General features: G+C 42.3%; 52 protein-coding genes, 3 tRNA genes and 3 pseudogenes (2 of these 58 only partly in view). 26 read left to right on the top strand and 32 right to left on the bottom strand.

From position 1 onward, the window contains the following. From VY86_RS20575 to VY86_RS20610, 8 genes are all read right to left on the bottom strand, one after another. On the bottom strand, positions 1-963 hold the start of the coding sequence (locus tag VY86_RS20575; RefSeq protein ID WP_082111275.1) for a non-ribosomal peptide synthetase. 3747 nt of this gene lie to the left of the window's left edge; 963 of the gene's 4710 nt are visible here — the first part of the coding sequence; it begins with the start codon at positions 961-963; its stop codon lies off the left edge, out of view. Further along, a complete protein-coding gene (locus VY86_RS20580; protein WP_046976363.1) occupies positions 960-4466 on the bottom strand; it encodes a non-ribosomal peptide synthetase in 3507 nt (1168 codons plus the stop codon). The genes VY86_RS20575 and VY86_RS20580 overlap by 4 nt, the downstream gene beginning before the upstream one ends. 122 nt (positions 4467-4588) lie before the next feature. Continuing rightward, positions 4589-5701 (bottom strand): long-chain-fatty-acid--protein ligase LuxE, encoded by a 1113-nt coding sequence (gene luxE / locus VY86_RS20585; protein WP_046976364.1) that lies wholly within the window; start codon positions 5699-5701, stop codon positions 4589-4591. A 64-nt stretch (positions 5702-5765) separates the two neighbouring features. After that, positions 5766-6740: a luciferase subunit beta gene (gene luxB / locus VY86_RS20590; protein ID WP_046976365.1), complete on the bottom strand. Its 975-nt coding sequence runs from the start codon at positions 6738-6740 to the stop codon at positions 5766-5768. A 14-nt stretch (positions 6741-6754) separates the two neighbouring features. Continuing rightward, entirely contained in the window at positions 6755-7837 is a 1083-nt protein-coding gene (luxA, locus tag VY86_RS20595) for a luciferase subunit alpha (RefSeq protein ID WP_046976366.1), read from the bottom strand. Positions 7838-7871: 34 nt separating this feature from the next. Next, positions 7872-8795 carry an acyl transferase gene (locus tag VY86_RS20600; RefSeq protein WP_046976367.1) on the bottom strand — a complete coding sequence of 308 codons (924 nt, stop codon included), beginning with the start codon at positions 8793-8795 and terminating at the stop codon, positions 7872-7874. A 13-nt stretch (positions 8796-8808) separates the two neighbouring features. Continuing rightward, positions 8809-10251 (bottom strand): long-chain-fatty-acyl-CoA reductase LuxC, encoded by a 1443-nt coding sequence (gene luxC / locus VY86_RS20605; protein ID WP_046976368.1) that lies wholly within the window; start codon positions 10249-10251, stop codon positions 8809-8811. Between the two features lie 725 nt (positions 10252-10976). Further along, on the bottom strand, positions 10977-12728 hold the full coding sequence (locus tag VY86_RS20610; RefSeq protein WP_046976369.1) for a carbamoyltransferase family protein: 1752 nt from the start codon (positions 12726-12728) through the stop codon (positions 10977-10979). Between the two features lie 591 nt (positions 12729-13319). Here VY86_RS20610 and dauA point away from each other — a divergent pair. After that, positions 13320-15020 carry a C4-dicarboxylic acid transporter DauA gene (dauA, locus tag VY86_RS20615; RefSeq protein ID WP_046977008.1) on the top strand — a complete coding sequence of 567 codons (1701 nt, stop codon included), beginning with the start codon at positions 13320-13322 and terminating at the stop codon, positions 15018-15020. Positions 15021-15122: 102 nt separating this feature from the next. Here dauA and kdsA read toward each other — a convergent pair whose 3' ends face one another. The 5 genes from kdsA to hemA are packed head-to-tail and all read right to left on the bottom strand — an operon-like array spanning position 15123 to position 20053. Next, a complete protein-coding gene (gene kdsA / locus VY86_RS20620) occupies positions 15123-15977 on the bottom strand; it encodes a 3-deoxy-8-phosphooctulonate synthase (RefSeq protein ID WP_046976370.1) in 855 nt (284 codons plus the stop codon). 58 nt (positions 15978-16035) lie between these two features. Next, positions 16036-16845, bottom strand: a complete 810-nt coding sequence (sirB1, locus tag VY86_RS20625; protein ID WP_046976371.1) for an invasion regulator SirB1 — start codon at positions 16843-16845, stop codon at positions 16036-16038. Next, the gene (gene prmC, locus VY86_RS20630; RefSeq protein ID WP_046976372.1) at positions 16829-17677 is read right to left on the bottom strand and encodes a peptide chain release factor N(5)-glutamine methyltransferase; all 849 of its coding nucleotides are present in this window, start codon (positions 17675-17677) and stop codon (positions 16829-16831) included. The genes sirB1 and prmC overlap by 17 nt, the downstream gene beginning before the upstream one ends. Beyond that, on the bottom strand, positions 17677-18759 hold the full coding sequence (prfA, locus tag VY86_RS20635) for a peptide chain release factor 1 (protein ID WP_046976373.1): 1083 nt from the start codon (positions 18757-18759) through the stop codon (positions 17677-17679). Before prfA ends, prmC begins: the two co-directional genes overlap by 1 nt. 31 nt (positions 18760-18790) lie before the next feature. Then, complete coding sequence (gene hemA / locus VY86_RS20640) at positions 18791-20053, bottom strand: glutamyl-tRNA reductase (protein WP_046976374.1); 1263 nt, start codon at positions 20051-20053, stop codon at positions 18791-18793. A gap of 242 nt (positions 20054-20295) precedes the next feature. Here hemA and lolB point away from each other — a divergent pair, with 242 nt between their 5' ends. The 3 genes from lolB (at position 20296) to prs (ending at position 22807) form a co-directional block, all read left to right on the top strand. Further along, complete coding sequence (gene lolB / locus VY86_RS20645; RefSeq protein ID WP_082111318.1) at positions 20296-20919, top strand: lipoprotein insertase outer membrane protein LolB; 624 nt, start codon at positions 20296-20298, stop codon at positions 20917-20919. Next, complete coding sequence (gene ispE, locus VY86_RS20650; protein ID WP_046976376.1) at positions 20919-21785, top strand: 4-(cytidine 5'-diphospho)-2-C-methyl-D-erythritol kinase; 867 nt, start codon at positions 20919-20921, stop codon at positions 21783-21785. Before lolB ends, ispE begins: the two co-directional genes overlap by 1 nt. A gap of 74 nt (positions 21786-21859) precedes the next feature. Further along, complete coding sequence (gene prs, locus VY86_RS20655; RefSeq protein WP_021325123.1) at positions 21860-22807, top strand: ribose-phosphate diphosphokinase; 948 nt, start codon at positions 21860-21862, stop codon at positions 22805-22807. A gap of 123 nt (positions 22808-22930) precedes the next feature. On the opposite strand, the gene ychH is transcribed toward prs, so the two are convergent. After that, positions 22931-23206 (bottom strand): stress-induced protein YchH, encoded by a 276-nt coding sequence (gene ychH / locus VY86_RS20660; RefSeq protein ID WP_021325124.1) that lies wholly within the window; start codon positions 23204-23206, stop codon positions 22931-22933. 334 nt (positions 23207-23540) lie between these two features. Between ychH and pth the strand changes: the two genes are divergently transcribed. From pth to VY86_RS20680, 4 genes are all read left to right on the top strand, one after another. Continuing rightward, complete coding sequence (gene pth / locus VY86_RS20665; RefSeq protein ID WP_046976377.1) at positions 23541-24131, top strand: aminoacyl-tRNA hydrolase; 591 nt, start codon at positions 23541-23543, stop codon at positions 24129-24131. Positions 24132-24267: 136 nt separating this feature from the next. Beyond that, on the top strand, positions 24268-25359 hold the full coding sequence (ychF, locus tag VY86_RS20670; protein WP_046976378.1) for a redox-regulated ATPase YchF: 1092 nt from the start codon (positions 24268-24270) through the stop codon (positions 25357-25359). A gap of 701 nt (positions 25360-26060) precedes the next feature. Continuing rightward, entirely contained in the window at positions 26061-26867 is an 807-nt protein-coding gene (locus VY86_RS20675; protein WP_046976379.1) for a hypothetical protein, read from the top strand. A 124-nt stretch (positions 26868-26991) separates the two neighbouring features. Beyond that, positions 26992-27807: a hypothetical protein gene (locus VY86_RS20680; protein WP_158020000.1), complete on the top strand. Its 816-nt coding sequence runs from the start codon at positions 26992-26994 to the stop codon at positions 27805-27807. A 144-nt stretch (positions 27808-27951) separates the two neighbouring features. Here VY86_RS20680 and vapC read toward each other — a convergent pair whose 3' ends face one another. The 3 genes from vapC to VY86_RS20695 all read right to left on the bottom strand — a co-directional run bounded on the left by vapC (position 27952) and on the right by VY86_RS20695 (position 30152). Continuing rightward, on the bottom strand, positions 27952-28353 hold the full coding sequence (gene vapC / locus VY86_RS20685) for a type II toxin-antitoxin system tRNA(fMet)-specific endonuclease VapC (protein WP_046976380.1): 402 nt from the start codon (positions 28351-28353) through the stop codon (positions 27952-27954). Then, positions 28353-28583: a type II toxin-antitoxin system VapB family antitoxin gene (gene vapB / locus VY86_RS20690; protein ID WP_046976381.1), complete on the bottom strand. Its 231-nt coding sequence runs from the start codon at positions 28581-28583 to the stop codon at positions 28353-28355. Before vapB ends, vapC begins: the two co-directional genes overlap by 1 nt. A 147-nt stretch (positions 28584-28730) precedes the next feature. After that, on the bottom strand, positions 28731-30152 hold the full coding sequence (locus VY86_RS20695; protein ID WP_046976382.1) for an aminotransferase-like domain-containing protein: 1422 nt from the start codon (positions 30150-30152) through the stop codon (positions 28731-28733). A 131-nt stretch (positions 30153-30283) separates the two neighbouring features. On the opposite strand from VY86_RS20695, the gene VY86_RS20700 reads away from it, so the two are divergent. The 7 genes from VY86_RS20700 to VY86_RS20725 all read left to right on the top strand — a co-directional run bounded on the left by VY86_RS20700 (position 30284) and on the right by VY86_RS20725 (position 35841). Beyond that, positions 30284-31621, top strand: a complete 1338-nt coding sequence (locus VY86_RS20700; protein ID WP_046976383.1) for a cytochrome ubiquinol oxidase subunit I — start codon at positions 30284-30286, stop codon at positions 31619-31621. Continuing rightward, the gene (gene cydB / locus VY86_RS20705) at positions 31611-32618 is read left to right on the top strand and encodes a cytochrome d ubiquinol oxidase subunit II (protein WP_046976384.1); all 1008 of its coding nucleotides are present in this window, start codon (positions 31611-31613) and stop codon (positions 32616-32618) included. The genes VY86_RS20700 and cydB overlap by 11 nt, the downstream gene beginning before the upstream one ends. After that, entirely contained in the window at positions 32599-32757 is a 159-nt protein-coding gene (locus VY86_RS23770; RefSeq protein WP_071881058.1) for a DUF2474 domain-containing protein, read from the top strand. Before cydB ends, VY86_RS23770 begins: the two co-directional genes overlap by 20 nt. Positions 32758-32965: 208 nt before the next feature. Further along, positions 32966-34054 carry a histidine kinase gene (locus VY86_RS20710; RefSeq protein ID WP_238591516.1) on the top strand — a complete coding sequence of 363 codons (1089 nt, stop codon included), beginning with the start codon at positions 32966-32968 and terminating at the stop codon, positions 34052-34054. Between the two features lie 138 nt (positions 34055-34192). Next, positions 34193-35029 (top strand): siderophore-interacting protein, encoded by an 837-nt coding sequence (locus VY86_RS20715; protein ID WP_046976386.1) that lies wholly within the window; start codon positions 34193-34195, stop codon positions 35027-35029. A 276-nt stretch (positions 35030-35305) separates the two neighbouring features. Further along, on the top strand, positions 35306-35557 hold the full coding sequence (locus VY86_RS20720) for a type II toxin-antitoxin system Phd/YefM family antitoxin (RefSeq protein ID WP_046976387.1): 252 nt from the start codon (positions 35306-35308) through the stop codon (positions 35555-35557). After that, entirely contained in the window at positions 35554-35841 is a 288-nt protein-coding gene (locus VY86_RS20725) for a type II toxin-antitoxin system RelE family toxin (RefSeq protein WP_046976388.1), read from the top strand. The genes VY86_RS20720 and VY86_RS20725 overlap by 4 nt, the downstream gene beginning before the upstream one ends. Here the strand turns inward: VY86_RS20725 and VY86_RS20730 are convergent. The 4 genes from VY86_RS20730 to VY86_RS20745 form a co-directional block, all read right to left on the bottom strand. Continuing rightward, positions 35838-37439: an APC family permease gene (locus VY86_RS20730; protein WP_046976389.1), complete on the bottom strand. Its 1602-nt coding sequence runs from the start codon at positions 37437-37439 to the stop codon at positions 35838-35840. The two genes, VY86_RS20725 and VY86_RS20730, sit on opposite strands and share 4 nt — an antisense overlap. Before the next feature lie 107 nt (positions 37440-37546). Then, positions 37547-39130, bottom strand: a complete 1584-nt coding sequence (locus VY86_RS20735) for an aldehyde dehydrogenase (NADP(+)) (RefSeq protein WP_046976390.1) — start codon at positions 39128-39130, stop codon at positions 37547-37549. 26 nt (positions 39131-39156) lie between these two features. Then, complete coding sequence (locus VY86_RS20740) at positions 39157-40077, bottom strand: dihydrodipicolinate synthase family protein (RefSeq protein ID WP_046976391.1); 921 nt, start codon at positions 40075-40077, stop codon at positions 39157-39159. A gap of 285 nt (positions 40078-40362) precedes the next feature. Beyond that, positions 40363-41226, bottom strand: coding sequence for an AraC family transcriptional regulator (locus VY86_RS20745; protein ID WP_046977009.1), 864 nt, complete (start codon positions 41224-41226; stop codon positions 40363-40365). A 340-nt stretch (positions 41227-41566) separates the two neighbouring features. Here VY86_RS20745 and VY86_RS20750 point away from each other — a divergent pair, with 340 nt between their 5' ends. From VY86_RS20750 to VY86_RS20765, 4 genes are read left to right on the top strand one after another with little or no spacing between them, the layout of a single operon-like run. Beyond that, positions 41567-42517 carry a 4-hydroxyproline epimerase gene (locus VY86_RS20750; protein ID WP_046976392.1) on the top strand — a complete coding sequence of 317 codons (951 nt, stop codon included), beginning with the start codon at positions 41567-41569 and terminating at the stop codon, positions 42515-42517. Further along, a complete protein-coding gene (locus VY86_RS20755; protein ID WP_046976393.1) occupies positions 42514-43650 on the top strand; it encodes an NAD(P)/FAD-dependent oxidoreductase in 1137 nt (378 codons plus the stop codon). Before VY86_RS20750 ends, VY86_RS20755 begins: the two co-directional genes overlap by 4 nt. 11 nt (positions 43651-43661) lie before the next feature. Further along, a complete protein-coding gene (locus tag VY86_RS20760) occupies positions 43662-43916 on the top strand; it encodes a (2Fe-2S)-binding protein (protein ID WP_046976394.1) in 255 nt (84 codons plus the stop codon). Between the two features lie 2 nt (positions 43917-43918). Next, positions 43919-45202, top strand: coding sequence for an FAD-dependent oxidoreductase (locus VY86_RS20765; protein WP_046976395.1), 1284 nt, complete (start codon positions 43919-43921; stop codon positions 45200-45202). A gap of 287 nt (positions 45203-45489) precedes the next feature. Here VY86_RS20765 and VY86_RS23775 read toward each other — a convergent pair. From VY86_RS23775 to VY86_RS20800, 7 genes and pseudogenes are all read right to left on the bottom strand, one after another. Next, positions 45490-45633, bottom strand: a pseudogene (locus VY86_RS23775) (phosphate starvation-inducible protein PhoH); the annotation flags it as partial. 477 nt (positions 45634-46110) lie between these two features. Then, positions 46111-47118, bottom strand: coding sequence for an endonuclease (locus VY86_RS20775; RefSeq protein ID WP_046977010.1), 1008 nt, complete (start codon positions 47116-47118; stop codon positions 46111-46113). 366 nt (positions 47119-47484) lie between these two features. Next, positions 47485-48180, bottom strand: coding sequence for an aquaporin Z (aqpZ, locus tag VY86_RS20780; protein ID WP_046976397.1), 696 nt, complete (start codon positions 48178-48180; stop codon positions 47485-47487). A 364-nt stretch (positions 48181-48544) separates the two neighbouring features. Then, entirely contained in the window at positions 48545-48982 is a 438-nt protein-coding gene (locus VY86_RS20785) for a universal stress protein (protein WP_023044257.1), read from the bottom strand. Between the two features lie 118 nt (positions 48983-49100). After that, positions 49101-49439 (bottom strand): hypothetical protein, encoded by a 339-nt coding sequence (locus VY86_RS20790; RefSeq protein ID WP_046976398.1) that lies wholly within the window; start codon positions 49437-49439, stop codon positions 49101-49103. Positions 49440-49745: 306 nt separating this feature from the next. Continuing rightward, complete coding sequence (locus VY86_RS20795) at positions 49746-50174, bottom strand: universal stress protein (RefSeq protein ID WP_021325149.1); 429 nt, start codon at positions 50172-50174, stop codon at positions 49746-49748. 383 nt (positions 50175-50557) lie between these two features. Next, the gene (locus VY86_RS20800; RefSeq protein WP_046976399.1) at positions 50558-50782 is read right to left on the bottom strand and encodes a DUF2594 family protein; all 225 of its coding nucleotides are present in this window, start codon (positions 50780-50782) and stop codon (positions 50558-50560) included. Positions 50783-51217: 435 nt separating this feature from the next. Between VY86_RS20800 and uvrY the strand changes: the two genes are divergently transcribed. From uvrY to VY86_RS20830, 6 genes are all read left to right on the top strand, one after another. Next, on the top strand, positions 51218-51883 hold the full coding sequence (gene uvrY, locus VY86_RS20805) for a UvrY/SirA/GacA family response regulator transcription factor (protein ID WP_046977011.1): 666 nt from the start codon (positions 51218-51220) through the stop codon (positions 51881-51883). Continuing rightward, complete coding sequence (gene uvrC, locus VY86_RS20810; protein WP_046976400.1) at positions 51867-53699, top strand: excinuclease ABC subunit UvrC; 1833 nt, start codon at positions 51867-51869, stop codon at positions 53697-53699. The genes uvrY and uvrC overlap by 17 nt, the downstream gene beginning before the upstream one ends. A 57-nt stretch (positions 53700-53756) precedes the next feature. Then, positions 53757-54305, top strand: coding sequence for a CDP-diacylglycerol--glycerol-3-phosphate 3-phosphatidyltransferase (pgsA, locus tag VY86_RS20815; protein ID WP_046976401.1), 549 nt, complete (start codon positions 53757-53759; stop codon positions 54303-54305). Positions 54306-54449: 144 nt separating this feature from the next. Then, a tRNA-Gly gene (locus tag VY86_RS20820) sits at positions 54450-54525 on the top strand. A gap of 48 nt (positions 54526-54573) precedes the next feature. After that, positions 54574-54647 (top strand) — tRNA-Cys (locus VY86_RS20825). Between the two features lie 6 nt (positions 54648-54653). Further along, a tRNA-Leu gene (locus VY86_RS20830) sits at positions 54654-54740 on the top strand. 217 nt (positions 54741-54957) lie between these two features. On the opposite strand, the gene VY86_RS26620 is transcribed toward VY86_RS20830, so the two are convergent. From VY86_RS26620 to VY86_RS24300, 4 genes and pseudogenes are all read right to left on the bottom strand, one after another. Next, complete coding sequence (locus tag VY86_RS26620; RefSeq protein ID WP_158020001.1) at positions 54958-55104, bottom strand: hypothetical protein; 147 nt, start codon at positions 55102-55104, stop codon at positions 54958-54960. Positions 55105-55216: 112 nt separating this feature from the next. Next, a pseudogene (locus VY86_RS20835) lies at positions 55217-55852 on the bottom strand (hypothetical protein). A 505-nt stretch (positions 55853-56357) separates the two neighbouring features. Continuing rightward, positions 56358-56435 (bottom strand): tail fiber assembly protein, encoded by a 78-nt coding sequence (locus tag VY86_RS26625; protein WP_158020044.1) that lies wholly within the window; start codon positions 56433-56435, stop codon positions 56358-56360. 33 nt (positions 56436-56468) lie between these two features. After that, positions 56469-56930: pseudogene (locus VY86_RS24300) on the bottom strand (phage tail protein); the annotation flags it as partial. Positions 56931-57021: 91 nt separating this feature from the next. On the opposite strand from VY86_RS24300, the gene VY86_RS20840 reads away from it, so the two are divergent. Continuing rightward, positions 57022-57671, top strand: the 5' portion of a protein-coding gene (locus VY86_RS20840) for an ISAs1-like element ISPlu17 family transposase (protein WP_046973755.1). 481 nt of this gene lie beyond the right edge of the window; the window shows 650 of its 1131 coding nt (coding positions 1-650); the start codon lies at positions 57022-57024; the stop codon falls past the right edge of the window.

The raw sequence follows: 57671 nt of genomic DNA on the forward strand, positions 1-57671 counted from the left end.
ATGTTTGGCGCACAGTGCTCGTATTTCTTGAGTCAAAGCTTTTGAAATACGTTGTGGATGAACATTCCCTTCAAAATTTTGTTTTTCTGGCCGTGGATTATCCAGTGGAAAACGGTGAAGTGGTGAAATACCTGATAATTGGTTTTGCCAGTAATCCAGCTGTTTTTCCAGAATATCCCCTTGCAGCCAGTCCCGTTGCCATTGGGAATAGTCAGTATATTGAACTTGTAATGGCGGCAGAGGATTACCCTCGCCCTGGCAATAAGCACGATATAATGTCAGCAGCTCACTGATAAAGATTGCCAGCGACCAGCCATCACAGGCGATATGATGAATCGTATAGAGAATGAAATAATCATCATCTGTTAATTTCAGCAACCGAATACGCAGCATCAGGTCAGTGCTGAGATTAACAGCTTGTTTCCACTCCTGCTCACCGAGTTGTTTAAGCTGTTGTTCCTGCTCAAATTCTGAAAGTGTGGACAGATCATGTACTGTAATAGGCAAATCATAAGAAGTCGCAATAACCTGCCGTGGCTCATTATCAATAATTTTGAAATAAGTACGCAGCGATTCATGGCGTTCAAGCAATGTTGCTATAGCCGCCTCAAAAGCGTTGAGATTAAGCGACTCTCTCAACCTGAAATCACCTGTGCAGTTATACTGCGGACTACCTTCGGTAAGTTGATCGATTAACCACAAGCGCTGTTGAGCAAATGAAAGTGGGTAATGTTCCGCACGATCATAACGCGGAATACCTTGCAGTCGGTGAGTGTCCGAATCCTCTTCTGAATCGATTTGCTTCAGGAAATCAATCAATTCTTGTTTATGTTGTTTCCATTCACTGAGCAGTTCCGGAGGAATGCTATCTCGGCTGGTTTTATATTTCAGTTTGTTATCAATAACAAACAGAGTAATCCCTTGATTTAAAGCTTCATTGATAATTTGTGCCGCATTTTTCATATATCACCTTCCAATAGTTCTTGTGTTGTCTCTTGCCCAGCCTGGAAATGCTTTCTTTTTTCCTTAACCTGATGAATCGTGGCGATTCGTGCTAATCGCTCAAGTGTTGGATACTCAAAGACACTGCTCAACGGTATTTCAATGTTTAGATCATTGCGTATTAAGCTGATAAGGCGGGTTGCCTGAAGAGAGTGACCACCCAACATGAAAAAGTTGTCATAAATGCTGACTTGGCTAACGCCCAACACTTCTTGCCATAACTGGCTAATTTTTCTCTCCACTTCATTTCTTGGCGCAACATAACTTTGTTGTCGGAAATCATTTTCATTTGGAACAGGCAACGCTTTTTTGTCCACTTTGTTATTTAACGTGAGTGGCATTCGCTCTAGCGGAATATAAAGGCTTGGAACCATGTATTCTGGTAATTGTTTTTTCAGTGCTGATTCAAGTAGCTCCGAAAGTTCAATTTTAATATCGGAAGACTGAGATGCGTTGTCGGCATTAAATTTCAGCCCTTTTTTATCCAGCCAATCTTTGGTTGGACAAACATAGGCAATCAATCTTTTATCGTTCCCATAAGTAATAACCGCAGCACTGCTTAAGGCGTCATGTCCGGCCAATGCAGTTTCGATTTCTCCCAACTCAATCCTAAATCCTCTAATCTTGACTTGAGAGTCAATCCGACCAATAAATTCCACACTACCATCAGGCAACCAACGGGCTAAATCTCCCGTTCGGTATAAACGTAAGGATTGGGAATTGTCCGTTAAATCAGTAATAAATTTCGTTACGTTTGTTTCAGGGGCATTCAAGTACCCACGCGCCAGTTGGATGCCACCAATATATAATTCCCCGGCAACACCAATAGGTACTAGATTGCCTGATGGATCAAGAATACGAATAACGATATTGGGCAATGGTTTCCCAATCGTAATTTTGTCATCAGTTAATAAGCCCGAAGTCACAATGGCAGTACACTCTGTCGGGCCATATACATTGAACAGTTTTCTGCCCTGTGACCAACGAACAGCGCTCTGTGGTGGTACCGCTTCCCCCGCTAAAAGCAAGGTTGAAACGGAACGCCATTTGTTAAAGTCCAAATAAGGCAGCAAAGCAGGAGGTAATACAGCATGGGTAATCTGATGTTTATCAACTAACTCATCCAAATATTCAGGGGTATGCTGTTGGGTTTCTGAAATTAAATAAAGTGCTGCTCCATACGCCAGTGTCATAGATATTTCTAAGATCATGGCATCAAAACTCCAGGAAGCGAACTGCAATCCCCGGCTATATGAATCAACACCAAATAAACCCGCCTGTGAAAGTGCCAGATTTACCCACCCCTTATGTTCCAACATAACCCCTTTCGGTTTACCCGTAGAACCAGAGGTATAAATGACGTAAGCCAGATTATTTTCCGTTATTGGGAATGGGCGTTCAGCGATATTGTCCGTAGGCATGTGCTGCAATTGTGATTGCATTGTTTCCGTATCCAAACAGACGACTTTCTGCCGGCTGATTGGGAGTTTTTCTATCAAATCCGTTTCGGTCAGAATGAACTCAGCTTCGCTGTGTTCCAACATATATTGAAGACGAGGTTTCGGATAGCTGGGATCTAACGGCAAATAAGCTCCCCCTGCTTTAATAATCCCCAGTAGCGCTACTACAGCGCGTATTGAACGAGGAATACAGAGCGCGACCAATGCTTCTGGTTTGATCTTTTGCTCTGTCAAGTAATGAGCGAGTTGATTAGCTTGTTTATTTAATTCCTGATAGCTTAATGAATTGCCGTCAAAAATAACGGCTGTTTTTTCAGGATATCGAGCAGCTTGTTCCTCAAACAGTTCATGAAAACAGCCGCCATGCTGGCTATAATCCGGCAGGCCATTCCATTCATGTAACAAAGTGTGTATTTCAGCCTCTGCTAATAATGGAATGTCATGGACAGAAGGTTCCCTGTATATCAGATCGGAGCCAATACATGGCTTCATGACACTAACAATATTAACCAACAAGGTTTCATAATTGGCAAGCAATCTTTCAATGGTCATATTATTGAATAAGTTGCTGTCATAAACCCATAAAAGGGATAATCCGCCCTCTTCTTCTTCATAAATATGAATTTCCAAATCAAATCGGGCTTTCAAAAGCAGACGTTCTTCAGACTCAATATTATTATCCCGCGCCAGTATCGTATCACGCTGAGTATTCTCCAGAGTAAAAGCGATTTGAAATATAGGGTTATAATTTAAGTTTCGTCCCGGACTGATTTTTTCCACCAGCATTTGAAATGGCAGATCTTGATGTGCATACGCATCCAGGATAGTGCGACTGTTCTGCTTTAATAACTCACTGAAAGTGGGCTGACCGGATAAATCCGTTCTGATCACCAGAGAGTTAACAAAAAAACCAATCAAAGGCTCAATATCATGGTGTCTTCTCCCTGCAAGTGGTGTTCCGACCAGAATGTCTTTTTCATTACTGTAACGACTCAACAATACGGCAAAGGCTGTCTCCAGAAACATGAATAATGTGACTTCATGTTGGTGACATAATGCTCTTATTTCTTGTGTTAAATCCTTTGAAATACGTTGATCATTAAGATGCCCCTCAAAACTCTGTTTCTCTGGTCGTGGGTTATCCAGTGGAAGACGGTGAAGTGGAGAAATACCTGATAACTGGGTTTGCCAATAATCCAATTGTTTTTTGAGAATATCACCTTGCAGCCAATTTCGTTGCCATTGAGCATAATCGGTATATTGGATTTTAAGTGGCGGTAATGGAGCTATTTCTCCTTTATTATACGCGCGATATAGGGTAATAAGTTCATTGATAAAGATTTCTATTGACCAACTATCACAGGCAATATGGTGAATGGTATAGATAATCACATAATCATTTTCGGCCAGCTTTATCAGGCGAATACGCAACATCAAATCAGTACTAAGGTTAAAAACCAAGTTATCTTCTTCTTTACTGAATCTTTTGATTTGAGATTCTTGCTCAGTTTCAGAGAATGCAGTCAGATCATGTCGTGTAATGGGTAAATCATAGGAATGTGTTATGACTTGCCGTGGCTCATTATCAATAATTTTAATATGGGTACGTAACGCTTCATGACGTTCAAGCAACGTTTTTACCGCGGCCTTAAAAGCGTTGAAATTCAGTTGTTCCCGTAATCTCAAATATCCGGGACAATTATATTGAGGGCTACCTTCGGTAAGTTGGTCGATAAACCACAGGCGTTGTTGAGCAAATGAGAGTGGATAATGTTCTGCATTGCCATCACGTTGGATATTCTGTAATTGATATGTTTGAATTTCTTCTTCTGCATCGATCTGGCTCAGGAAGTCGATCAACGCTTGTTTATAATTTTTCCATTCACTGAATAATTCTGCTGGAATACTATCACGACTGGTTTCGTATTGTAATCGGTTATCAGCAACAAACAGAGTAATTCCTTGATTTAAAGCCTCATTTACAATTTGCGCTGCATTTTTCATATCTCTCCTTGAAAATATAATATGAAATTTTTTATATAAGTGATTATTTATAATGTCCGTAATTGGAAAATAACAAATTTCTCATCATGTAAGCATATGGACATCGAAAATCATTAGCGACGTTAATTGTCAAATGCTTGAGTTAAGCTTAAAGCACACCCTTTCTGTGTCCTCGTATTAACACGACGTAAAATTTCAACGAGCACACCAGGATACTTACCATATTCTCTTCTGATTATCCCGATATCATCGGTGACAAGAAATGCCGGGTAACTCGTTGATGACGCATCCATATAACTCATCAAACCCGGCATTCCATCAGGCACAGGTTTCAACGTTTCAGGATCAAGTGCTCGCGCATATACCCACGGCGGAACATGTTTACGTTGCATCTCATCCTCAAAGAAACAAGTGTTGAGTTCAACTTGATTAAATATATCGCGGATCTGACTCATATTACTGAGGTTGAAGGTATCGAATAGAAGCTGATTGAAATCGTCGCGTTTCAGGGATTCTTTTTGGTAACTTTTCCAGCCTCCCCCCGTTATGATATAAAGGCTTTGATCTCCAGAAAATGAGATATTTTTATCTTTCATATAATTGCAGAGCAAATAGATAAAGTATGGCGAACCGATAAGACAAATATCTTTTCCTTGACTTTTTATTCGTTCAAGACTATTTAATGTTTTAACAAAATCTATCCGTTCTTCTGTTACGGTGAATGTTGTAGGATATAGCAACTCCACCAGGCTCATAACATATTTAAACCAAATGTTATGAGCATTAAATCTGTCGGGCCCCAAGTTGACCAATTCCATTTGATGATCAAACCAACTACCAATATATTTCATGCCATAACCCACAGAACCTAAAAGTCTCTCAATACTTAGTCTGTCACGCGCTACCAGACTTTTTAAACCATTCGTGCCGCTACTAGTGAACCAACTTTCAATCTCGTTTTCCTGACAAGTTAATAAGCGAGTAAACTTAAAAACTGATGTTGGGAATACAGGTATGTCATCAATTTCCGTAACATTGTCATCTGCTTTATGTGCCTGACAATAACGACGGTATTCTTGACAATGTTTATAGTGATTACGAAATGCATCAAGCACAAGTTTTTTTCTGATTTGTTCCTGTTCATCATAAGACCAAACTAATGGATCGCTCGAAAAAATCAAATCATCAATCTCTGAGCTTGCTGTGATTTCTTGTTTATTAACGTATGAAGTCATACCTGTTTTTACCCTCTACAGATAATATTAGGAATGATGGCAGCGCTGCTGCCATACTCTTTTATTACATGTGATACTTCCTAATATTATCATTAACAATATCGATTGTGTTTTTCTGGCTCATCAAGTCATTCATTGGTTCAAAGGACAGTAATACGCTTTTTGCACCACACTTTTCAATCGCCAATTTAGCCGCAGTTATACATTCCATATAATCTCCGACGGCATTTTCTGTGATTATTTCTTCAAGTTTCTTTTCGAGATTTTCATCAGGGTGCATTTCAGAAACATAATTACTTATAAATGCACGTGTTTCTTCTTTAGCTTTCTGACTATCTTCGTTAAAGTTAACCAATATCATTAACTGATGATCTATAGCTGATAGGTCAATACCCTGTTTATCAGCAATGATTTTATACCTTTCCTCATACTCATGTCTGACATCATTGGAATCATCCCACTTAAAGATAAGAGGAATGCCTTTTTGGGCTGCCCACTCAACGACATAATGACTCGTTGCCGTTACATATCTCCGAGGCCCGCCTTGTGTATAAGCATGAGGGTTTACGGATATTTTGGGAAAACTATAAAAATCGTTATCTGGATTACAATAGCCTGTTGTTAAAGCATCGTTAATAATTTCATAACACTGTTCAAAGAGTTGCTGTTGGTATTTATCAGGGCGGTTAAAAAAATGCATTTCATCTTTTTTTTCGCAATCACTCAATCCTAAAATAAATCTCCCTTCGCTCAACTGATCCAATAAGCAAGCTTCCTCCGCTATTCGGACAGGGTGATGAGTTGTAATGACGTGATTCAATGAACCAATTTTAATTTTTTCAGTTAGACCGAGCAAAAAACCAGAAACAGTCAGAGGAGCACCGACAATGCCATTACCTGAAAAATGATTTTCATACACCAAAATCTGTTCAAAATTCAGTTTATCAACATACTCCGTTATTTCCTGCATACGGGCTATACTTTGTTCTTGAACAATTGTTGAATTGATGAAGTTAAGGAAGAACAATCCAAATTTCATTTCATTTTCCTTAGCTAGTATAATAGCGAACGTTGTTTTTCTTTGAGAAATGGCATGACATCAGACTGGAAAAGCCTCATGGAAGCAATAATTTCATCTACTGTTCCATTAGCTTCAAACCCACAACAAATATTTGATATTCCTGTGGCGTCAATGTCTTTTTGGATTATGTCAATGCACTCCTTCGGCGTTCCTACGGGATTGATTTCGTAACTGTAATCAATGCGGCGATTAGTATTTTTATGTCCTTTTAATACAAAGTCACGCCACTGCCCTTTATTGAAATCATAACCTTTTGTTTGGTCTGAATCATCAAAAATGGTCGTGGCATTGACATAAGAATCATACCAGTGGCCCAGAAAATTCCGGCAGATCTCTTTCGCTTTTATTGAATCATGGTCTACAGATGTTATATATGATAAGCAATGGTCGATATTATGAATATCGTGCCCATGTTCTTGAGCCACTTCGTTATAGAGCTCAAGTTGTGCTTTCTTTTCGTTAGTATTGATAATCCAGCTTAAGATCATCGGCAAGCCAAATTGAGCAGCCCACTCAGTGGTTGAGGCTGATTCAGCCACCACATAAACAGGTGCGCCGCCTTTACTATATGCCGTCGGGCTGACTTTTACCTTATTGAAGCTGATATGCTCATTGGCAGCTTCGACATATCCCTCTGCCATGCCATTTTTTATCAACCCGTACCAGCACTCCATTAAGGCGCGGCTGTTATCCATATCTGTGCCAAATACACGAAAGTCTTTGTTGTAAAGCCCCCGGCAAATACCAAACCTAAATCGCCCTTTTGACATTTGATCCAGCAAATTCACATCTTCAAGTTGGCGTACTGGATGAGCAGTGGGGAGAACAATAGCAGCAGTCCCTACATTGAGTTTTTTGGTTGCACCAAGTAGATATGCAGCAGCGACATAAGGGTTACCAAGCAAACCAAACTCCGTGAAATGATGCTCCAGTAACCATACAGTATCAAAACCACACTCCTCAGAGACGCGGCCTAATTTAACCAAACGTTTCATTACCTCGGTTTGAGAAAGTTGAGGTGGTTGGTATGTAAGCAAAAAGTTTCCGAATTTCATAGATAGTCCTTCTGTTTCTATCTGAGTGATAGAGTTAAGACAGCGAAATTGTTTGATTTTCAATCTCAATTTTCATTCGGCGTTCATTGACTGTCGCAATAGTCAGATGTTCAAATGACGGCTCAATCATATCAATATCGATATCCAAACTGCCATTATCCATCGCGATAGCCGCTTTCGTCACTGATTGATAAAAATTGCGCAGGACCACTAAGTTCTCACCCAAATCATGTGAACCTCCTAGCAAAGAATATATCTTGCATCGATTACTACGAATATTTGATAACAATTTGATGACTTCATCTTGTTTTACCCAATCGTCGTTATTTGCAGTAAAAGCAATAAACGGTATATCAAGATGCATCATGCTATTAATTGTGGAAGTTAAATCTTCCCAACCAAAATCAACGCAATCTCTCGCGAAGACTTCAGCACCCAATTTATGGCCTTCAAAATCCAAATTATTAGGCAATTCATCAATGGGCAAACTGAGATAATCAAATCCTAAAGCTCTTTCGAGAGTATATCTTAAGTTAACAACACCAACCGCAGTGATTAAAAACGAAGCATTGATTTCAGACAGGCTTGCATAAACTATCCGTGCAGATAAGCTTGAAGCCAAAATACCACGGTTATGTATTTTTCGTGTATTTAACCAATCAACTACGGCTAACAGACTCTGTTTTCCTATAGACATGGTAAATTCATCAATTGTCCCCGAACTCAATCCAACATGGTGAAGTGAATCATAGCGAATCACATGAAATCCATTCCGTGACAAATATTCCGCCAGACCAGCAAAATGATCCATTCTCCGGGCAAAGCCAGATGCAATGATAATTGCATTCTTTCTTTTTAGACTGTTTTCTTCCGGCAGCGTTTCCCAGACATGAATTTTTTTATTTCCTTCAACACAAATAACATGGTCGATGGTTTTATATCTGGATGCATTTTCCATACTTTTTACCTAGTTAAGGGACAAATACAAGGAACTTATCTTCTTCCAGGAATCGGGTCTGTTCTATTTCGACCGCAACATCCTTAGCCGTATAATGAGATGGCCTTTCATGAGAAATATATGTCACTAATCGTTGTAACGGTCTCATTCCATCATGGGATCCACCCACTCGAAATATGTTATTCATTCCTGCTTCTACAATCCGTTCAGCACCTTTTAATGCTAATTCGTTCCGATACTTAAATGCGGCCTCCCAAGGAAAAACAGATACGGTTTGTGTCCTGTTTTTCTGAACATAAGGCAATATTTGCTCAATATTATCGACGTGATGAAGGTACACACATCTGCCAAGTGGTTGATTAAGTTCCACACCCGCATTTGACTCAATAATCATCCAGCGCTGATGAGCATCAACCTCTATTTTTAATCCAGCAAACAAGCTCTCTTTTTGAACTAAGGAATAGGCTGCCTTTTCATCAAAGTCTTTTTTGGCGTTTGGTAATATATGCGCATATAAGTTCAGTTTTTCTATCAACGCTAGCTTAAATTCTTCATAATGACTTCCCATGTAGTATATGTTTTGGGTGGAAAAACAAGCTTGTTGATCGTAAAAACAAACATCATGGGCCGCACCTGTCGCTGCGGACGTCAAGTCAACAGGGTCATCAATAATGCAGAAACTCTTCTTAGAGACAAATTTAATTACGTCAATATAGGGTGGCGCATGTTTTACAGCCCAATTAATCGCCTCTTCCCCACCCCAAGCGACAATCACATCCGCATGTTGCATCATCTCTTTTGCGAGTGATGTATCACCTTGATGTTGCCAATATATAACAGACAAAGAGCGCGTTATCGGATGATTAGGGTCTACATCAATAAAGCTTAACGCTAATGCATTAGCGGTAAAAGGATCGGAGGAGGAGGTTTTTATAATGCATTGATTCTTTGTCAAAATTGCGCGTAATATTGACATGATACCCGATAATGGAACATTACCGGCCAACAGGTGTACAGATTTACCTTTCGGAAAAGCTCTAATATAACTTTCATCCTGAGGTAACCATTCATCCATGATATGGCGAGAACCAAGCTCATTGTTTACAACATCATAAAGACCACCTTTAGAACACAAAATCATAGATATCCAGTTGGCCTCCAGCTTGGCCATTGCTTCTGAATATCCCATGTATTTTTTCAGGTCACGAATGTATGTCCTGCGTCTTGAATATTCTTCATTTTTCCATCTTTGCCCTACTGTATAGAGAAAGTTGATAATGTTATGCAACTGTAATTCATTGTTTTTATTATAATCAATAATGCCTTTTACTTGAGACTCATTCAATATTGGCAGATGAATACTATTATCACCAAAGCTAATAGATTGCACTAAATCATCACTTTCAGGAAATGCTTCAACTTGGCCGTTAATAATGAATGAAATTTTTTTAGTCATATTTACCATCCATTTAATAGGGTAATTTCAGCTTAAGTTGCTGTTTGACCCTCTTGCAAACTCGTTATATCAATAACTTACTTCTCGTATTTTTGTGTTATGGCAATGTAAATAATAAAATATCCAGAAAATGAGATTCTGACTATGTGGCATTTGACCTGTGACCTTCATCAGCATACTGCCTGACCTAATTTGTCAATACCTGTTAAAATAGCAAACCAAAACTTTCATATCAACAAGATTTGTTAATGAAAAGTTTAAACAAAAAGAGTCGCTATTTTTATGCGTGATAATATCCATGCAAATTATTACCCTATTTATGAATTAAATTATATATAAATTAGGCAGTGAGGCAACGTTCCGTAATGATCAATAGCATGAAAAGGAAGACCATCATATTTAATAAATTAAAAAATTAATCGTAGGTATTTATCGTTTCTGAATCCATTTTTTACATTGATGTATTAACATATTTTTCTTATATTGTCAGTTAATATTATCATTATGCTGCCCTTACAATATAGTTAAATGCTCGATAATTACCTTATGTTGTCCAGCAAGCAACCCTTACTCTCCAAATTGAAAGGATGTGTTCCCATATCATCAAATATCATATCCAGATATTCTTCTAAGGCGACAAGGAAACACATTTACTCCAAGGAATCGACAATAATCAATTGACCGAAGCTTTATTCAATTCAACCATTTTCCTCAGGATTTCAACGTTATTCTTTCCACACGACAAATCCCTCAATATAAAGCTTATCCAGTGAGGTTTTCAAAAACGCATCTATCGCAACATCAGGTGACATGATAAGTGGCTGTCCCTTAACGTTAAATGAAGTATTCACCAGACAACCGTAACCGGTTATCTCCTGTACCGCCTTCAATAACCGCCAAAAAGTCTCGTTAAAAGTACGTTCCACAAGCTGAATACATGCCGTTCCATCAGCATGGACAATACCGGAGACCGGCCCTACCATTTCTGGTTTTACGTCAGCAGTGCAAAGCATATATCGGGTCGGCGGCAGATTTCGGGTCTCAAACATAATATCGCAGTCCTCATCCAAAATGGCAGGCGCAAATGGACGGAAAGCCTCACGAAACTTCACCGTGCTGTTAATTCTGTCTTTTATTCCTTCACCTGCCGGAAGCGCGAGAATCGAACGATTGCCAAGTGCTCTCGGGCCAAATTCCATCCGATCATGAAACCAGGCAATGATTTTGTCTTCCGCGATATCGTTAGCCGCGGAAGCAAAATAATCATCGTTCAATCCCAAATAACGCCATTTCATTCCCGCATTACAACCATGCCGGAATAATGCATTACGAACTTCATCTGTTGAGAAGCGCGGGCCGAGATAGGGATTAAAGTAATGATCTGAATTATTGTGGTATTTACCGGCAACAAAAAGCGCCGCCCCCAAAGAAGTACCATCATCACCCGATGCAGGTTGGATAAAGGCATTTTTCACCTCATCAAGCTGACAAAGGACCTGATTGGCTTTGCAATTTAAAAATGATCCGCCGGCAAGACAAAGTGACGTTTCACCCGTTTTTTGCAGCCAATACGTAACTAACTGTTTCAGCAAAAGTGCGAATTTTTCCTGCAATCCCGCAGCAAAATCCTGATGAACATCCAATAAAGTGTCATCTTCATTTCTCGGTGTAAGACCAAACATATCGCTGAGTTGCGCCATCGCAACAGGAAAACCATATTCCGCATTATCAAACAGTTGCGGTGACCAATTTACACGTATTGATCCACTATCTGCATCGAATTGGGCTAATTCATTGAAAATATGACGGTATCGCTCAGGGTTACCATAGGCGGCAAGTACCATGACTTTATATTCATCACGATTAAATACAAAGCCAAGGAACCGGGTACAGATAGAGTAAAGCTCACCTAATGAAGAACTAATTGGCTGACTGTACAATTTTTGAAATTGCTGGTCTTTAGCAAGATAAATACTCAAAGATTCTATTTCACCCATACCATCTGAAACAACACAAAGTGCAGAGGGGAAACCACTGGGATAAAAGGCTGACGCCGCATGAGCCAAATGATGATCTACCGCTTGAAAACGCGGTTCAATATTCTGCCATCCAGCTGAAGCGAATGCGTCAATCACTGTTTTGCTACTGAAGGCACCCTCGAACATTTTTTGGTTCCACATGAAAAAACGGCGATAGTGATCATAATTAAAACCGTGGGCAATAACCTGTATATCATCTTGCATAAGGCCCGCTTCCGCCAAACAATAGTTAATGGCATGAACAGGAAACTGTCCCGTGCCTTTCTCTCCGGTAAAGCGTTCTTCCGCAGCAGCGGCAACAACTTTTCCATCAATCATCAAACAGGCTGCACTATCTACCCCCTGACAAATGCGCTCGTCTAATTTACTCACACCCGGGTAATTCTCCCGCATAAAACGTTGAGAATTAGGAAGGCCACTAATACCTAATATAATCATATTATTAACCTCAAAATTATTATTTTTCTTTCATGAAAATCAAACCATGCGCTCTATATTCATAGTCTGTTTTGTATCATATAGGGTGGGTTCTTATATCTGTCAAATTATTAATCTAATATTTAAGAAACATTAAAGAAAGATAAATTATGAAATCATTTGATATGACTAATTTAATTCTTGCATAATAAATACAAGTATAAAATACACAATCAATTATTTAACTCTACAACAATAACAATTATAAATTATTATCAACCAGGTTGATTCATTATAAAAATAAAACATTATAACTCTACAATTAACAAAAAAATATATGGCATTAAATCTAAGAATATTGATTATATTACTTATGAAATTAGCTTAATAAAATTCACCAATAAGAATAAATACCTAATAGAATCGATTCCAAGATATGACCCAATGATAAAAGCATTATTCTCCCTTTTACTTTTCACTTCCCTGCCGCTAAGCTATTCACATTGAGTTTGATGTATGGCGCTATCGTTTTGAACTAAAAGCATTATTCCTGCAATTTGGATTATAATGACCTTATTGCTTTTTCCTTTTATTTTTTTGGTTTATGCACAGATGAAAACTCGTAGAATGAACGGCATACGGCCGTTTAGTGCTGTAATTGATGCTTGCTGGAAAGAACCCTACTCTTTTACCCGTTTAATTAAAGATATTATTGCCGGTATTACTGTCGGTATTATCGCTATCCCACTCGCTATGGCACTGGCTATTGGCAGTGGTGTTGCGCCACAATACGGGCTTTACACCGCCGCTATCGCCGGTATTGTTATCGCGGTAACCGGCGGCTCACGCTATAGTGTTTCCGGCCCTACAGCCGCTTTCGTTGTCATTCTCTATCCGGTATCCCAGCAATTTGGTCTGAGTGGCTTGCTCATTGCGACATTAATGTCAGGGATTATCCTGCTGGTAATGGGGTTAGCCCGCTTTGGCAAATTGATAGAGTATATTCCTCTACCGGTGACACTGGGTTTTACTTCGGGGATCGCCATCACTATCGCCACCATGCAGGTAAAAGATTTTTTTGGTCTGCAATTGGAACATGTACCAGAGAGTTATATTGATAAGGTTGCCGCGCTGTTTCAGGCACTGCCAACGCTGCATTTAAGTGATACGCTGATTGGGCTGGCGACACTTTCCGTTCTGATTTACTGGCCTAAGCTTGGGCTGAAATTACCCGGGCATCTTCCAGCCTTGATCGCGGGAACCGCTGTAATGGGGATAATGAATTTATTTGGTCAGGATGTTGTTACTATCGGTTCTGAATTCAGTTACATCTTGAATGACGGTACACAGGGCCAAGGGATCCCCCCCACCCTTCCTCAATTCGTTTTACCGTGGCGTTTACCTGACATGGACTCTCATCACATTGATATAAGTTGGACAACAGTTTCAGCTTTATTGCCCGCGGCCTTTTCAATGGCAATGTTAGGTGCTATTGAATCACTGCTTTGCGCCGTTGTTTTGGATGGTATGACAGGTAAAAAGCACCACTCAAACAGCGAATTAATTGGTCAGGGGTTGGGAAATATCGCTGTACCGTTCTTCGGGGGTATTACCGCTACCGCGGCTATTGCCCGATCAGCAGCAAACATCAGAGCCGGCGCAACATCACCGGTTTCGGCAATTGTTCACTCTCTGCTGGTGTTATTAACTTTACTGGCATTGGCGCCAATGCTCTCCTATCTTCCGCTGGCCGCCATGTCCGCCCTGTTGCTCATGGTCGCCTGGAATATGAGCGAGATACATAAAGTTATCGATCTGATCCGTCGCGCACCAAGGGATGACATTATTGTGCTGATTCTTTGTATGTCGTTCACGGTACTGTTTGATATGGTCATCGCGATTACAATTGGTATCGTGTTAGCCTCACTGCTGTTTATGCGTCGGATAGCCAATATGACCCGTATCAGCCAATTGCCACAAACAAATGGGGATAAAAGTCTGCTGGTTGTTCGTATCAATGGCCCGTTATTCTTCGCTGCGGCTGAACGTATCTTTACAGAATTAAAGGAAGAAAGCGCAGGTTATCAGACGATCCTCATGCAGTGGGATGCCGTTCCTGTGCTGGATGCCGGTGGGCTGCACGCTTTCCAGCGCTTTATTGATGAAGTGGGTAAGGATAAATATATTGCTGTTTGCGATATTCCATTTCAGCCGTTAAAAACACTGGCCAGAGCCAGAGTTCAATTGGTTGAAAACCATCTCAGTTTCCATGCAACATTGCCACGGGCAATGGAAGAATTGAATTTCAATTGAAAAATGGATAACTGAAACCATTGAAAAAAGAGCTTAGTCAGCCTTTTCCCAATAATGGCGCTGTAAACCAGCGCCAAACACATTCATCATTTGATAACCAAATTATTTGCTGGTATCCAGTTGAGGGAAGCTTTTTACTGCGTCATCAATCGCTTTCATCTGGAGCAGGAATGGCTCAAGTTTTGCCAACGGCAACGCTGATGGGCCATCGCACATCGCATTTACCGGATCGGGATGAGCTTCAAGGAACAGGCCGGCAATACCAACTGCCATTCCCGCACGCGCCAGTTCAGCCACCTGAGCACGACGACCACCCGACGCGGCACCAAACGGATCACGGCATTGCAGTGAATGAGTTACATCAAAAATCACAGGATGCCCCCCCGTGGCCTGAACCATGACATTGAAACCCAGCATATCCACAACCAAATTGTCATAACCAAAGTTGCTGCCACGATCACACAAGATCACCTGATCGTTGCCGCCTTCTTTGAATTTTTCAACAATATTCCCCATCTGGGCTGGGCTGATAAACTGTGGCTTTTTAACGTTAATCACCGCGCCGGTGCGGGCCATTGCCTCAACCAAATCAGTCTGGCGTGCCAGAAATGCCGGAAGTTGGATCACATCAACCACTTCCGCCACCGCCTGCGCCTGTACTGGCGCATGCACGTCAGTAATAATTTTCACACCAAAAGTTTGTTTCAGCTCCTGAAAAATCTTCATTCCCTCTTCCAGCCCAGGGCCACGGTAAGAGTGAATTGATGATCGGTTTGCTTTATCAAAGGAAGCTTTGAAAACATAAGGAATGCCCAGTTTTTGTGTCACTGTCACATAGTGCTCACAAATACTCATGGCCAAATCCCGTGACTCAAGGACATTCATACCACCAAAGAGAACAAACGGCAGATCGTTAGCGACCTTGATATCACTAATATTAACCACTTTCTGTTGCATACTTATACCTTCTGTTAAGGGCAAATAAATTAACCAGATAAATCAGTACAGAGCAATATCAGTGCAACACGATATATTGCTGCTCAATGGAGTATATCTGCATTCTGATCATTTCTGCGACCGGATCTTCTGGGCAATGCTCGACAAAATAATTCAAATCAGAAACCGCAATATGATTACAATCAAGCTCGGCATAAATAAGCCCTCTATCACGTATTTCATATGGGTCATCGGGATCAAACATCAGAACGGCTTCACTGGCTTTCAGCGCCAGTTCCAACTGCCCTTCTTCCATTAACGCGACTTTTATGGTCTCCAGCACTTTACATACGATGCTGATATTATCGGCTTCCTGCAAATCATCCGCCGTCAATTTAGCTGTCTGGCTAATATTACCTTTTAACCACACATCAAGCATATGTTCACTCAGCGCTTCGCCATTGGTTGGATTAATAAATCTCACCGGTTTATCCGGGTAATCAACACGCAAAATCAACTGTGTCGGAAAAACAACCGGCATAAAGGGCAGTTCTAAAGCCTGAGCAATATGAATAAGAATGATCCCTAAAACCACAGGAGAACCTTGACGAGTTTGCAGTACTTTATCCAACCACAATGTATCTGACAGACAATAAACACCACTGGCGCCGCCAAATTTCCAGTTCTGATAAAACAGCCTGAGTAATTTTTCCAGCTGTTCCTCTCTGTTCATCTGTGGAGATATTTCACGTCTGGCTTCATCAATCAATACCTGAAGCTGCTTCTCCACTGAATTCTGAGGAAAATCGGAGCGAATGGCTCCGGATATTAACAGAATACCGCTACTTAAAGATGCGTTATTAAATTCATAATCAGCTATGGCTTTCATCACTTTTCCACTGACCCAGTGTTATTCGCTCATTACCGCCATAATCCTGAAAAGTAGCCACCCGCTGATAACCACTCTCAGAAAACAGGCTTCTTACAGCGTCTCCCTGTTTCCAACCATGCTCCAGCAACAACCATCCATCAGGTAACAGAAAATGACGTGACAAATTAATAATTGTCTTTAGATCGGCCGTTCCCTGTTCCGCCGCAATTAATGCACTCTCTGGCTCAAACCGCACATCACCTTGAAACAGATGTGGATCGGCTTCATCAATGTAAGGCGGATTACTCACAATCATAGCAAGTTGTTGATTATTCAACGAAGAGAACCAACTGCTTTGCAGAAAATCCACATTTTGTATTTTCAGTTTTTCAGCGTTACCCTGCGCCAGAATGACCGCATCAGGATTGATATCAACCCCGGTAACCCGGCAATCAGGGCGCTCACTGGCAATCGCCAACGCAATCGCACCGGTGCCGGTTCCCAAATCCAGAATGTGGCAAGGCGCCGGTGAAAGCCGTTCAAGCGCTTTTTCAACCAGATACTCCGTGTCAGGCCGCGGGATCAATGTGGCAGGCGAAACATTTAATGGCAACGACCAGAATTCGCGTTCGCCGGTAATGTAAGCAATGGGTTCACCTTTTACCCGGCGAGCCAATAATGTTTCAAGCTGGCTAAACTGCTCTGAACAGAGTTGCGTTTCCCCGAATGCCAATAGGTAAGTTCGGGAATGGTGAGTGACGAGCCCCAACAAAATCTCCGCATCCCGTTTAGGGCTATCACTGGCTGATAACTGTATTGTGGCTTGTTTAAGCCAGGATTGATAATCCATCAATCCTGCTCTGACAACGCTGATAATTGATCGGCCTGATATTCATTAACGATCGGCTGAACAAGCATATCCAGTTTGCCTTCCATCACTTCATCAAGGCGGTACAAGGTCAGGTTAATACGGTGATCCGTCACCCGCCCTTGCGGGAAGTTGTAAGTACGATTGCGATCTGAACGATCACCTGAACCCAGCAAGTTACGGCGCTCCGAGGCTTCTGCTTCCTGGCGCTTACGCACTTCAGCGGCACGAATACGCGCTGCCAATACCGACATCGCTTTCGCTTTGTTTTTATGTTGAGAACGCTCATCCTGACACTCAACCACAATGCCGGTTGGAATATGCGTGATACGGATAGCGGAATCCGTGGTGTTGACGTGCTGACCACCGGCGCCAGACGAGCGGAACGTATCAATACGCAAATCACTTGGGCTGATTTCCGGCAATTCTGCTTCTGGAATCTCCGGCAAAACCGCAACGGTACAGGCAGAAGTGTGAATCCGCCCTTGCGATTCAGTTTCCGGTACACGCTGAACACGGTGACCACCAGATTCAAATTTCAGATGACCATAAACCTGTTCGCCGGAAACTTTAGCGATAATTTCTTTATAACCACCATGCTCACCGTCATTGGCGCTCATCACCTCGACTTTCCAACGACGGGATTCAGCATAACGGCTGTACATACGAAACAAATCCCCGGCGAAAATAGCCGCTTCATCCCCCCCGGTTCCGGCGCGAACTTCAAGAAAGCAGTTGCGTTCATCATCAGGATCTTTCGGTAGCAGCAACAATTGCAACTGCTGCTCTAACTCCTCATTACGAACCTTGGCGTCCTTGATCTCTTCCTGTGCCATTTCCCGCATTTCAGGGTCATCAAGCATTATTTCAGCGGCCTTAAGGTCATCCTGCACCATGCGCCAGACCTTAAAGCAATTCGTCACATCCGTCAGTTGGGCATATTCCCGTGACAAAGCGCGGAAACGTTCCTGATCAGCAATCACATCAGCATCGCTGAGGTGAGCCAAAACTTCTTCGTGACGTTCTTGTAATGCTTCCAATTTAGCAACAATAGAAGGCTTCATTCGTGATTTCAGACCCTATTCCGAGATATGGTTAATTATGTTTCAGCCCTAGGCTGTCACGTAATAAATTAAGACGCTCCAGGTCACCATTGCTGGCAGCCTGCTGGAGTGATTTGGTAGGAGCATGCATCAGACGATTCGTCAATTGATGAGTCAATTGGTTGATTGTCTGTTCCAAGTCAGCCCCCTGGTTGATAGCAGCCAGCGCTTTGGCTGTCATTTCAGCCCGCATCTGTTCTGCCTGAGCACGATATTCACGGATTGAGTTGACTGCACCTTGCGAACGCAACCAGTCCATAAAATAACCGCTTTCCTGCTGAACAATATATTCAGCCTGAACAGCCGCCGCTTTGCGCTGTGCAAGATTGCGCTGAATAATTGCCTGCAAATCATCAACACTATAGAGATAGACGTTATTTAATTTTTCCACATCAGGCTCTACATCGCGGGGAACCGCGATATCAACGAGCAACATGGGTTGGTTACGGCGTAACTTTAATGCACGTTCAACCATACCTTTGCCAATAATAGGCAAAGGGCTGGCGGTTGAACTGATGACAATATCAGCTTCGGCTAAACGTGTATCAATTTCAGGTAAAGTGATCACTTCCGCCTGAACTTCGTCAGCCAATACCTGCGCCTTCTCTCTCGTTCTGTTAGCAATCATCATATGATGCACCCGATGCTCTTTCAGATGGCGGGCAACCAGCTCAATGGTTTCCCCAGCACCAACCAGCAAAATATTCAGTTCAGAAAGTGTTTCAAAAATCTGCCGCGCCAGGGTACAAGCCGCAAAAGCGACGGAAACCGCATTTGAACCAATCTCTGTTTCAGTCCTGACACGCTTGGCGACAGAAAATGATTTTTGAAACAATCGCTCCAACTCACGCGATAAAGAATGGCTGTCCTGCGACTCGGCAAATGCTTTCTTCACTTGCCCAAGGATCTGAGGTTCTCCAAGTACCAACGAATCCAGCCCACTAGCCACTCTCATCAAGTGGCTGACGGCTTCATTATCATGATGCCAGTAAATACTGGATTTTAGATCCTTGGGATTAAGCTGGTGATATTCACACAACCAATTAATTAATTGCTCATACAGATTATCCTGCTGTTCTACACTGAGATAAAGCTCTGTACGGTTACACGTTGACAATACAACTCCCCCCCTCACCAGGGGTTGCTGGAGAAGGTTGCCGAGTGCTTCACTGATAGTGTCCGGTGAAAAAGTCACTCGTTCACGCAGGGATACAGGAGCGGTTTTATGGTTGATACCAAGTGCTAACAAAGTCATATTGAATTATCAGCAGGAAGGCAGTTCATCGTAAAAAACATCTTGTTTTGATGAAATCATCACCCTTAATAAGGACTCTTAATTAGCTGTGCATTCTACTTGATACCTCCGTTCAATAAAAGACGATCAACCACGTCTAATCTCATTATTCAGGATATTTTTTGAGATTTAACTGGATTAATGCACCATTCTTCATTATTAAGTGGTGTAAGAATTTTCACGTTATTAATCAGAGATTGCTGATGAAGCCAATGCAAAAATTATCACTATTCCGTCTGCTGCCACTCTCTTGCGTGCTGTTGACCGCCTGTACATTAACGCAACCTGGTGGATCCGGTTCGGCAAACTCCCCTCAGTGGCGGGCACACATACAACAACTACAGCAACTGAACCAATACCAGACCCGTGGATCTTTTGCCTATCTGGCTAATGAAAAGAAAGTTTATGCCCGCTTTTTCTGGCAACAATATAACCCTGAGCGCTACCGTTTATTATTAACGAATCCTCTGGGCAGCACTGAATTAGAACTGGTCGTTCAACCCGGCATGACACAATTAACCGATAGCCAGGGTAAAAAATATTTCAGTGATAATCCTGAAGAGATCATTTATCAACTCACCGATATGGATATTCCACTGGATAATCTGCGACATTGGATAACCGGTCTGCCCGGTGACGCAAAAGACTTCAAGCTGGATGCTAACTATCTGTTGAAAACCTTAAACTATCAACAACATAGCGCAACATGGCAGGTTAATTATCAATCCTACGATACCGCCATAACCCCTCCTCTTCCTGACCGCCTTGAACTGACTCAGGGCGACCGCCGCATTAAGCTGAAAATGGATAACTGGACCACAAAATAATGACGCTGACCTGGCCTTCACCGGCAAAACTTAACCTGTTTCTCTATATCACCGGTCGCCGTGCTGATGGTTATCACCAGCTGCAAACCTTGTTTCAGTTTCTGGATTATGGTGATGAAATTACCATCACTCCACGTCAGGATAATGAAATCCGCTTACTGACACCGGTAAAAGGTGTAGAACACGATAACAACCTAATTGTTCGCGCGGCGCGTCTATTGCAATCCTACAGCCATCAACACGGCACTGGCATTGCTCATCAAGGTGCAGATATCTGTATCAACAAGCGTCTGCCCATGGGCGGTGGATTAGGAGGCGGTTCATCGAATGCCGCTACCGTACTGATTGCCCTGAATTACCACTGGCAAACCAGCCTCACAGACGAGACACTGGCAACCCTCGGCGTAAGTCTTGGCGCTGATGTGCCGGTCTTTATCAAAGGCCACGCCGCATTCGCAGAAGGTATTGGTGAAATCCTGCACATAGCAAAGCCGGAAGAGAAATGGTATCTGATTGCTCACCCTGGGATTGAGATCCCAACTCTGCGCGTCTTCACAGATCCGGAATTAAAACGTGATACACCAATTCGCTCTCTGCCCGCATTATTACAGGCTCCGTACGCAAATGATTGCGAATCTCTTGTAAGAAAACGTTTTCGTAAGGTTGAACAGCTTCTTTCATGGCTGCTAGAATACGCGCCGTCACGCCTGACAGGGACCGGTGCATGTGTATTCGGCGAATTTGAATCAGAAGGATCGGCCCGTAAGGTGTTAAATCAAGCCCCTGAGTGGTTGCAGGGTTTTGTTGCGCGTGGCGTCAACAATTCACCTTTGCACAATTTCCGCTCTGGGATACCCGGTTATTGAACCAATGAACAGATATCGTTCATTTGAGCATTGGTCAACAATATCTCTCTGGACGCAAGCCTGAGGTTTTTCTCGTGCCCGATATGAAGCTTTTTGCTGGTAACGCCATTCCTGAACTAGCACAACGTGTTGCCAACCGCCTGTACACCAATCTTGGAGACGCTGCTGTCGGTCGTTTCAGCGACGGTGAAGTCAGCGTACAAATTAACGAAAATGTACGCGGTGGTGATATTTTCATCATCCAGTCCACTTGTGCACCGACTAACGACAACTTGATGGAATTGGTCGTTATGGTTGATGCACTGCGCCGTGCCTCCGCCGGACGTATTACCGCAGTAATCCCTTATTTCGGTTATGCCCGTCAGGACCGCCGGGTCCGTTCAGCCCGTGTGCCGATTACCGCAAAAGTTGTCGCAGACTTCCTGTCCAGTGTCGGCGTAGACCGCGTACTGACAGTTGATCTGCATGCTGAACAGATCCAGGGTTTCTTTGACGTTCCGGTTGATAACGTATTTGGTAGTCCGATCCTGCTGGAAGATATGTTGCAGCAAGAATTGGAAAACCCTATCGTTGTTTCCCCGGATATTGGCGGTGTTGTCCGCGCCCGTGCTATCGCTAAACTGCTGAATGACACGGATATGGCTATCATTGATAAACGCCGGCCACGGGCTAACGTTTCTCAGGTGATGCACATTATTGGTGATGTTGCTGGTCGCGACTGCGTACTGGTTGATGACATGATTGATACCGGCGGTACATTATGCAAAGCGGCTGAAGCATTGAAAGAGCGTGGAGCTAAACGTGTATTTGCCTATGCAACTCACCCGATTTTCTCCGGCAACGCGGTGGACAACATCAAAAACTCGGTTATTGATGAAGTGGTTGTCTGTGACACCATCCCATTGTCTGCTGAAATCAAGGCGCTGAATAAAGTTCGTACTCTGACTTTATCCGGTATGTTAGCTGAAGCGATCCGCCGCATCAGTAATGAAGAGTCAATCTCTGCGATGTTTGAACACTAAGTTTCATCCATAAATCGCGCTTAAGAAAAAACCCGTTGCCAAGAACTTCAACGGGTTTTCTGCTTATCCGGAGTCATAATAATATTCCTCCATTAGCAAAAATTCTAACTAACACTGTTTTTGTTATGGATACCGATGATCACCACGACGATAACGCTCATCGTAATTTTTCAACCACCAGTAACGATCTGCCACACCTTCCCGGCCTCCCACACCAGCACCAGCTAACCAAACAAGAGCACCAATAAAAACTCCCAATAGCGCTGCTTCAGATAAAAACTCAGGCCAGCCAAAACCGAAGATATGGGGCAGTAATGTATAAGCCAGGCTGCTAACGATAGTCAACATACCAACACCCATCAATACATTACCAACTATGAAGGCACTCTGACGTTTCATATGTTACCTCCAACACTCTTCGTGCTCACTAAGAACCTAAAGTCAAGAAACATATGTTTACTTGTACTATAGAGTATAGCTCTATTTGCTAAAAGGTCATTGCGGACACGATCACAACTAACAGAGATAACCTTCACTCTTTACTTGTCTCTACTCGTGATTATGTATCCACACTTACTTTTGAAAACTTATCTAAATGAAAATGACTTATCGATCGATAACCATCAGTAATCACTTAAAGGGAAGAGTCATCAAACTGAACTTTGTACTCGTCGCACCTGACAGGTAAACTACCCCTCTTTATTGTTTTTACTATTAAAAGTGAAGAAAAATAGTGGGTAACATAAAATTAATTGTCGGTCTGGCTAATCCTGGTGCTGAATATGCCCAAACCCGGCACAACGCCGGGGCCTGGTACCTCGACCTGCTGGCGCAGAGCCACAATCAGCCATTGAAAGAAGAGAGTAAATTTTTCGGTTACACCGCCCGGATTAATATATGCGGCCATGATGTTCGTCTGTTAGTCCCGACAACATTTATGAACCTCAGCGGTAAATCTGTCGCGGCCCTCGCCTCCTTTTACCGTATCCAACCGGATGAAATTCTGGTGGCACATGATGAACTCGATTTACCGCCGGGAGTGGCAAAAATGAAGCTGGGCGGAAGTCATGGCGGCCATAATGGTTTGAAAGATATCCAAAACAAATTTAGTAATAATCCTAACTTCTATCGCTTACGTATTGGTATCGGTCATCCGGGCGATAAAAATAAAGTTATTGGCTTTGTGCTGGGAAAACCACCGACCAGTGAACAAAAGCTGATTGATGACGCGATTGATGAAGCTCTGCGCTGCACTGATATTCTGATGAAACAAGGTATGGATAAAGCGATCAACCGCTTGCACAGCTTCAAAGCCAGTGCCTGACGACACAGAATAGATAAATCCTATTTGCGGGATCGTGATAGCTCGCCATTCCGTGTATAATGGCGCCAATTTTTTCTGATTCATCACAAAGGCTACTCCAGCCTTTTGATTTATAAGTAATTTAAGGTGAAAATTTATGGGATTCAAATGCGGTATCGTTGGCTTGCCTAACGTCGGGAAATCAACATTATTCAATGCGCTGACCAAAGCAGGTATCGAAGCAGCAAACTTCCCGTTCTGCACCATTGAACCAAATACCGGTGTAGTACCGATGCCCGATCCACGGCTTGAGCAACTGGCGCAAATTGTAAAACCTCAACGTATCCTGCCTACCACAATGGAATTCGTCGATATTGCCGGTCTGGTGAAAGGCGCATCAAAAGGTGAAGGTCTGGGCAACCAGTTTCTGACTAATATTCGTGAAACGGAAGCTATCGGCCATGTTGTACGTTGCTTCGTCAACGACAATATCATTCACGTTTCCGGTCAGGTTGACCCTGCCGCTGATATTGAGATCATCAATACAGAACTGGCCCTTTCCGATCTGGACACTTGTGAGCGAGCCATTCATCGTGTCCAGAAAAAAGCCAAAGGTGGCGATAAAGATGCCAAAGCCGAACTGGAAGCGCTGGAAAAATGCCTGCCGCATCTGGAACAAGCCGGTATGCTGCGGGCATTGGATCTCAGTGCCGAAGAGAAAGCCGCTATCCGCTACTTGAGTTTCCTGACGCTGAAACCCACGATGTACATTGCTAACGTCAACGAAGATGGTTTCGAAAACAATCCTCATCTGGATATTGTTCGTGCAATCGCAGAAAAAGAGGGATCGGTTGTCGTACCTGTTTGTGCTGCGGTAGAAGCCGATATCGCAGAGCTGGAAGATGATGAACGTGAAGAGTTTATGGCTGAACTTGGTCTGGAAGAGCCCGGTTTAAACCGCGTTATCCGGGCTGGCTATCAGTTACTGAATCTGCAAACTTACTTCACCGCCGGCGTGAAAGAAGTCCGGGCATGGACAATCCCTGTAGGCGCAACTGCACCGCAAGCTGCCGGTAAGATCCACACTGACTTTGAAAAAGGCTTTATCCGTGCGCAAACTATCGCTTTTGCAGATTTCATCACTTATAAAGGCGAACAAGGCGCAAAAGAGGCCGGAAAAATGCGTTCAGAAGGTAAGGAGTATATCGTTAAAGATGGCGATGTGATGAATTTCTTGTTTAATGTCTAAATTATTACTCATGTCCCGTGACGTCGCATGGTGTTTCAGAGGCTGAATAAATCACTTAAAATCCACGCGGTTGCGTGGATTTTTGTTTTCAATTTTCGATTCGCCCACCTTTCACCGGCAGGCCAGTGTTATAATCCTTCTTTCACGGATATCAGTGTTGGCTGACTGTCTGGTTTACCTCCGACTTTCCCTTGATTAATATAAGTTCTTAAAATTTCGTTATTACCGCTATTCTACCTTTCGTCTATAATAACAATAAAACAAGATGAATCAAACGACAAAAACATTTCAACCAAGAAGTTAATATAATCAATAACAATCCTTACTTGTAATTATTCATTTCAAATAAATATAAACAAAAAACAAATCAACATATAATTGATAATAAAATGAATTATTAGCAGATATAAATACATTATCAAACTGTATAATAAAGGGTTATTTTTATAAAATACCCTAAAAGCAAATTTTATGATAATAAACTTTACATATTGTATTTTTAAACTATTATGGAAATATCATAGATGCAATTTCTATCAATTGACATAGATATTACCAGCTTTCAGAAAATATATTTATCACACAAAATAAAACCATATCTTATTGATCTAAAATAAATTATATTTCCTGAAGACAGAATTAACCTGAATTAAAAATAAACATTCAATAGTTAATTATATAAATTTATAAGGAAAATAATCATGAAGAATATATTCACCAGCTCTGACTATGAATTTAAAAAAGCTCAAGAGTGGCTGGGGTATATTAAACAAGGAAAACTAAGATACCTGAAAACACAGGAATATCCCGATAACATTTTTTCTCCTTCCCCGGAACCTGAAAATCTTTCTGACGTGCAAAGCCCAGCCAGTATAGCAGCAACAAATGAATACTCAATATTTACAAAGAAATCTGCTACATCATATAAATACCCGGTAAGCGTCACTGAAGGTTTGCAAACTATCATCAACTTATGCCGGATAGCTTCAGGCTATGATCCTTTAAAACCAGAAGGTAATGGCAATGCGAAAAAGTTCATTGCATTCACAAAAGAAATAGCGAATGTTCCATTTCTCTCTTTACTGTGGGCAGACTCCAGTATTGTGACTCAACAAAGCCATGATACCGATATCCTAATCGATTCTTTTGTTCAAGCCTTTAGAGGACTATCTCCTCAGGATAAAATTACAATCAAAATCTATCTAAAAGCGTTGGCTAATACCGCTTTATCATATGCTGATGAGAAAGAAAGACAATCCAATTTCGTACAATACGTTCTTACTAAATCCCCAAATGGCGCTTCACTTATATTGTATTCCTCTGTGTTAACAATAAAGAAAGTGAATAATAAAAGTACTATAAAATTCACATCCAGATATAAATTTTCACAGGCAGAATATAATCTCAGTCAAGCATCATGGGAAAATGTAAAACCGGCATTCGAGAAAGAAAAGAAAATATCAATCGAATATTTAATTGACTGTATGACAACCAGACTAAAAACATAAATTAAAATGTTTTTATAAACAGATTATAGGCATTGTTGCAAATAGGATTCAATATCGTTCCCTATTTTCAACAGTATTTTAACATTCAATATCTAGTTTAATAAATCTATAAAGGACAGAAATCATGGAAAATATCTTAAGCAATCCTGATTACGCAGTAAAAAAAGCCCAAGAATGGATGGAACATATTGAGAAAGGAGGAACAAGGTTGCTGAAAGATTGGCAACGCTCAGATAACATTTTCACAGATATTTCCGATCTTGAAGATTATTCCAAAGTACAAAGTCCAGCTAACGCCGCAGCTACAGAAAATTATGCACTACTTGCAAAACAGTCCGCCACATCATATAAATATCCGGTAAGCGTTACCGAAGGCCTGCAAACTATAGTGAATATATGTCGTGCAGTTTCAGATTATAATGCGTTAGATCCTGAAGGCAAAGGTAATAAAGAACACTTCTTTGCATTTACAAAAGAATTATCGGGTGTACCGATCCTTTCCTTAATATCAAAAAGCGTACAAAATGTTGTTCAAAAAAGCCGTAATATGGATGTTTTGATCAACTCTTTCCTAGAAAGCTTCCACGGTTTAACTTATCTGGAGAGAGACCAGATGAGAATCCCCTTGAGGCAATTGGCTCTCGCGGCATTATCCTATGCGGGTAAGAAGCAGACTCGATCTAATTTCGTACAAAACGTGCTGGCCACATCGTCAAGAGGTGTATCATGCTTCTTATATTGGTCTGAGTTTTCAATAATCGCTTTAGAAGATAATAAAGGCACTATCGAATTTCAATCTACTTACCTTCTACCACAAGCAGAATATCAACTGAGTTACGAAGCATGGAGAAACGCGCGGCCCGCATTCGAGAAAGCACAGAAGGAAACATTGGAAGATTGGATTAACAATATGACAACCCGGAAGAAAGAAAAGAAATAGAGTAAGGGCACTTTGTATAGAATAAGTTGATATGGTGAAATAACTGATAAAATGGTGTCCGCAAATTCATCGTGGACACCATAATGAATATCTCCGATGTAAAACACTTCGTTAAAAAAAGTAATAAATACAGTAATTACCCCCTTAGTTGGCCCAGTTCTCCACGCGAAGACCAGAAACTCGCTCAAATTCACGCACATTGTTGGTAACGATAATCAGTCCTTGACTTCTAGCATGTCCTGCTATCTGGTTGTCATAAGCCCCAATGCGCAAACCGTTCCGCTCAAGCTCTGCAATGACTTGGCCAGAGTGCATAGCAGCCCTATTATCGAAATTCAACACTTCCAACCTGGCAGCGAATTCCTCAATTACCTTCATATTAGCCTCTGGATTTCCTGATTTCTCCGCCCCTTTCACCAGTTCCATTAATGTCACCGTGCTGATACACAATTGGCCGTGATGACGCAGAAAAGCTTCACGCACCTTCTGGGGCCGGTTCTTGAGAGTGTAGATACAGATACAAGTATCAAGCATGTATTTCAGCATCAGAGCCCCTCACGCTCTTGCACTGGCGGCTGTTCACGTTCTGCCATGAAATCGGCAGTCACACCTGGACCATCAAACCAGCTGTTCCAAGACTCACCCGCTGGTGTAATGATACGAGTACGACCCACAGCAACCACATCAACGCGTTTCACTTCTTCCGGCAGGGCTACAGCTTTGGGAAGTCTGACTGCTTGAGAACGGTTACTTTTAAATACTGTTGTTTGCTCCATAAGATTCTCCTCCACAGGGATATGCTTCTTATATATCCCATAATAAGCACCAAGAAGAATATGTCAAAGGGATATACCTGATTTTTCCTATTTAAGCACTCTATATCTAAATTTCACCTTAGCCATCCGGCCAATACGTTATAGTTATTACCCACATTCAACCAATAAAGTATGACAAAGATGACCTAAAGTCTGCATAGCACGTTCCATTTCCTCATTCCAATCAAAAGAGACATTAAGACGAAAGGCATGGTTAAACTGTTGGCTGGTACAAAACATGCTGCCAGGCGCAATACTGATCCTTTCCGCTAATGCCAGTTGATAAAGCCGCTCGGCACTGAACAGCGGCTCAAATTCCAGCCAGAGGAAATACCCGCCTTTCGGGCGATTCACTTTCACTGACGCAGGCATATAGTCACCAATCGCCCGTAGCATTTGGTGTTGACGTTGCTCCAATACACGGCGAAGACGGCGTAAATGTTTATCGTATCCCCCTTCAGCAAGATAATCGGCAATAGCCAGTTGCGTCGGTATGCTGGCAGAAACAGTACTCATCATTTGCAGCTGCTGGATTTTTTTTGCGTGCTTTCCGGCCGCGACCCAACCTACTCGGAATCCCGGCGCCAGGCATTTAGAAAACGAAGAGCAATGCATAAAGTTGCTCTCACTGTCCAAAACTTTCGCCGGTACAGGCCGTTGCTGATCGAAATAGAGTTCACCATATACATCATCTTCAATCAGCACCACTTGGTTACTGTTAAGGATATTCACCAATCGTGATTTATTGTCGGCAGACATCGTTCCGCCTAATGGATTCTGGAAGTGAGTCATTAACCAGCAAGCTTTTACCGGATATTTTTGCAGCACCTCCTCCAACGCATCTAAATCAATACCGTGTTGCGGATCGGTTTTTATTGCCACCGCTTTTAAGCGTAAACGCTCAATTGCCTGCAAAGCCCCATAGAAAGCCGGCGATTCAATGACCACCCAATCACCCGGTTCAGTCACTGACTGCAAACTGAAACTCAATGATTCCATCGCCCCGGCGGTAATCACAATTTCATCAGGAGAAACATGAATACCATGCATCGCGTAGCGGCGCGATATGTTACGGCGTAACTTATCGTTACCCGGTGGTAAGTTGGCTAAAGAGCTGTGCGGCGCTATTCGCCTGGCGACTGCCGCTAACGCTTTGGTAAGTTTAGGCTGAATCAATAAGGATGGATCCGGGAATGCTGAACCAAAAGGAATAATCGAAGGATCTTTGCACGCTTGTAATACATCAAAAATAGAAGCACTTATTTCCACGCTTTCGCTCAGATGTAATCGCTTTCCCCCTTTCGCCGCCGCAAATGGTTGTAAACGCTTGGTGACATAATAACCAGATTGAGGCCGGGAAATGATCCATCCCTGACTTTCCAATAACTGATACGACTGAACAACTGTCATCAAACTCAAACCCGATAATTTCACTGACTCTCTCAAAGAAGGTAGTCTATCTCCTACCAGCCAGGTACCATCTTCAATATGTTGCAGAATTTGCTTGGCAAATTGTTCATAACGCTTCATAAGTTCAGACCTCCGTGAAAACTGTTATAGTCAATATACAGAAAACTGTCACTATTATAGTTATTTTTTTCATGTTCTACTTACCCACACACATTTCCTGCCTTTGTTCAAACTAAAAATAAGAGGTCACTATGTTTGGCTTAAGTGCTCTGGAACTGGCCAGAATTCAGTTCGCTTTTACTGTCTCCTTTCACATTATCTTTCCAGCAATCACGATTGGGCTGGCAAGTTTTTTAGCGGCACTGGAAGGATTATGGCTGAAAACCCGTCATAGCGATTACAAAGAGTTATATCACTTCTGGTCGAAAATTTTTGCAGTTAACTTCGGCATGGGAGTGGTTTCCGGCCTGGTTATGGCTTATCAGTTCGGCACCAACTGGAGTTTTTTCTCCGAGTTTGCCGGTTCGATCACCGGCCCCTTGCTGACTTACGAAGTGCTGACCGCGTTCTTTCTTGAAGCGGGCTTTCTTGGTGTGATGTTATTTGGCTGGAACCGAGTGGGTGAAAAGTTACATTTTTTCGCTACCTGTATGGTTGCGCTAGGTACTCTGATATCCACCTTTTGGATACTGGCTTCCAATAGCTGGATGCAAACCCCACAGGGCCATGAAATTATCAATAATCAGGTCGTCCCCGTCGACTGGCTGGCAGTTATATTTAATCCCTCCTTTCCATACCGTCTGGCTCACATGTGTACTGCGGCATTCCTTGCCTCAGCATTCTTTGTTGCAGCTTCAGCGGCATGGCATTTATTAAAAGGCAATGACTCGACAGCAATGAAAAAAATGCTATCCATGTCGATGTGGATGATCCTGATTATTGCTCCTTTGCAGGCGTTGATTGGTGATGCTCACGGTCTTAACACACTCAAGCATCAACCCGCCAAAATCGCGGCAATGGAAGGCCATTGGGAAAATCGTCCCGGCGAAGCAACTCCGCTGATCCTGTTTGGTATTCCTGATATGGAACGGGAAGAGACGCGTTATGCCGTGGAGATTCCTTATCTCGCCAGTCTGATTTTGACGCACAGCATCGATAAGCAGGTTCCTGCTCTTAAAGAGTTTCCACCGGAAGACAGACCAAACGCCCTGATGGTTTTCTGGTCATTCAGAGTGATGGTCGGCCTGGGTATGCTGATGATAATTGCCGGCTGCTGGGGACTCTGGCTACGCTATAAGCAACAGCTTTACCAATCAAAACCCTTCCTGCGTTTTATGTTCTTGATGGCGCCTTCCGGCCTGATCGCCATTCTTGCCGGCTGGTTTACCACAGAAATAGGCCGTCAACCGTGGGTGGTTTATGGTCTGTTACGTACCAAAGACGCTGTATCCGCACATGGTGAGATACATATGAGCATCAGCCTGTTGCTGTTTATCGTGGTTTATAGCTCGGTATTTGGTGTGGGTTACGCCTATATGATGAAACTTATCCGCAAAGGTCCCAAAAAGGAGTTCAAAAATGGGTATTGATCTGCCGTTAATCTGGTTCATCATCATTGTGTTCAGCACCATGATGTACATTGTCATGGATGGTTTTGATCTTGGGATTGGACTGCTCTATCCCACAATTAAAAGCGACAGCGACCGTGATTTAATGATGAACAGTGTCGCCCCCGTCTGGGATGGTAACGAAACCTGGCTGGTACTTGGAGGTGCAGGTTTATTCGGTGCTTTTCCTCTGGCTTATGCCGTTATACTTGATGCACTGACGATCCCCTTGACATTAATGTTATTTGGCCTGATATTCCGTGGCGTCGCCTTTGAGTTTCGTTTCAAATCCGCGCCTGAACATCGTCATATCTGGGATAAAGCCTTTATCGGTGGTTCTGTGATTGCCACGTTCGTTCAGGGGGTTGTGGTCGGCGCCTTTATTCAGGGGTTCCCTGTTGAAAACCGGGCTTATGCAGGTGGCTATTTTGACTGGTTCTCACCTTTCCCGCTGTTCTGTGGCTTTGGGCTTGTCGTTGCTTACGCCCTGTTAGGCTGCGGCTGGCTGATTATGAAAACCGAAGGCCATCTGCAACAGGCGATGTACCGTGTAGCCCGCCCACTCATTCTTCTGATGCTGGCTGTCATTATGATTATCAGTTTGTGGACACCATTAATCCATCCGGCAATTGCAGAACGTTGGTTCAGTTTACCTAATTTATTGTTCTTCCTTCCTGTTCCACTGTTAGTGGCATGGTCGGGCTGGAAATTATTGCGTTCTATCAAACGCAAAACCCATTACACACCGTTTCTGTTAGCGCTGTTGCTGGTTTTCCTTGGCTACAGTGGATTGGGTATCAGTATCTGGCCGAACCTGATCCCACCGGCTATCAGCTATGAAGCAGCCGCAGCACCACCACAAAGTTTAGGTTTTATGCTGGTCGGCGCCCTGCTGATCATCCCAGTGATCCTGGTTTATACCTATTGGAGCTACTACGTTTTCCGGGGGAAAGTGAACCATGAACAAGGCTACCACTGATCAAAACATCCAACGCCCTTCCGTATGGAAACGGATAGGCTGGATGGCAGTAATCTGGCTTTGCGGTGTGATGGCTCTTTTTGCTGTCTCCACACTATTTCGCCTTCTGATGACAGCAGCAGGCATGAAATTAAAGTAATTGTTAACACTATTTAATAAATTGAGCTAAAGTTTTCATCAGTATTGCAGAACGGAATCTTAACCTGATGAAAACAAGTTCAAATAACTCTCTCTTCACAAACCAAAAGTTGTTTGTAATCAACTCTATTATAAATTTATTTTTACTTTTTATACTGTTATTGATCAATAAACCGTCTATTCAAGATTTAATTCTACCGTTGCTGATAATGTTAAGCATTACAAATGTATATTTCCTGATAAAAGTAGTGCATAACTCTGTTCCTGTCAAAGAATGGCAACATTCAAGATACAAAGCAGAGATTAACGCACTGAAACAAAAAAATGGCTATTTGGATTTCCTCTGTCAAAGCCATTTCAAACTACAAAACTGTAAACTTCTTCCTGAAAAGCTACAGGAGATTTTTTCTCATCTCAATCGCCTGATCCCTTTCTGTGAAGCCAAAATCATCTTTTATCCATCGCAACAAGAATATTTCTTCCGCAATCCCCACCAGTGCCCCTATTTCGATATGCCTCTGATTATGAGGTGGAATCTGAATGATAATATTGATAACTATGGGACACTCTGGATAAAAACACACAGAAATAGTGACTTGACCCCCGATGAAAAAAGCCTGGTTCAGAATGTGGTTGCCTTAATGACGAATAAACTGTTACGGGAAAACCAAATCCAGTGCCACCATCAGAGTATTTTGGCAGCAGAAAGAGCAGCTATTTCCCGTGAACTCCACGACTCAATTGCCCAATCGCTCTCTTTCCTTAAGATTCAGGTTAATTGCCTGTATATCGGTAGTGATAACTTATCCAAGCAAAGTTTAACTTCGCTCAATATGATTAAGGATGAATTGAATATCGCTTACCGCCAGCTAAGAGAATTATTGGCAACCTTCAGGAACGAACAGCCTCAATGTAATCTGCAAGAATCTTTACAGATGTTGGTTAATGAGTTTAACCATCGTCTGGGCTTCAATATTGAATTCAATTACCGTCTGACACATCAGCACATCCCTGACAGTTACTGTAAACATTTAATACAAATCGTCCGGGAGTGTTTAAACAATTGCTACAAGCATTCCAATGCAAACTGGATCAGTATTCGTATTTATCCTATTGATGACAAAATCATTACTGTTGTCAGTGACAATGGCCGGGGCATCAATCTAAATGCAATTGATAAAAACAGATTTGGACTGGCTATTATACAAGATAGAGTCACGCTCATCGGTGGACAATTACAGATAAAAAACCGTAAAAATGGTGGTACAGAAATAGAAATTCAATTATCACTGGATTGAAAAAGACAGATAAATCAAATTACTGGCATCAGCGCAACTTATTGAATGATAATGATTAGCATTTGTGTTAATTACTGTTACACTGCATTTTGCTTTATCAGATCATTACCTTCGATAAATTTTCCAGAGGAATTTTACGTGGCTAATAAAACAATTGAAGAGAAAAATATTTACCGCCCTGCACCACCGAGGCTTGTTCAGGTAAAAAAAATTTTCGACGTAACCCCCAATATGCGCAGCATTACTTTCGAAAGTGAAAACCTGGACACTTATCCCACTGAATGCGAAGGTGGGCTGGTAAAAATATTCTTACCTCTTCCGGGACAAATCAAACCGATCTTACCCACTCTATCCCCAGAAGGCCCAATATGGCCGGCAAAAGAGCTACGCCCGGTTACCCGTGCTTACACCGTTCGGGCTCTGCGTTCCGAACAAAAAGAGATCGATATTGAGTTCGCACTGCATGACCATGGCGGTCCAGCGGTGGAATTTGCTCACAGAGCCAAAATCGGTGACTGGATCGGTATCACTAACCCCGGAGGTCCTGATCCATTACTGCCAAAAGTCAGCAATTATTATATGGCTGGTGACTCAAGTTCCCTGCCTGCAATTGCGGCGCTATTGGAAACAATAAAACCAGACGCTGCCGGACAGGTGATTATTCGTATCGAAAGTGAACAGGATATTCAGGAGTTGAAAAAACCGGCGGGAATAACAATCCACTGGATTACCGGCGGGGTTGAAGTGACCGACAAGATGGTATCCACGTTCAAATCCTGGTCATTACCAACAGAAGATGTCACTTTCTGGCTTGCCGGTGAAGATAAGATGGTAAAAGCGCTTCGTCGCTATGTTCGCCGTGAAAAAGGTTATGAACGCCACCAGTTATATGCCATCCCTTACTGGAGACATGGCTTTAATGAGGAAGGTTATCACGAGCTGCGCCATGAAGTGATGGATAGCTTTGCGCTATGATTAGTGCATAATTTCGGCCAGTCATAATAGGTAAAGGATCACGCCGGGAGATTTTTTCAGGAATCTTGACGGTGTGATCTATATCACAAGAATGATCTACAACCATTGGGATAGGGACATTATAAATTAAAAGAAAGATATTCATCTGCCAGCTGTGCAGCACCGAAACCAACCAAATGCCGGTTAAAGTTAAAGCCGGAAAAGCGGAAAGAACTTGTTAACAGGTCTTTTGTTGCCTATAGTGAGACTTGTTAACAAGTCTTATTGTGAGGATATATGGCAAACATTATTCTAAGCGACACAAGCGCAAGTGTTAGTGAATTAAAGAAAAATCCAATGGCTACTGTAAAGGCGGGCGATGGTTATCCCGTCGCTATCCTGAACCGCAATCAGCCGGCCTTTTACTGTGTTCCAGCTGAATTATACGAAAAACTGCTTGATGCCCTGGACGATCAGGAGTTATCGCGCCTTGTCAAAGAGCGCCAACATCAGCCATTAGTGGACGTAGATCTGGATAAGTACTTATGAGTTACCGTGTGAAGTTCAGAGCGGAAGCGGCGAAAGAATGGGAAAAACTAGATAGGGCAATACAACAGCAGTTCGCAAAAAAACTTAAAAAATGCTGTGATAACCCGCACATACCATCAGCAAAACTTCGGGCAATGCCTAACTGTTATAAAATAAAGTTGCGCACTTCGGGTTTCCGTCTGGTGTATGAAGTTATTGATGACTGTCTTATCATTGCCGTTGTTGCCGTGGGTAAACGCGAACGGAGTGATGTTTATCATCTTGCCAGCGAACGCCTGCGCTAATCCTCATCCTCCGTTGGTAAAATAGCGTTGGGCAGAGCGCTAAAGGTTCCCCAATAAAAGGCAATCAAAGACATCACTGCCACTGCAACGATATCCCAGGGCGCAGGAATCATGCCTTTCCCGCCAAATGTGCCTAAATAGGACAGAATGATCATGGCACTGTAGAAACCGATCAGCCACAAGGCAGAGGTTATCTGTTGGCGCAGGCTCACTTTGCCCACAGGGACTCTGTTTTTGAATAACAAGTAGATGAAGAACAAGACAATTTGTAATCCGAGCAGCCAGGAAACGGTTTTCCAACCAGACCAGTAAACAATGAAGGCGGAAACAATAAAAGAGAGCGGGCCAATGATGACAAACCCTTTAACATAAAAGGGACGTTTCATCTCTTTGGCATTACGGCGTAAGGCAGAGGCCGTTACTGGCGCTAACGCGTAGCTCAGGATTAACGCCGCTGAAACAACACTGATAAGTTTTTCCCATGAAGGAAAAGGTAATGTCCAAAAAATAGAAAGAATAAACGTCAACCAGAGTGCAGGACGTGGTATCCCCGATTTTTCATCGATATGGGTAAACACGTTAAATAACGTTCCACTTTTTGCCCAGCCATAGATAACGCGCGGAGTCGCATTCATATAAATATTCCCAGTGCCGCTTGGGGAGATCACTGCATCACATACCACCAAAAAAGCGAGCCATCCCGCCCCGAGTATTAAAGCTATATCGCGAAACGGCAGTGAAAAATATTGTCCAATTTGGTTCCAGCCGCCAAAGAGTAGATCAGAGGGTATCCCGCCAAGAAAAGCTAACTGTAATAAAACATAAATAACCGTAGACAGTAGAATAGACAGAATAAGAGCAATAGGGATGGTTTTTTGGGGTTTTTCCACTTCACCGGCGACAGAAATAATTGGCGTCAAGCCAAGATAAGCAAAGATAATACCTCCTGCTGAAACCGCGGCTTCAACACCAGAGATCCCAAACGGGGAGAATCCATGAACTTGCAGATTACTCGGATTGAAATAATTAAAAAGGATAGCAATAACGAGCAGCGGAACGATGAATTTGAAGATACTAATAATATTGTTGAATTTCGCAAAGGTTTTCACGCTGTTGTAATTAAGGTAAAAGAAAAATGCTAATAAAATAAATTGAACCAGCCAGCCTGCCAGAGTCGGATCACCAGAACCAAGCTGACTGAGAAAAGGGAACCACGCAGCCGCATATTGCCGGGCAGCGACAACTTCAATGGCGATAAGGCTGGAAAACGCAATTAAGGTGATAGAACCCATTAAATATCCCATGAGTTCACCATGAGAAAACATCGGATAACGGATAATGCCACCTGATTTCGGCAGAGCTGCGCCCAATTCACAATACACAATGCCGAGTAAGAGCACAGCGATACCACCAATCACCCAGGAAAAAATCCCTGCTGGCCCGGCAATAACAGACACATGACTGGCGGCAAATAACCAGCCAGAGCCAAAAATAGCACCTAACCCGATGAAAGTTAAATCCGTAAGTGTTAACTGTTTCTTAAATTTTCCCTGCCCTGAATTGGATTTTGGCAGTGGAGATTCTTCGTATGGCGCCATAATTATTCGCTCTTTTCTGTTTCTTATTTGATATATGCCAGCAGGGTAATTTCTCGTGACAGTGGCGCAATGTGCATAACTAGCAGCAATGCAAGTATTAAACTGATTTACAATGCTTCCCTACTCATTACCCCATTGATTAATCGGGAAATATTTAACGGATTACGGTTTTGTAGTGCTGGGGGAAGTAAGGATTCGGGATAGTTTTGGAGACATACCGGACGCAGAAAACGCCAAATAGCCAGTGTGCCAACGGAAGTCCCTCTCGTATCTGAAGTCGCTGGATAAGGCCCACCATGAACCATGGCATCACATACTTCAACACCTGTTGGGTAGCCGTTGACAACCACTCTGCCAGCGATGTTCTGTAATCGTCGACTGAGTTCATGCGAATTAGCTAATTCATCGTGTTCACCAATCAAGGTCGCGGTAAGCTGTCCCTGCAAACAGTCAATTGCGCTTAAAAGCTGGTGCTGGCTTTCAGCTTCAATCACGATAATAACAGGACCAAAAACCTCCTCTTGCAGCAGAGCATTTTTATTCAACAACAAAGCAATATCTGCACAATACAGCATCGTAGTTGCCTGATTTTCATGATGTTCACCAGTGGCTAACTGTGTCATTAAGGGTTCATTATCCAGTTTATGAATACCTTTTTGGTAACTGAGTAATGTGCCTTGGTTTAGCATTGACTGTGCCGGACGAAGAATGACTTCCTGCATTAATTGAGTAATAAATTGATCAAATTCTGGTGAACAAATGCCCAGGATCATGCCCGGTTTAGTACAAAACTGACCGCAACCTAATGTGAATGAATTTGCCAGTTCTTGGGCAATTTGTTTTCCCCGCTGTATTAAAGCGTTTGGCAGCGCAATGACCGGGTTGATACTCGACATTTCAGCAAAAACCGGAATAGGTTGTGATCGCTGCATGGCCATATCGAACAATGCACGCCCGCCAGCGAGTGAACCGGTAAAACCAACCGCCTGAATAATCGGGTGTTTGACTAAATCCGCCCCCACGCTATTGCCATAAATCATATTGAATACACCTGCGGGCATTTGTGTCGCTATAATAGCGCGCTCAATGGCTTGCGCGATGATTTCGGCGGTGACCATATGGCCGCTATGCGCTTTGAAAACAACGGAGCAGCCCGCCGCTAATGCTGACGCGGTGTCACCACCCGCGGTTGAAAAAGCCAAAGGAAAATTACTGGCGCCGAAAACCGCAATAGGGCCAAGAGGAATATAACACTGGCGAATATCAACCCTAGGAAGCGGTTTTCTCTCAGGTTGTGCAGTATCAATGCGGGCAGCATGAATATCACCACGGCGTAACAACGTAGCAAACAGCCTCATTTGCCCACTCGTTCTCGACCGTTCGCCCTGAAGTCGGGCGGGTGACAGAGCCGTTTCTTCCGATACAAGGGCAATGAAATCATCGCCAAGAGCATCAATTTCATCCGCAATTTTATCTAAAAAAACGGCACGTCCTTCTAATGATGTTTGGCTATAACGTGTAAATGCATCGGCGGCGGCTTGAACAGCGAGATCGACCTCATGTACTGTAGCCTGATAAAACACATAACCCATTGATGAATTATCCACCGCTCGCCGGCTGTGTAAACAACGTTCTCCCTCTGCTTGCCTGTGACCACCAATAAACTGCATACCTGAATGTGTTACTGACATAGCGATTTCTCCAAAGGGATCAAAATTCAGAGGCCTACATCAGGCAGCGAAGGACGGTTTGCGAGGGCTTTTTCTACAATGGCGCGTACTTCAACCAATATTTCCCCCTCAAGCGGTAAACGTGGTGGGCGGGTAATCGCACTGCCACGGCCAACCATTTCTTCACACAGTTTGATGCATTGCACCAAATCAGGACGGAAATCCAGATGCAGCAAAGGCATAAACCAGCGATATAACTGCCGGGCTTCTTCATAACGTTTCTGTTTAGCCAGACGGAATAAAGTCTCCCCTTCCCGCGGAAAGGCATTCGACATGCCTGAAATCCAACCTTCTGCGCCCACGGCGACTGACTCTAAAACGACGTCATCCAAACCAGCAAAAAGAATGAAGCGATCGCCTGCTTCATTGGGAATATCACTAAAAGGTCGGGTATTGCCTGATGAATCTTTAAACGCAACGATATTTTCGCAATCGGCCAGAGATATCAGCATTTCTGGCGTAATATCATTTTTATACAGCAGAGGGTTGTTATATAGCATGATGGGCAAATCGGTAGAAGCGGCAATTGTACGGAAATATGCCCTGTTTTCTTTAGGGGTTGGCGTATAAACCAATGGTGGCATAATCATCACCCCATTAGCCCCTGCCTGGCGGCATTCAGAGACCATTTTACACGCATTGTCGGTTGTCAGTTCCGCAATACCCGAAAGAATAGGAACTTTCCCAGCAGTAACATCCACCGCGAGTTCAACGATAGCACGCTTTTCCTTCATGGACAGGGAAGTGTTTTCCCCCACAGAACCATTGACAACTAAACCGGAAACCCCATCTTTAATCAGGTTTGTCATGACCTTATGAGTGGCGTCCAAATTAATGGAAAAATCGGGGTTAAATTGGGTTGTTACTGCCGGGAAAACGCCATGCCAGTTAACCTTTTTCTTGCTCATGGTCTTATCCTTTGATTGATATTTGACATGCAAATTGTTTTCATCTTGTTAATAAAATGTGACTTATTGGTTTTGACTGAATAATGGCTATTTCGCCAAAAAGAAGCTTGTCACTTTTCGCAGTGAACAATGACGAAATCAGCATAATAGGAATAACAAACTTAAAGCTGAGGGATTGTTACTGGGCCAGATAATTCCTGATTACAAGTAAGTTCTTGAATAAATGAATTAACCCAATATCGTGGCGGTAAAATGACAAATTGGATCACGATAAGGACGGATATATCAGGAAAGCGGCAAATGACTCCTGCCCATTGACTGGCGAAAATCACTGGGCGTGATTCCAGTTAACGCCTTAAATTGCCGGGTAAATGCACTGTGATCAGTATAACCACATTGCAAAGCGACATCTGTGATAGGCAGTTCTGTCGCCAGCAATTCAGACGCTTTTTCAATTCTGATTTTGTGGATCATCTGCCGGGGCGTCAGGTGAAAAATGCGTTTACAGTAACGTTCCAATTGAGCAACCGAGAGATGTGTTAGATTCGTCAGCTCTTTGAGACGAATTGTTCGATCAAAATGTTCACGAATATAATCATCAACGATAGCCAGTTTTTGGTACACAGGATGGTTTTCCTTAACTTCCATCAGATCATGAGAAATTCCCGCCATACCAATAATTTGATTATGTTGATTATACAACGGCAATTTATATGTCATGCACCAACCTGTTTTGCGTCCATGATAAAAATGGAGCTCCAGTTGGTTTTGGATAATTACCCCTTGGTGTAATACACGTAAATCTTGTTCGGTGTAACAACTGCCCATCTGAGCAGGAAAGATCTCGGAGGAAGTTTTACCAAGTAGCGAAGAGATCGATTTAAATCCGCAGCGTGTAGCCAGCGTAAGATTCGCAATTAGGTAACGTGCTTTGGTATCTTTGATAAAGAAAACCACACTGGGAATCGCATTCAGCAATGGTGTAATTAAGGCAACCGCATTGAGAATATCTTGCAGGTGACTGGGTTTGTGATTAACAAACCCACTACAAAGTGTTGATAAAAACTCAATATTACAAACATCATGGTCACTTGTACCAATGCCATTTTTTTCATTGTGCTGGTATAGGCTGTCATGGGCTATATTCATCATCGATATCTCCAGTCTATCATCATTAAAATAAGATTTTTAACTCGTGTATTTGGTTATTTATCTTGATTAAAAAGATCAAAATAAATATCAGATTCAACTTATCCGCAATGTTCAGAAGAATTATTTTATATTCATGTGATAATTATCACAGAAAGTTATTCCTATCGTTCTTATTTATCCATTTGATTTTTAAATTATTATTTTTCATGGTGTCCAAATAATAATTCAGGGATTTTTTCATTGTGCTGATTTCAGCATGTTGCGATATGAAACTCATCAAGCGGTAAGCGAAATATTACGCCACCATTTGTTAAAAATACGTTAATTTGGTGGGCTTATGGCAGAAAAAAATGAGTATCAGATTGTTCGCGTCATTGATTCACACACAGGTGGAGAACCCACGCGCACAGTAATAGAGGGATTTCCATCTCTTGGCAAAGGAACTGTCGCTAAACAACGGCAACGCTTTGAAGCCGAATTTGATCACTGGCGCAAAGCTCTCATTCTTGAACCCAAAGGGAATGATGTGTTGGTAGGTGCCCTCTTATGCCCGCCCGCGGCACCTGAAGCCGATATAGGCGTTATCTTCTTTAATAACACAGGGTATTTGGGCATGTGTGGTCATGGTACCATGGGCCTTATTGCCTCCCTCCATCATCTGGGCTGGTTGCGCCCCGGCAAGTATAAAATTGAGACGCCTGTTGGCCTTGTGGAGGCAGTGCTCCATGAGGATAGAGCGGTGTCTGTTCATAATGTCCTCTCTTATCGTTACCGGCAGAATGTCACCGTGAATATGCCAGGTGTGGGTGATGTCAACGGAGACATTGCCTGGGGAGGAAACTGGTTTTTTCTGATCAGTCAGCATGGTTATTCGTTAACCACCCATCATATTGATGAACTCACGCAATACAGTTGGGCCGTTAGGCAGGCACTAGAACAAGCAGGGATTACTGGCGAAAATGGCGAGTGTATCGACCATATTGAATTGTTTGCTCCTGATAACAATGCTGACAGCCGCAATTTTGTGTTATGTCCGGGGAAATCCTATGACCGTTCACCCTGTGGCACAGGAACGAGTGCCAAATTAGCCTGCCTGGCAGCGGATGGAAAATTGCAGCCAGGTGAAGTTTGGCGACAATCCAGCATTATTGATAGTGTTTTTGAAGCCCAATATCAATGGGCTGGTCAGAAAATTGCCCCTGTGATCCGGGGAACTGCACATGTTTACGGTGATAACAAATTAATCATTGCGAAGAACGATCCTTTCGTCTGGGGGATCAGTGTATGACCCCACCTCAAATGTCGGACGTCATCATCGTTGGCGCGGGTATCGTTGGCACCGCGTGCGCTTATCAATTGGTACAGGATGGTTTAAGCGTTGCTGTGATTGATGATGGCGGTAAAGGGGCGACACAGGCAGGAATGGGGCATCTGGTGTGTATGGACGATAATCCTGCTGAATTGGCATTGAGTAGTTATTCATTAGATATATGGCGAACATTCACCCCACATATGCCCGAAAACTGTGCATGGCGTGGATGCGGTACGCTTTGGCTGGCGGGTGCAGAAGATGAAATGAAACTTGCTGAGGAAAAAAGCGCACGTCTTGCCAGCTATGGGATTGAGAATATTCCGCTGACAGCGACACAGATTCATCAAATGGAGCCTATGGTGAGAGCTGGAATCGCGGGTGGTTTATGTGTTCCAGGGGATGGGATTATCTATGCACCAAATGTCGTACACTGGTTTCTTGCTGCCTGTAATGAAAAAATTCAGTTCATTAAAGGGCAAGTACACGCCTTAGAACCTCAGACCATTGTGTTGCGTGATGGAACAAAATATTGCGCACCGAGAATATTGCTGGCAAATGGGTTGTGGAGCACACATCTGTTACCTGAATTACCTATTGTCCCTAAAAAAGGGCAATTGGCAATTACAGATCGCTACCCTACCTGCATCACACATCAATTGGTGGAATTAGGGTATAGCGCCAGTGCACATGCCCCAGATGGTACGTCAACCGCTTTTAACGTCCAGGCCCGCCCTACTGGTCAGCTCTTAATTGGATCTTCACGCCAGTTTCATAACGAAAAACACACTATTGATCTCGCCCTACTCCGTTCTATGCTCCAACGCGCACTCCATTTTTTACCTCAAATTGGTCAGATGAATATCTTACGTTGCTGGTCCGGCTTTCGTGCTGCGACTCCAGATGGCTTGCCGCTGTTGGGACAACATCCCGATTATGAATGGCTATGGCTGGCTGTGGGCCATGAAGGATTAGGGGTGACGACGGCACCGGGCAGCGCCAGAATTATTTCTGCATTGATGCTGAATAGAAAAACAGAGATTGATCCATCACCTTACCAACTTGCACGTTTTACCCCTATGGCCCGTCAAACAAATAGCACGGATTATTAAAAGAGGTTGCCATGACACTCAAAAAACCACCATTTATTGCGTTATTTATTGATGAGGAAATGATCACAGTTCCTGCGGGGATTACTGTTGCGGCGGCGCTGGCTTATACCGGTGATGAGCATTGCCGTATGTCTGTATCACATCAATTGAGAGCGCCTTTCTGTGGTATAGGGATCTGCCAAGAATGCCGTTTGATGATTAATGGTCGCCGTCGTGCAGCTTGCCAGACCGTTTGTGAAACGGGTATGAAAGTTGAGAGGATCTGAATATGGCAACATCATCATCTTCTACGGTACTGCGCTGTGATGTACTAGTTGTTGGTGCAGGACCTGCGGGATTGGCTGCCGCACAGGCCGCCGTACAGAGACAACAATTCGTTATTCTGATTGATGACAATCCCAGCGCCGGCGGACAAATTTGGCGTCAAGGGCCATTTCATGCATTACCGCCGATGGCAAAACGTTATTTATCGGTGCTATCAGAAGATGCATTGATCTATTTACCGGGTTGTAAAGTGATTGCAACAGACAGCCAATGTGTAATTGTTGAAACGGTAGGTAAGCACCAAATTATTCACTACCAACGTATCATTCTTTGTACTGGAGCCAAAGAAAAATTACTTCCTTTTCCTGGATGGACATTACCGGGTGTCACAGGAGCTGGCGGATTACAGGCACTGATAAAAAATGGTCTCCCCATGACGGGTGAGCGTGTTGTTATTGCCGGTAGCGGACCGCTTTTGCTTGCAGTTGCAGAGACGGTGAAAAAAGCGGGCGGGGACGTGGTTGGCATCATTGAACAAGCGCCTTCGCACCGCTTATTCTCGTTTGGCTTACGACTGATCCGTTGGCCGAAAAAATTACGTCAAGCCATCACTCTCATGCCACTTAAAAATTATTACAAAAACAGTATGGTGTTGGGAGTGGAAACCTCAGCAGAAGGAAGGTTAACTGGCGTGTATATCAGCAATAAAGGGCAGCAGCAGAAATTATCCTGTACACGTTTGGCTTGCGGTTTTGGTTTAAGACCAAGTACGGAATTGGCGCAATTGCTTGGTTGCTTGCTGGATGAACAAGGAAATATTCAGGCAGATGTGTGGCAACAGACGACTATACCTGGTGTCTATGCCGCAGGAGAATGTACCGGTATTGGCGGCAGTGAGCTTGCACTTTGTGAAGGATTTATTGCCGGATTTGCAGTGAGTGGTGAATACGCATTAGCTGAAAAATGGCAGCAGAAACGGATAACATGGCGGCGTTTTGCAACAGCGGCGGCACAGGCGTTTAAATTGAATAAAGAGATCACACGGGCACTTCCACCCGATACATTGATCTGCCGTTGTGAAGACGTGCGTTTAGAAGAACTTGAATCATTTCAGGATTGGAATAGTGCAAAAATGGCAACACGGTGCGGCATGGGGGCTTGCCAGGGAAAAATCTGTTCCGCCATTCTCCACGATATTAAACATTGGGCAATACCATCCCCTCGCATCCCACTATCGCCTGTTAGTCTTGAAACGCTGACGACAGAAGTTGATAAGACAATTGATTGATCATGAAGGGGCTTGATCATTATTTGTCTTTACTATCTCTTAGGTCACCAATGGCATAGCAGCCCAGGTTACCTGCTTAATGTGCTCAATGAAGGTTATCAACAAGACTATCAGCAACAGACTGCTAGCAACCTCATTGTCTTCATGTTCTTCCCCAAGGCGGTCCTTTAACCCCTTGATTATTATGACTACACGCAAAAAACCTCAACGGCGTATTTTCGCGGATTATTCACTACGTGGTTGTTCACTGTAAGCCAGTAACGTTTTCCGGCACAGTTGAGAGCGAACGCAATCCCTATGGCTTCTATGCCACCAAGCTGTACCAAAGAAGTCACATTGTCATCATCCCGGTAACGTTGATGACGTAAATCCTTTTTCATCATCCGTTTTGCCTCTCGGCGTGATTTAATCACCGCTTTCTGTCTGTTCATAGCAGTAACACCTTATCGTTGTTTTCACCAATACGGTGTCATATCACCGATACAATAAATACGTTATTTCAAATAGATAGTAATTTCCTTTCAGTTCATTAGCGTTACTCGCAATTATTCCCGTTTAATGAAAACTAACGAATCATCATGACAATATAATGACAATCTTTACGTTATGATAAATAAGCCAGGAATTTTCCATTAAAAATAATCGACAGTATTGTCTGTTTATTTTTATGGGAATTTTAACTTATTGAATAGTATGACTTGATACTGACCATAATGAATATCCATTAATATAAGCTAATTACTTATTAGTATAGCTGTTGTTGGCAATTGTTGATCTATTTACTACGGTGTTCGGTTGCCATACGGTAAAAAAGTCACTATCTGAAATAATCCTTTTTCACCCTATGGCAACCATTTTATTAAAATGCCTACTGCTGGCAACAGAGCAATAGTTAATTATCTGTGTTGTTAAGTACTCTTACAGTTTCCAGCCAATCGGAAGCCAGCATTTTTTGCTTCAACTTCTGTTTGAAAATAAATAGCATTCTTCTCCAAAATCGCCTTATATCCTGAACAATGGGAGAAATGATAAATTTTGCTATTGTTATTACCTTTGATTAATCCTGTATGTGACGAATCAGATGACACCCGTTTTTTCTGGATATCTGTTTGATTACTCTTTCCCTGCCCCTTTCTCTGCTCTGCTGGTGGAACACCGATAGCTGAATTCTTATGCCACAATTCCCATTTCCGCTCACCGGTAACAAAAGGATTATGATGCCCCATAATGCCGGCAATTCGGTTATCTCTCTTCCGTTCCCATTGACTTGGTGGATATTGACGATCCCAGGCCATGAATAACTGCTGCTGCTGACGTGACATAGAAAGATTATAACGATCGTGCATATAAAAATTGATCCGGGCAATTTGCCCTTTTACTGCGTCCCGCGGCTCGAACGTGCGAGATTTAGCATCGACTTTACTGGTACAAGCACCATAATCATTCGGCTCATTCTTTGGTAACATTCCATAACTGAAATTACTGCGATCACCGTTAACCTCGCCAATGGATGGAGACAAATTATGCATATCAGATTCCATTGCCCTGAAAACCGGATCTGAGGATACACAATTTTTCCTGCCTCCCTTTTGCCAACACTGCCGCTGATGTCCAAAAACCCAAGCAGGAACAATATGTTCCCATTCAATCCGTTCGGCCCGGTCCCGATTCTGTTGTGACCTGACTTGATAACCACACGAAGACAGATTGACGCGCCCACCACTCTTCCCCGTCCATTGCCAATGACAGCCACAATACAATGTTCCCGTCTTTGATTTAAATTGATCATGATAGATATGGTTACGCAGTTCAGTTTTAGCTTGTTCAAATGTAGCCGGAGCAGCAAAAGAAGATGAGGAAACAATTAAACTGAAACACCCAATATAAATCGCCCAAAAATTAACTTTTCGTTTCAATGACATACCCTATTTATTCAAAATATCATTTTGATCTTTCCCTTTTATGTTGCCTCATAATCGACCTATAAGACAAACATTGTTTATTTGCATTTCTTCCTAAACGCTCCTTTTAAAACGAAAAACTATCTAACAAGCAGGTTGAGATACCACATTAATTTTACCTGACAAAAGATTATTGATGTTAAAACAAGCATAAAAGGAAGGTTATTGCATTATTGAGCAGTGATTAATTGAGTATTATTAAATCAATCTGCAAATGTTTGAGTTTACACGCGGGTCAGTAGGTTAAAACAGTGTACAAATCAATATACAGAGGCCACGCTATCGCGTGGCCTTAAAGCAAAGTAACTCCATCAGTAAAAATCATTGTTTTTCAGCAAGCAGTAACCTGTAGACAACACCACCCACAATCCCGCCAATAATCGGCATAACCCAGAATAGCCATAACTGCTCTAAAGCCCAGGTATTCTGGAATATAGCAACAGCAGTGCTTCGTGCCGGGTTAACTGAGGTGTTTGTAACAGGAATACTGACCAAGTGAATTAAAGTCAACGCCAAACCTATTGCTAATGGCGCAAAACCCGCATAGGCTCGTTTATCTGTTACACCAATAATGACAATCAGGAAAATAGCCGTCAAAACAACTTCAGCAATAATAGCTGACTGAAGTGAAAATCCACCAGGTGAATGCTCACCATAACCATTGGATGCAAAACCACTGGCTGTCACATCAAAACCAGCCTGTCCGCTGGCAATAACATACAACACAGCTGCCGCAAGAATACCGCCTATAACTTGAGAAATAATATAAGGAATAATTTCTGCGGCCCTAAAACGTCCCCCCGCCCAAAGGCCAATTGTCACCGCAGGATTAAAATGCCCACCAGAAATATGCCCTACTGCATACACCATCGCCACAATGGTTAAACCAGATGCTAAAGAGACACCGACAAAACCAATACCTAATTCAGGAAATCCAGCAGCTAATACAGCACTACCACATCCCCCAAAAACCAGCACGAATGTCCCAAGCAATTCAGCCGTTAGTTTTTTTAACATATTTTATCCTCACCCAGTTATCGAATAGAGTCACCTTACTGGAATTAACTATAGCTAATAAATGAAAATCACGCTTATTTTTGACACAACCACATAAGCTGCTGATTTATTATACATATTTACACCACATTCACTTTAAACACAATATTCAATATAGAATTTGCCCTATTGGATCAACTTTTCGATAAAACACGGATAATTTAAAATCAATTATCTCCAGAACAAACTCAACATTCTTTTTTAAATATAAAAATCCGGTGCAGAATATAGGCACCGGATTATCACATAAGTATTGAATAGCTCAATATATATTAAACAATGGGTACAATACAGAAGATAGTCTTTTCACTACTAAATAAATAACTCACCTGACTACCAAAACGGAAATATTCGCATATCCGACAATTCCTGAAGCATTTGAACCTAATAAATGCGTCGAAATATTAGGTCGTCTGGAGCCAATGATAATTAAATCGGCTTTAATCTCATTTGCTGTTGATAATACTTTGTCCCTTGGTGATCCAAAAGCGACAGAGAAAGAGACCCGCTCTTTTGGTAAGTTTATTTTTTCAACAACTTTTGCCAGTTCTTCTTCTGATCTTGCAATAGATTTCTTGGCAAAAGAGTTGATCAAGTCATAATGATAACTATAACTAACTGAAAATCTCGGTACATCAGGAATGGAATGGAAAAGATGTATATTGGCATCAGACAACTTAGCCAAATATTCTGCATGTGCAATCGCTTTATCGGTCAATTCATCTTCTGAAATTTCCACCGGCACTAAAATAGTCTTGTACATATGCACTCCTATATTTATATACCAAACCGAACTACTTCAATGAGTATATAAAATATTCCATTATTTGCTGTGAGTTGTTTAACTAAATCAAACAAATTACTGTATAACTCATTTTTCATTACTCAGCGTCAAGATGCCATTTGTGTAATATCCGGTGGATGAAAGGTGTTACAACAAGCCCTAAAGTAATCAAGAACACACTTTCCAGAAATAACCCATATATCGCAATAAAATATTTACCAGGCAAACTAACAGGGGCAGGATCTAACCCCTGTGCTCCAAGCATAGATAAGGCGTTGAGCAAAGACTCAGAAAATGAGTGCTCTTCTATCAGGTAAAACCCCAGCACACCCGGAATTATTCCAATAAAGAAAAATGTGGCGGCGATAAGGTAAAAACGCGCCACTCGCCATAGAAAATGATCCAGACGAATCAGTTTATCAGTAAATTTTTCCATAATTATTTCATCCGCAATAATTCTGCACAGTCACATGCAATCTCAATGAAAATGAAGCCAGATCAAGCTTTACTAAACAGCTTTAACTAATGGTAAGCCATACTAAGATAGCTTACCAATTTATCCAATTAAGAGCCCATCCCATTAGGGCTATTTTATTTACCACTTTGTCAAAAAGAGCGAATCACTCCTCACGTACTCTGTATACACCCCGGTTTTCTGAACACTGTCTATGCTCACTGTCCATTCACAAGAACAGTCTGCAACAATTACGCCTACTGGGATAGGCTCTAAATTTCAGCTATCTTACCTGATAACCAAAACAGATATTTTCGAGTATTTGACAACGCCTGCTGCATTAGACCCTAATAAATGCGTTGTGATATTAGGTCTCCTTGAGCCAATAACAATAAGATCAGCATTAATTTCTATAGCAGTTGCGGTTATTTCATCTCTTGGTGAACCAAATGCAATGGAATAGGATAGCTTATCATCAGGAATATCCATCTTATCAAGCAGCACTTTTAAATCATCTTCTGCTTTAATTGTCGCTTTATCCCTAATTTCCTCATATCCTAATGAATATGCATTAACAATCGCCGATGAGATTGGCAACACATGAAGTATATGGAGCTGCGCACCCGTTTCTTTAGCTAAAGACAGTGCATGCTTAACAGCTTTACTCGTTAGTTCATCTTCTGAAATATCTACCGGTACTAAAATAGTTTTGTACATATGCACTCTCCTATATTTACATACCAAACCAGACTACTACATTTAGTATACTCTATATCCGGTTAATTACTATGAGTTATTTAACCAAACGAAAACAATGATAAAAAGAAAAAACACTTATAAAAGTAAAAATCAATCATCATGATAATAATAAATTTATTACTGTTTGTCATCAATGATGATCCAGCCCATTACTCACAAAAGAAAAAATCAATTAATACCTTTATTCAATATATCATCCTGTATATAACGATAAAATAACGATTATAGATTAAGGATTTTTCACCTATCACACCTGCTTACCTGTCCTTTCTCTATCGCGTTTTAAGGTATGCCAAAAGTGACATGTACAGGGGCAATAACATCAACCCCTGAAACCTATTTTACTGCCGGTATAACGCTTTTATTTGCTGAATGGTATTTTCAAATATCTTAGCTTGTTTTTCATCGTCCATTTCTGCAATAGCACGCTCCACATTCAGTATAACTTTCCCGGCATTAGCTTGCCCCAGCGTTTTAAGAACCGAAGCCAACAACATTTTTAAACATATCACTTCTGTTGCCAGGATTTCGGTATCGGAAGATGAAGCCAAATCAATGTTATCCATAGTCGTTACCTGCTTAAGTATTAATTACGTTATGAAAATAATAATTATATCACATAATCCATCCCCTATTTTTATACATCTGGTAAATATATCTACAAAAACAAACGTTAACAAATTGTTAAAATCATTTATTTTATAAATATTTGTGCAGTTATTAATTCTATGATAATCAGAATATGCGGGATGTTATTGCTGTAAATAAATAATACATATTGCCATATAAGATAATTCTCTTTTGTCTTTGAGAGATATAAGTATAATATTCACATTTCTGATGAATTTTTGCGATAATTTATCTATTCTATTGTTTTATATAATTTTTACTAAAAATCAAAAAATAGATTACTGAAGTTAACTCTTCTGAAACAAATTTAATTCACAAGCAATATCAATGAAAGCTCATGTATGAGCATAGGGCCAGTTGGAGATACTTTTTTGATAAATGTTTTGTTAGTCGATGATCATGAATTGGTCAGGGTTGGTGTAAAACGTATTCTTGATGACGTGAAAGGGATAACAGTTACAGGAGAAGTCAATTGTGGTGAAGACGCGATAAAATGGTGCCGAACGAATAAAGTAGATATCGTGTTAATGGATATGAATATGCCAGGCATCGGTGGCCTAGAGACAACAAAAAGAATCCTGCGTTACCATCCTGATGTCCGGGTAATTATGTTGACTATCTATACTGAAAATCCATTACCGATGAAAGTGATGCAGGCAGGTGCCAGAGGGTATCTCAGTAAAGCCTCTACCCCTCAGGATATGGTCAATGCGATTCGTACGGTTAATGCCGGGCAGCGCTATATCGCACCCGATATTGCACAACAGATGGCCCTTAGCCAAATTAACCCACAAACAGATAATCCACTAAGTTGCCTGTCTGATCGTGAATTACAGATTATGCTGATGATCACAAAAGGACAAAAAGTGAGTGATATCTCTGAACAACTTAACCTCAGCCCAAAGACCGTCAATAGCTATCGCTATAGAATGTTTAGTAAACTCAATATCAGCGGTGATGTAGAATTAACACATATGGCAATACGTTATGGGCTGTTCGACACAGAGAGTCTGTTAAATAGTGACGGAACAATTTGATTCAAAAGCATTTTTAAAAACAGTAACCAGTCAGCCTGGTGTTTATCGTATGTATGACACCTCGGGAACGGTTATTTATGTCGGTAAAGCTAAAGATTTAAAAAAGCGGCTTTCCAGTTATTTTCGGGCGCAGATCGCCAGCCGTAAAACCGAATCGCTGGTCAAAAACATTGCTCAAATAGATGTTACTGTCACACATACAGAAACCGAAGCGTTGTTACTGGAACATAATTACATCAAGCTTTATCAGCCCCGATATAACGTTTTACTGCGAGATGACAAATCTTATCCTTATATTTTTCTCAGCGCAGATAAACACCCACGGCTGGCAATGTATCGGGGAGCTAAACATTCTAAAGGTGAATACTTTGGCCCATTTCCAAACTCTTATGCTGTACGTGAATCATTAATCTTACTGCAAAAACTTTTTCCTATCCGGCAATGTGAGGACAGTGTCTACCGCAATCGCTCCCGGCCATGCCTTCAATATCAAATTGGCCGATGTCTTGGACCTTGCGTTAACGGGTTGGTAAGTGAAGAAGAATATCAACAACAAGTTGATTATATTCGCCTGTTCCTTTCAGGCAAAGATCAGCAAGTTTTAACCAAATTGATTAGCCGAATGGAAGAAGCCAGCCAGCAACTGAAGTTTGAAGATGCTGCAAGATATCGCGATCAAATTCAAACCGTTCGCCAGGTCACTGAGAGACAATTTGTTTCAGGCACAGACGACGACCTGGATGTTATCAGCATTGCATTTGAAACGGGCATGGCTTGTCTGCATGTCCTGTTTATACGTCAGGGCAAAGTACTGGGGAGCCGAAGTTATTACCCTAAAATACCGGCCGGGACAAAACCCGACGAGATTGTGCAAACATTCCTTGGTCAATTTTATTTACAAGGCAGCCAAAACCGGACTTTACCATCAGAAATTTTGCTGGATTTTGCTCTGCAAGAGAAAGATATTTTATCTGATTCTTTATCTGAAATATCTGGTCGAAAAATTCATATTCAAACCCGCCCTCGCGGAGACAGGGCCCGTTATCTGAAACTCGCCCGGACAAATGCAGCAACAGCGTTGGTTACCCGCTTATCTCAACAATCCACCATTCACCAAAGACTAGAATCTCTCGCCCATTTAGTTCAGTTGGCAAAAATTCAGAGAATGGAATGTTTTGATATCAGTCACACTATGGGGGAACAAACTGTTGCATCTTGTGTTGTTTTTGACAGTAATGGCCCACTACGTTCTGAATATCGGCGCTATAATATTAGTGGCATCACACCCGGTGATGATTACGCTGCCATGAATCAAGTATTGCGCCGTCGATACGGAAAGGCATTGGATGAATCAAAAATTCCCGACATTATTTTTATTGATGGCGGTAAAGGACAATTAGCTCAGGCAATAGATGTATTCCAGTCTCTTGATGTTGAATGGGACAAAACACGCCCTCAATTGATAGGCGTTGCCAAAGGAAGTGATCGCAAAGCCGGGCTTGAAACGCTATTTTTCGCGGCAGAAGGTGAAGGTATGGCACTGCCACCGGACTCACCTGCCCTGCATGTGATTCAACATATCCGTGACGAATCACATAGCCATGCGATAACGGGGCACCGCCAGCGGAGAGATAAAGTGAGAAAAACCAGTACGCTGGAATCTATTGCCGGTGTTGGTCCAAAACGCCGGCAAATGTTACTGAAATATATGGGGGGGTTACAGCCTTTACGCAACGCAAGTGTCGAAGAGATCGCAAAAATACCGACTATTTCCTATGCATTAGCAGAAAAAATTCATAATGCATTGAAACACTAGGTGCATTGATGCACCATACTTATAAATTCCACTATAGCCAGATAGTTAAGAAGCACTATGCAATTAAATATACCAACATGGCTCACCCTATTCCGTATCGCCCTGATCCCATTTTTTGTTCTGGCATTTTATTTGCCATTCAAATGGGGGCCGATGGTCTGTGCCATAATTTTTGTTGTCGCTGCGGCGACAGACTGGTTTGACGGTTTTCTTGCCCGTCTTTGGAAGCAGACAACTCGCTTTGGCGCATTTCTTGATCCTGTCGCTGACAAAATCATGGTTGCTGCCGCATTAGTATTGGTTTCCGAGCATTATCATACATGGTGGATAACACTCCCCGCTGCAACCATGATAGCACGTGAAATTATCATCTCTTCTCTCAGGGAATGGATGGCTGAATTAGGAAAGCGCAGTAACGTTGCCGTTTCCTGGATGGGTAAGGTAAAAACAACAGCACAGATGGCGGCATTAATTGCCTTATTATGGCGCCCTAATTTTGAATTCGAACTGGGTGGATTCATATTACTTTATGTTGCTACAGTGATGACATTTTGGTCAATGTTTCAATATGTCAACGCGGCGTGGTCTGATTTGCGTGAAGCTTGATCGAAGTGACGTAAAAATCATCGAACAAACACATCCTAACAATAATTGTATTGACTCAATACGTGAAGTAAGTAGAATGCAACGCATCGAACGGCACATGAGATTTACGAAAACAAATAAGTAAATCAGCCAGTTCGAAGCGGTGCGGGAATAGCTCAGTTGGTAGAGCACAACCTTGCCAAGGTTGGGGTCGCGAGTTCGAGTCTCGTTTCCCGCTCCAAGTTACTAGTTAGGATAAATGTTTAGTAACTTGATAGCTGATAAGTAAGGCGCGTTGGCAGAGTGGCCATGCAGCGGATTGCAAATCCGTCAACCTCGGTTCGACTCCGGGACGCGCCTCCAAATTCAGCCCAGGTGGTGAAATCGGTAGACACAAGGGATTTAAAATCCCTCGGCTGTAAGGCTGTGCGGGTTCAAGTCCCGCCCTGGGCACCATATAAAAACTTACTGTAAAACAGTGAGTTAGGGAAAAGAAAAAGCCACCGCAAGGTGGCTTTTTTGTTTTCTGCGATGCCATGAAAATTGAGAAGTGGCACCACTGTATAAATACACACCATCCATTTCAGGCAATCTCTTCTCTCTCGAAGTATCATCAGAAAAATATTTTTCACATAAAAAAAGCATACCTGAACGAATCATGATGTGCTTTTTATTACCAGTTGGATTGAGAATGACAACCTAGGTGGAATTTTCCCATTCCTTTCTTGGGATCGGATGCGTTGACGGGGATATGTCGGATAACTAGCTGTTTCTTGCTGAATGTACTTGCTGCTTTCTCCAATTCGTATGGGTCACGCAATATGTGATATACCCGTTTTGGGTCGAGTCCGAGCTTCTCATAACCCAGTAATTTCCTTTCCCCGATATGTATTAACAGCCGGCTGGATATGAAAAACCCGCACTAGGCAGGTTTATTTGATGGGTAATTCGCTTTTCGAAATAATTGCCAGTCTATTTTGATGGTGCTCAGGATCACCCCATAACCAAGACTCTTTGCTAGCAATTTCTTCATCAGACAAAATTTTGTGTAACTCACATGTGATCATATCGTAAGCATAAACATGCATATTATATGCCAACGCGTCATACATACGGGCCTGCCAAAAAGAAATGCCGTCATGAATCTGGTTCATGTCTGACACAATCACATTATAAGATTCGAGCAAATAATCAAAGAACACCTTACCCGCTAAATCACGTAAAACCGCTCGATGTTCACGCTTCAGAATACGCCAAACAAGAATTTGTGTTACAGGACGACAATTTAATACTACATCAGGCTGTATAATGACTCTGTTATAATAGACGACTTCTTGAGACACATCGTTAAGCAGCGCCAGTTCAAAGTGAGACTAACTAATCCAATCTTCAAGGCGACCATCAACGCGAACCATGCGATAACCAGGCGCTAGTAATAACCCGTTTATTTGGGAAGTAATATCACTGCCATTCATCAATGTAGTGTAGAGGGCGCGATTATCTCTGCCTTCGTTCAGATGAACGAAAACCTCATTAACCTTTTCAGGATTTACCAATCTCTTTGGCATACTCCCCCCTTGCACATCTGAATAATTCGATCTATACAGTCTGTATATAAATAAGTGTAATACGTTTAGTATTAACTAAGCAAATCCATTTCTCAGAAAAGTAAGCTCGAAATTAGACGAAAAGTGAGGAACGCAAAACGAAGAAGAAGATGTAAGCCCATTATAAATAAGCATTTTGAGCACAATGTTTATCATGATGAAACCAAGTTGTAAAAAACATCAGACATCATAGTCTTACAGTGAGCCGTCCTTGGCTTGGGTTATAACTTTATAAGTTGCCTGTAGAATTCCGAGGAAAAACCATACAATCCTAGTCCTTATCTGTAAAAAATCACTAACCGCAAAAACACCATAAAAAAATCACTTGAATTGCGCCAGCAAAAAGCCGATCTGCCCCATCAAATGCGCCCCTTCTCACTAAAGCCGAAGAAGAAAAGCGCTTTCTAACCGACAATCAGGCACTTTTTTCTTACTTCATCACCTCCGACCACTTAACATCGGGAGCCTATAAAGTATCAACCCTACTCAGTAATACCCGGTATTTCCTCCAGGCTGTTAATCCATCCGCCTGGTGGTATCTCAATCGGACAAGAGAAGCCTACACATATGGGTATCATTACGCTGCTCTCACTATGTAGTTAAATGCGATGTTACGGGGTCTTGATACCCCTACGTAATCTGACTTAACATGCGAGGCCCCCATGGATGAAGCGACCCTAACTCTTACTGAAAGATCTTTATTTCTGGGTGAATCCCACTGTAATACCATTTGATCATTAAGTGATAAGGCAAGAACAAAATCACCTAAACCAACTTCCTGTAATAAATAAGACCCTTCCTGCCATTCCAATAATGAACGTTTTGGATCAACACCACGCCCATCATCCCAGCCCCGAATAAACTCTCCTCTTAAATCAGGTAATCTACCATCAGGATAAGCTTCAGCTAATTTCGGGTACTGTAATTTATTAAAAGCTGAACCATTACAAGTGAAATAACCAATAGGAGGGTGGGGTAACGGCCACGGAATAGGAGAACCAATAGGAATTTCATTGGCTGTTTTAATCCGGTTATCTACAGGGCAAGATCGTGAATATTTTGTTAAAAAAATCAGATTTGACCGACGGTAATAGTTATGATCTCATACTCTCTTTTTGAGAGCAAAAACCATGTGCTTTGATATTTTTACTGAACATTTCTCAGACATTCAAGATCCCCGTCAAAGCGCTAAAGTCGCCTACCCTTTATTCGATATTTTATTTGCCTCATTGTGCGCTGTTCTGGGCGGCGCAGATGGTTGGAGTGAGATCCAAGAGTATATTGAAGGCCACCATGAATGGTTTCTTGAACATAATATGTTCAAGGCGGGGATCCCTGTTGATGATACGATTGCCCGGCTTCTCTCACGGATTAATCCGGAACAATTTAATCTGTGTTTTATCAACTGGATGCGTTCGGTTCATCAGGTTACTCAGGGAGAATTAGTGGCGATTGATGGTAAAGTCTTACGGGGTGCCTATGCCCCGGGAGAACGCGGTTCGGCTCTCCACCTTGTGAGTGCTTATGCGACAGCCAATAAAATGGTCATCGGCCAGGTTAAAACCCAGAAAAAATCTAATGAAATTACCGCAATCCCGGAACTCATTAAGTTGTTGGAACTGAAAGGCGCGCTGATTTCCATTGATGCGATGGGATGCCAAACGCAGATCGCTCAGGAGATTATTGATGCCGGCGCGGATTATTTATTAAGTGTGAAAGACAACCAAAAACGTCTCCATCGTGCCATTCAAAAAGCCCTGGAAGCCCAGCGCGTTTTGCC

This window comes from Photorhabdus thracensis (assembly GCF_001010285.1).
Classification (GTDB): domain Bacteria; phylum Pseudomonadota; class Gammaproteobacteria; order Enterobacterales; family Enterobacteriaceae; genus Photorhabdus; species Photorhabdus temperata.

What these genes read in the sequence shown, in the direction of transcription:
- VY86_RS20755 (WP_046976393.1), top strand. Translation starts at nt 42,514, where the DNA reads ATGACCCCACCTCAAATGTCGGACGTCATCATCGTTGGCGCGGGTATC.
- VY86_RS20785 (WP_023044257.1), bottom strand. Translation starts at nt 48,982, where the DNA reads ATGTACAAGACTATTTTAGTGCCGGTGGAAATTTCAGAAGATGAATTG.
- VY86_RS20695 (WP_046976382.1), bottom strand. Translation starts at nt 30,152, where the DNA reads ATGAAGCGTTATGAACAATTTGCCAAGCAAATTCTGCAACATATTGAA.
- luxE (WP_046976364.1), bottom strand. Translation starts at nt 5,701, where the DNA reads ATGACTTCATACGTTAATAAACAAGAAATCACAGCAAGCTCAGAGATT.
- VY86_RS23770 (WP_071881058.1), top strand. Translation starts at nt 32,599, where the DNA reads ATGAACAAGGCTACCACTGATCAAAACATCCAACGCCCTTCCGTATGG.
- vapB (WP_046976381.1), bottom strand. Translation starts at nt 28,583, where the DNA reads ATGGAGCAAACAACAGTATTTAAAAGTAACCGTTCTCAAGCAGTCAGA.
- VY86_RS20740 (WP_046976391.1), bottom strand. Translation starts at nt 40,077, where the DNA reads ATGAGCAAGAAAAAGGTTAACTGGCATGGCGTTTTCCCGGCAGTAACA.
- VY86_RS20680 (WP_158020000.1), top strand. Translation starts at nt 26,992, where the DNA reads ATGGAAAATATCTTAAGCAATCCTGATTACGCAGTAAAAAAAGCCCAA.
- ychH (WP_021325124.1), bottom strand. Translation starts at nt 23,206, where the DNA reads ATGAAACGTCAGAGTGCCTTCATAGTTGGTAATGTATTGATGGGTGTT.
- VY86_RS20610 (WP_046976369.1), bottom strand. Translation starts at nt 12,728, where the DNA reads ATGATTATATTAGGTATTAGTGGCCTTCCTAATTCTCAACGTTTTATG.
- ychF (WP_046976378.1), top strand. Translation starts at nt 24,268, where the DNA reads ATGGGATTCAAATGCGGTATCGTTGGCTTGCCTAACGTCGGGAAATCA.
- VY86_RS20760 (WP_046976394.1), top strand. Translation starts at nt 43,662, where the DNA reads ATGACACTCAAAAAACCACCATTTATTGCGTTATTTATTGATGAGGAA.
- cydB (WP_046976384.1), top strand. Translation starts at nt 31,611, where the DNA reads ATGGGTATTGATCTGCCGTTAATCTGGTTCATCATCATTGTGTTCAGC.
- VY86_RS20765 (WP_046976395.1), top strand. Translation starts at nt 43,919, where the DNA reads ATGGCAACATCATCATCTTCTACGGTACTGCGCTGTGATGTACTAGTT.
- VY86_RS20790 (WP_046976398.1), bottom strand. Translation starts at nt 49,439, where the DNA reads ATGGAAAAATTTACTGATAAACTGATTCGTCTGGATCATTTTCTATGG.
- VY86_RS20725 (WP_046976388.1), top strand. Translation starts at nt 35,554, where the DNA reads ATGAGTTACCGTGTGAAGTTCAGAGCGGAAGCGGCGAAAGAATGGGAA.
- luxB (WP_046976365.1), bottom strand. Translation starts at nt 6,740, where the DNA reads ATGAAATTTGGATTGTTCTTCCTTAACTTCATCAATTCAACAATTGTT.
- VY86_RS20700 (WP_046976383.1), top strand. Translation starts at nt 30,284, where the DNA reads ATGTTTGGCTTAAGTGCTCTGGAACTGGCCAGAATTCAGTTCGCTTTT.
- dauA (WP_046977008.1), top strand. Translation starts at nt 13,320, where the DNA reads ATGAAAACTCGTAGAATGAACGGCATACGGCCGTTTAGTGCTGTAATT.
- vapC (WP_046976380.1), bottom strand. Translation starts at nt 28,353, where the DNA reads ATGCTGAAATACATGCTTGATACTTGTATCTGTATCTACACTCTCAAG.
- hemA (WP_046976374.1), bottom strand. Translation starts at nt 20,053, where the DNA reads ATGACTTTGTTAGCACTTGGTATCAACCATAAAACCGCTCCTGTATCC.
- aqpZ (WP_046976397.1), bottom strand. Translation starts at nt 48,180, where the DNA reads ATGTTAAAAAAACTAACGGCTGAATTGCTTGGGACATTCGTGCTGGTT.
- ispE (WP_046976376.1), top strand. Translation starts at nt 20,919, where the DNA reads ATGACGCTGACCTGGCCTTCACCGGCAAAACTTAACCTGTTTCTCTAT.
- VY86_RS20600 (WP_046976367.1), bottom strand. Translation starts at nt 8,795, where the DNA reads ATGGAAAATGCATCCAGATATAAAACCATCGACCATGTTATTTGTGTT.
- sirB1 (WP_046976371.1), bottom strand. Translation starts at nt 16,845, where the DNA reads ATGAAAGCCATAGCTGATTATGAATTTAATAACGCATCTTTAAGTAGC.
- luxC (WP_046976368.1), bottom strand. Translation starts at nt 10,251, where the DNA reads ATGACTAAAAAAATTTCATTCATTATTAACGGCCAAGTTGAAGCATTT.
- VY86_RS20800 (WP_046976399.1), bottom strand. Translation starts at nt 50,782, where the DNA reads ATGGATAACATTGATTTGGCTTCATCTTCCGATACCGAAATCCTGGCA.
- VY86_RS20675 (WP_046976379.1), top strand. Translation starts at nt 26,061, where the DNA reads ATGAAGAATATATTCACCAGCTCTGACTATGAATTTAAAAAAGCTCAA.
- VY86_RS20730 (WP_046976389.1), bottom strand. Translation starts at nt 37,439, where the DNA reads ATGGCGCCATACGAAGAATCTCCACTGCCAAAATCCAATTCAGGGCAG.
- VY86_RS20750 (WP_046976392.1), top strand. Translation starts at nt 41,567, where the DNA reads ATGGCAGAAAAAAATGAGTATCAGATTGTTCGCGTCATTGATTCACAC.
- VY86_RS20580 (WP_046976363.1), bottom strand. Translation starts at nt 4,466, where the DNA reads ATGAAAAATGCAGCGCAAATTGTAAATGAGGCTTTAAATCAAGGAATT.
- VY86_RS20735 (WP_046976390.1), bottom strand. Translation starts at nt 39,130, where the DNA reads ATGTCAGTAACACATTCAGGTATGCAGTTTATTGGTGGTCACAGGCAA.
- prfA (WP_046976373.1), bottom strand. Translation starts at nt 18,759, where the DNA reads ATGAAGCCTTCTATTGTTGCTAAATTGGAAGCATTACAAGAACGTCAC.
- VY86_RS20745 (WP_046977009.1), bottom strand. Translation starts at nt 41,226, where the DNA reads ATGAATATAGCCCATGACAGCCTATACCAGCACAATGAAAAAAATGGC.
- prmC (WP_046976372.1), bottom strand. Translation starts at nt 17,677, where the DNA reads ATGGATTATCAATCCTGGCTTAAACAAGCCACAATACAGTTATCAGCC.
- luxA (WP_046976366.1), bottom strand. Translation starts at nt 7,837, where the DNA reads ATGAAATTCGGAAACTTTTTGCTTACATACCAACCACCTCAACTTTCT.
- kdsA (WP_046976370.1), bottom strand. Translation starts at nt 15,977, where the DNA reads ATGCAACAGAAAGTGGTTAATATTAGTGATATCAAGGTCGCTAACGAT.
- VY86_RS20795 (WP_021325149.1), bottom strand. Translation starts at nt 50,174, where the DNA reads ATGTACAAAACTATTTTAGTACCGGTAGATATTTCAGAAGATGAACTA.
- lolB (WP_082111318.1), top strand. Translation starts at nt 20,296, where the DNA reads ATGAAGCCAATGCAAAAATTATCACTATTCCGTCTGCTGCCACTCTCT.
- pgsA (WP_046976401.1), top strand. Translation starts at nt 53,757, where the DNA reads ATGCAATTAAATATACCAACATGGCTCACCCTATTCCGTATCGCCCTG.
- VY86_RS20720 (WP_046976387.1), top strand. Translation starts at nt 35,306, where the DNA reads ATGGCAAACATTATTCTAAGCGACACAAGCGCAAGTGTTAGTGAATTA.
- VY86_RS20710 (WP_238591516.1), top strand. Translation starts at nt 32,966, where the DNA reads ATGTTAAGCATTACAAATGTATATTTCCTGATAAAAGTAGTGCATAAC.